At 57.3% G+C, this 55662-nt stretch carries 61 protein-coding genes and 1 riboswitch (1 of these 62 cut by a window edge); of the genes, 54 read left to right on the top strand and 7 right to left on the bottom strand.

Annotation, left to right across the window (positions count from 1 at the left end):
• Nucleotides 1-109: 109 nt before the first annotated feature.
• The 10 genes from SDD30_RS00595 to rpe all read left to right on the top strand — a co-directional run bounded on the left by SDD30_RS00595 (nucleotide 110) and on the right by rpe (nucleotide 9404).
• Nucleotides 110-244 (top strand): cyclic lactone autoinducer peptide, encoded by a 135-nt coding sequence (locus SDD30_RS00595; protein WP_434072982.1) that lies wholly within the window; start codon nucleotides 110-112, stop codon nucleotides 242-244.
• 142 nt (nucleotides 245-386) lie between these two features.
• Entirely contained in the window at nucleotides 387-1451 is a 1065-nt protein-coding gene (gene rlmN, locus SDD30_RS00590) for a dual-specificity RNA methyltransferase RlmN (protein ID WP_434072981.1), read from the top strand.
• Nucleotides 1452-1457: 6 nt separating this feature from the next.
• Complete coding sequence (locus SDD30_RS00585) at nucleotides 1458-2219, top strand: FHA domain-containing protein (RefSeq protein ID WP_434072980.1); 762 nt, start codon at nucleotides 1458-1460, stop codon at nucleotides 2217-2219.
• 19 nt (nucleotides 2220-2238) lie between these two features.
• Nucleotides 2239-2709 (top strand): FHA domain-containing protein, encoded by a 471-nt coding sequence (locus SDD30_RS00580; protein WP_434072979.1) that lies wholly within the window; start codon nucleotides 2239-2241, stop codon nucleotides 2707-2709.
• Entirely contained in the window at nucleotides 2663-3373 is a 711-nt protein-coding gene (locus tag SDD30_RS00575) for a Stp1/IreP family PP2C-type Ser/Thr phosphatase (protein ID WP_434072978.1), read from the top strand. Before SDD30_RS00580 ends, SDD30_RS00575 begins: the two co-directional genes overlap by 47 nt.
• Nucleotides 3366-4619, top strand: a complete 1254-nt coding sequence (locus SDD30_RS00570) for an FtsW/RodA/SpoVE family cell cycle protein (protein ID WP_434072977.1) — start codon at nucleotides 3366-3368, stop codon at nucleotides 4617-4619. The genes SDD30_RS00575 and SDD30_RS00570 overlap by 8 nt, the downstream gene beginning before the upstream one ends.
• Nucleotides 4616-6001: a peptidoglycan D,D-transpeptidase FtsI family protein gene (locus tag SDD30_RS00565; RefSeq protein ID WP_434072976.1), complete on the top strand. Its 1386-nt coding sequence runs from the start codon at nucleotides 4616-4618 to the stop codon at nucleotides 5999-6001. Before SDD30_RS00570 ends, SDD30_RS00565 begins: the two co-directional genes overlap by 4 nt.
• Nucleotides 6002-6005: 4 nt before the next feature.
• Nucleotides 6006-7847 (top strand): Stk1 family PASTA domain-containing Ser/Thr kinase, encoded by a 1842-nt coding sequence (pknB, locus tag SDD30_RS00560; RefSeq protein ID WP_434072975.1) that lies wholly within the window; start codon nucleotides 6006-6008, stop codon nucleotides 7845-7847.
• An 11-nt stretch (nucleotides 7848-7858) separates the two neighbouring features.
• On the top strand, nucleotides 7859-8728 hold the full coding sequence (rsgA, locus tag SDD30_RS00555) for a ribosome small subunit-dependent GTPase A (RefSeq protein ID WP_434072974.1): 870 nt from the start codon (nucleotides 7859-7861) through the stop codon (nucleotides 8726-8728).
• Nucleotide 8729: 1 nt separating this feature from the next.
• Complete coding sequence (rpe, locus tag SDD30_RS00550) at nucleotides 8730-9404, top strand: ribulose-phosphate 3-epimerase (RefSeq protein WP_434072973.1); 675 nt, start codon at nucleotides 8730-8732, stop codon at nucleotides 9402-9404.
• A 244-nt stretch (nucleotides 9405-9648) separates the two neighbouring features.
• Here rpe and SDD30_RS00545 read toward each other — a convergent pair whose 3' ends face one another.
• On the bottom strand, nucleotides 9649-10572 hold the full coding sequence (locus SDD30_RS00545) for a DUF362 domain-containing protein (protein WP_434072972.1): 924 nt from the start codon (nucleotides 10570-10572) through the stop codon (nucleotides 9649-9651).
• Nucleotides 10573-10771: 199 nt separating this feature from the next.
• Between SDD30_RS00545 and SDD30_RS00540 the strand changes: the two genes are divergently transcribed.
• From SDD30_RS00540 to yfcE, 12 genes are all read left to right on the top strand, one after another.
• On the top strand, nucleotides 10772-11632 hold the full coding sequence (locus SDD30_RS00540) for a MurR/RpiR family transcriptional regulator (protein WP_434072971.1): 861 nt from the start codon (nucleotides 10772-10774) through the stop codon (nucleotides 11630-11632).
• 1 nt (nucleotide 11633) lies between these two features.
• Entirely contained in the window at nucleotides 11634-12977 is a 1344-nt protein-coding gene (locus SDD30_RS00535; protein ID WP_434072970.1) for an amidohydrolase family protein, read from the top strand.
• Between the two features lie 207 nt (nucleotides 12978-13184).
• Complete coding sequence (locus tag SDD30_RS00530; RefSeq protein ID WP_434072969.1) at nucleotides 13185-14228, top strand: BMP family protein; 1044 nt, start codon at nucleotides 13185-13187, stop codon at nucleotides 14226-14228.
• 53 nt (nucleotides 14229-14281) lie between these two features.
• Nucleotides 14282-15829, top strand: coding sequence for an ABC transporter ATP-binding protein (locus SDD30_RS00525; protein WP_434072968.1), 1548 nt, complete (start codon nucleotides 14282-14284; stop codon nucleotides 15827-15829).
• A 16-nt stretch (nucleotides 15830-15845) separates the two neighbouring features.
• Nucleotides 15846-16928 (top strand): ABC transporter permease, encoded by a 1083-nt coding sequence (locus SDD30_RS00520; protein WP_434072967.1) that lies wholly within the window; start codon nucleotides 15846-15848, stop codon nucleotides 16926-16928.
• A complete protein-coding gene (locus SDD30_RS00515) occupies nucleotides 16921-17856 on the top strand; it encodes an ABC transporter permease (protein WP_434072966.1) in 936 nt (311 codons plus the stop codon). Before SDD30_RS00520 ends, SDD30_RS00515 begins: the two co-directional genes overlap by 8 nt.
• Before the next feature lie 16 nt (nucleotides 17857-17872).
• On the top strand, nucleotides 17873-18169 hold the full coding sequence (locus SDD30_RS00510) for a TIGR04076 family protein (protein ID WP_434072965.1): 297 nt from the start codon (nucleotides 17873-17875) through the stop codon (nucleotides 18167-18169).
• Nucleotides 18170-18320: 151 nt separating this feature from the next.
• A riboswitch (FMN riboswitch) is annotated at nucleotides 18321-18435 on the top strand.
• A 73-nt stretch (nucleotides 18436-18508) separates the two neighbouring features.
• Nucleotides 18509-19639 carry a bifunctional diaminohydroxyphosphoribosylaminopyrimidine deaminase/5-amino-6-(5-phosphoribosylamino)uracil reductase RibD gene (ribD, locus tag SDD30_RS00505; RefSeq protein ID WP_434072964.1) on the top strand — a complete coding sequence of 377 codons (1131 nt, stop codon included), beginning with the start codon at nucleotides 18509-18511 and terminating at the stop codon, nucleotides 19637-19639.
• Nucleotides 19624-20277: a riboflavin synthase gene (locus SDD30_RS00500; protein ID WP_434072963.1), complete on the top strand. Its 654-nt coding sequence runs from the start codon at nucleotides 19624-19626 to the stop codon at nucleotides 20275-20277. The genes ribD and SDD30_RS00500 overlap by 16 nt, the downstream gene beginning before the upstream one ends.
• A 163-nt stretch (nucleotides 20278-20440) precedes the next feature.
• On the top strand, nucleotides 20441-21652 hold the full coding sequence (locus tag SDD30_RS00495; protein ID WP_434073121.1) for a bifunctional 3,4-dihydroxy-2-butanone-4-phosphate synthase/GTP cyclohydrolase II: 1212 nt from the start codon (nucleotides 20441-20443) through the stop codon (nucleotides 21650-21652).
• Nucleotides 21653-21667: 15 nt separating this feature from the next.
• Complete coding sequence (gene ribH, locus SDD30_RS00490; protein WP_434072962.1) at nucleotides 21668-22135, top strand: 6,7-dimethyl-8-ribityllumazine synthase; 468 nt, start codon at nucleotides 21668-21670, stop codon at nucleotides 22133-22135.
• A 6-nt stretch (nucleotides 22136-22141) separates the two neighbouring features.
• On the top strand, nucleotides 22142-22714 hold the full coding sequence (gene yfcE / locus SDD30_RS00485) for a phosphodiesterase (RefSeq protein ID WP_434072961.1): 573 nt from the start codon (nucleotides 22142-22144) through the stop codon (nucleotides 22712-22714).
• A gap of 127 nt (nucleotides 22715-22841) precedes the next feature.
• On the opposite strand, the gene rpmB is transcribed toward yfcE, so the two are convergent.
• Nucleotides 22842-23030: a 50S ribosomal protein L28 gene (rpmB, locus tag SDD30_RS00480; RefSeq protein WP_434072960.1), complete on the bottom strand. Its 189-nt coding sequence runs from the start codon at nucleotides 23028-23030 to the stop codon at nucleotides 22842-22844.
• Nucleotides 23031-23179: 149 nt separating this feature from the next.
• Between rpmB and SDD30_RS00475 the strand changes: the two genes are divergently transcribed.
• The 4 genes from SDD30_RS00475 to SDD30_RS00460 all read left to right on the top strand — a co-directional run bounded on the left by SDD30_RS00475 (nucleotide 23180) and on the right by SDD30_RS00460 (nucleotide 26590).
• Nucleotides 23180-23422: a DUF1858 domain-containing protein gene (locus SDD30_RS00475; RefSeq protein WP_434072959.1), complete on the top strand. Its 243-nt coding sequence runs from the start codon at nucleotides 23180-23182 to the stop codon at nucleotides 23420-23422.
• Entirely contained in the window at nucleotides 23419-25461 is a 2043-nt protein-coding gene (gene recG, locus SDD30_RS00470) for an ATP-dependent DNA helicase RecG (RefSeq protein ID WP_434072958.1), read from the top strand. The genes SDD30_RS00475 and recG overlap by 4 nt, the downstream gene beginning before the upstream one ends.
• Before the next feature lie 202 nt (nucleotides 25462-25663).
• On the top strand, nucleotides 25664-26059 hold the full coding sequence (locus tag SDD30_RS00465; protein ID WP_434072957.1) for a hypothetical protein: 396 nt from the start codon (nucleotides 25664-25666) through the stop codon (nucleotides 26057-26059).
• 165 nt (nucleotides 26060-26224) lie between these two features.
• Complete coding sequence (locus SDD30_RS00460; RefSeq protein ID WP_434072956.1) at nucleotides 26225-26590, top strand: alpha/beta-type small acid-soluble spore protein; 366 nt, start codon at nucleotides 26225-26227, stop codon at nucleotides 26588-26590.
• Nucleotides 26591-26631: 41 nt separating this feature from the next.
• On the opposite strand, the gene gpr is transcribed toward SDD30_RS00460, so the two are convergent.
• The gene (gene gpr, locus SDD30_RS00455) at nucleotides 26632-27612 is read right to left on the bottom strand and encodes a GPR endopeptidase (protein WP_434072955.1); all 981 of its coding nucleotides are present in this window, start codon (nucleotides 27610-27612) and stop codon (nucleotides 26632-26634) included.
• A 114-nt stretch (nucleotides 27613-27726) separates the two neighbouring features.
• On the opposite strand from gpr, the gene SDD30_RS00450 reads away from it, so the two are divergent.
• From SDD30_RS00450 to SDD30_RS00430, 5 genes are all read left to right on the top strand, one after another.
• The gene (locus SDD30_RS00450; protein ID WP_434072954.1) at nucleotides 27727-27894 is read left to right on the top strand and encodes a DUF2197 domain-containing protein; all 168 of its coding nucleotides are present in this window, start codon (nucleotides 27727-27729) and stop codon (nucleotides 27892-27894) included.
• Nucleotides 27895-27953: 59 nt separating this feature from the next.
• Complete coding sequence (locus tag SDD30_RS00445; RefSeq protein ID WP_434072953.1) at nucleotides 27954-28235, top strand: CC/Se motif family (seleno)protein; 282 nt, start codon at nucleotides 27954-27956, stop codon at nucleotides 28233-28235.
• Nucleotides 28236-28247: 12 nt separating this feature from the next.
• Complete coding sequence (gene trxA, locus SDD30_RS00440) at nucleotides 28248-28574, top strand: thioredoxin (RefSeq protein ID WP_434072952.1); 327 nt, start codon at nucleotides 28248-28250, stop codon at nucleotides 28572-28574.
• Nucleotides 28575-28636: 62 nt separating this feature from the next.
• Nucleotides 28637-28825: a hypothetical protein gene (locus tag SDD30_RS00435; RefSeq protein ID WP_434072951.1), complete on the top strand. Its 189-nt coding sequence runs from the start codon at nucleotides 28637-28639 to the stop codon at nucleotides 28823-28825.
• A gap of 187 nt (nucleotides 28826-29012) precedes the next feature.
• Nucleotides 29013-30047 carry a molybdopterin-binding protein gene (locus SDD30_RS00430; RefSeq protein WP_434072950.1) on the top strand — a complete coding sequence of 345 codons (1035 nt, stop codon included), beginning with the start codon at nucleotides 29013-29015 and terminating at the stop codon, nucleotides 30045-30047.
• A 33-nt stretch (nucleotides 30048-30080) separates the two neighbouring features.
• On the opposite strand, the gene SDD30_RS00425 is transcribed toward SDD30_RS00430, so the two are convergent.
• The 3 genes from SDD30_RS00425 to iorA are packed head-to-tail and all read right to left on the bottom strand — an operon-like array spanning nucleotide 30081 to nucleotide 33742.
• Complete coding sequence (locus SDD30_RS00425; RefSeq protein WP_434072949.1) at nucleotides 30081-31379, bottom strand: phenylacetate--CoA ligase family protein; 1299 nt, start codon at nucleotides 31377-31379, stop codon at nucleotides 30081-30083.
• A gap of 5 nt (nucleotides 31380-31384) precedes the next feature.
• A complete protein-coding gene (locus SDD30_RS00420) occupies nucleotides 31385-31963 on the bottom strand; it encodes an indolepyruvate oxidoreductase subunit beta (RefSeq protein ID WP_434072948.1) in 579 nt (192 codons plus the stop codon).
• Nucleotides 31964-33742: an indolepyruvate ferredoxin oxidoreductase subunit alpha gene (gene iorA / locus SDD30_RS00415; protein ID WP_434072947.1), complete on the bottom strand. Its 1779-nt coding sequence runs from the start codon at nucleotides 33740-33742 to the stop codon at nucleotides 31964-31966.
• Between the two features lie 483 nt (nucleotides 33743-34225).
• On the opposite strand from iorA, the gene rsmD reads away from it, so the two are divergent.
• Together rsmD and SDD30_RS00405 are read left to right on the top strand one after the other, a co-directional pair.
• A complete protein-coding gene (gene rsmD / locus SDD30_RS00410; RefSeq protein WP_434072946.1) occupies nucleotides 34226-34804 on the top strand; it encodes a 16S rRNA (guanine(966)-N(2))-methyltransferase RsmD in 579 nt (192 codons plus the stop codon).
• A complete protein-coding gene (locus SDD30_RS00405) occupies nucleotides 34791-35330 on the top strand; it encodes an ATPase (RefSeq protein WP_434073120.1) in 540 nt (179 codons plus the stop codon). Before rsmD ends, SDD30_RS00405 begins: the two co-directional genes overlap by 14 nt.
• On the opposite strand, the gene ylbJ is transcribed toward SDD30_RS00405, so the two are convergent.
• Nucleotides 35281-36519 carry a sporulation integral membrane protein YlbJ gene (ylbJ, locus tag SDD30_RS00400; RefSeq protein WP_434073119.1) on the bottom strand — a complete coding sequence of 413 codons (1239 nt, stop codon included), beginning with the start codon at nucleotides 36517-36519 and terminating at the stop codon, nucleotides 35281-35283. The two genes, SDD30_RS00405 and ylbJ, sit on opposite strands and share 50 nt — an antisense overlap.
• Before the next feature lie 81 nt (nucleotides 36520-36600).
• Between ylbJ and SDD30_RS00395 the strand changes: the two genes are divergently transcribed.
• From SDD30_RS00395 to SDD30_RS00295, 21 genes are all read left to right on the top strand, one after another.
• Nucleotides 36601-37389 carry a patatin-like phospholipase family protein gene (locus SDD30_RS00395; RefSeq protein ID WP_434072945.1) on the top strand — a complete coding sequence of 263 codons (789 nt, stop codon included), beginning with the start codon at nucleotides 36601-36603 and terminating at the stop codon, nucleotides 37387-37389.
• The gene (locus tag SDD30_RS00390) at nucleotides 37389-38585 is read left to right on the top strand and encodes an acetate/propionate family kinase (protein ID WP_434072944.1); all 1197 of its coding nucleotides are present in this window, start codon (nucleotides 37389-37391) and stop codon (nucleotides 38583-38585) included. Before SDD30_RS00395 ends, SDD30_RS00390 begins: the two co-directional genes overlap by 1 nt.
• Nucleotides 38586-38626: 41 nt before the next feature.
• Nucleotides 38627-39211, top strand: a complete 585-nt coding sequence (locus SDD30_RS00385) for a YceD family protein (protein ID WP_434072943.1) — start codon at nucleotides 38627-38629, stop codon at nucleotides 39209-39211.
• A complete protein-coding gene (gene rpmF / locus SDD30_RS00380; protein ID WP_434072942.1) occupies nucleotides 39168-39350 on the top strand; it encodes a 50S ribosomal protein L32 in 183 nt (60 codons plus the stop codon). The genes SDD30_RS00385 and rpmF overlap by 44 nt, the downstream gene beginning before the upstream one ends.
• A gap of 110 nt (nucleotides 39351-39460) precedes the next feature.
• Nucleotides 39461-40054 (top strand): transcription factor FapR, encoded by a 594-nt coding sequence (fapR, locus tag SDD30_RS00375; RefSeq protein ID WP_434072941.1) that lies wholly within the window; start codon nucleotides 39461-39463, stop codon nucleotides 40052-40054.
• A complete protein-coding gene (gene plsX / locus SDD30_RS00370) occupies nucleotides 40051-41070 on the top strand; it encodes a phosphate acyltransferase PlsX (RefSeq protein WP_434072940.1) in 1020 nt (339 codons plus the stop codon). Before fapR ends, plsX begins: the two co-directional genes overlap by 4 nt.
• Entirely contained in the window at nucleotides 41067-42071 is a 1005-nt protein-coding gene (locus SDD30_RS00365; RefSeq protein WP_434072939.1) for a beta-ketoacyl-ACP synthase III, read from the top strand. The genes plsX and SDD30_RS00365 overlap by 4 nt, the downstream gene beginning before the upstream one ends.
• A 5-nt stretch (nucleotides 42072-42076) precedes the next feature.
• Complete coding sequence (gene fabK / locus SDD30_RS00360) at nucleotides 42077-43024, top strand: enoyl-[acyl-carrier-protein] reductase FabK (RefSeq protein WP_434072938.1); 948 nt, start codon at nucleotides 42077-42079, stop codon at nucleotides 43022-43024.
• 15 nt (nucleotides 43025-43039) lie between these two features.
• Nucleotides 43040-43978: an ACP S-malonyltransferase gene (gene fabD, locus SDD30_RS00355; protein ID WP_434072937.1), complete on the top strand. Its 939-nt coding sequence runs from the start codon at nucleotides 43040-43042 to the stop codon at nucleotides 43976-43978.
• 1 nt (nucleotide 43979) lies between these two features.
• Nucleotides 43980-44729, top strand: coding sequence for a 3-oxoacyl-[acyl-carrier-protein] reductase (gene fabG, locus SDD30_RS00350; protein ID WP_434072936.1), 750 nt, complete (start codon nucleotides 43980-43982; stop codon nucleotides 44727-44729).
• A 78-nt stretch (nucleotides 44730-44807) separates the two neighbouring features.
• Nucleotides 44808-45038 (top strand): acyl carrier protein, encoded by a 231-nt coding sequence (acpP, locus tag SDD30_RS00345; protein WP_434072935.1) that lies wholly within the window; start codon nucleotides 44808-44810, stop codon nucleotides 45036-45038.
• A gap of 57 nt (nucleotides 45039-45095) precedes the next feature.
• Entirely contained in the window at nucleotides 45096-46331 is a 1236-nt protein-coding gene (gene fabF / locus SDD30_RS00340; protein WP_434072934.1) for a beta-ketoacyl-ACP synthase II, read from the top strand.
• A 41-nt stretch (nucleotides 46332-46372) separates the two neighbouring features.
• The gene (gene rnc / locus SDD30_RS00335; RefSeq protein ID WP_434072933.1) at nucleotides 46373-47077 is read left to right on the top strand and encodes a ribonuclease III; all 705 of its coding nucleotides are present in this window, start codon (nucleotides 46373-46375) and stop codon (nucleotides 47075-47077) included.
• A gap of 113 nt (nucleotides 47078-47190) precedes the next feature.
• Nucleotides 47191-47451 carry a stage V sporulation protein S gene (locus tag SDD30_RS00330; RefSeq protein WP_109207054.1) on the top strand — a complete coding sequence of 87 codons (261 nt, stop codon included), beginning with the start codon at nucleotides 47191-47193 and terminating at the stop codon, nucleotides 47449-47451.
• A 66-nt stretch (nucleotides 47452-47517) separates the two neighbouring features.
• Complete coding sequence (gene smc / locus SDD30_RS00325) at nucleotides 47518-51081, top strand: chromosome segregation protein SMC (protein ID WP_434072932.1); 3564 nt, start codon at nucleotides 47518-47520, stop codon at nucleotides 51079-51081.
• A gap of 63 nt (nucleotides 51082-51144) precedes the next feature.
• Nucleotides 51145-51669 (top strand): RNA polymerase sigma factor SigX, encoded by a 525-nt coding sequence (locus SDD30_RS00320; RefSeq protein WP_434073118.1) that lies wholly within the window; start codon nucleotides 51145-51147, stop codon nucleotides 51667-51669.
• The gene (locus SDD30_RS00315; protein ID WP_434072931.1) at nucleotides 51644-52762 is read left to right on the top strand and encodes an anti-sigma factor family protein; all 1119 of its coding nucleotides are present in this window, start codon (nucleotides 51644-51646) and stop codon (nucleotides 52760-52762) included. Before SDD30_RS00320 ends, SDD30_RS00315 begins: the two co-directional genes overlap by 26 nt.
• The gene (locus SDD30_RS00310; protein WP_434072930.1) at nucleotides 52762-53679 is read left to right on the top strand and encodes an ABC transporter ATP-binding protein; all 918 of its coding nucleotides are present in this window, start codon (nucleotides 52762-52764) and stop codon (nucleotides 53677-53679) included. Before SDD30_RS00315 ends, SDD30_RS00310 begins: the two co-directional genes overlap by 1 nt.
• A complete protein-coding gene (locus SDD30_RS00305; RefSeq protein WP_434072929.1) occupies nucleotides 53670-54548 on the top strand; it encodes an ABC transporter permease in 879 nt (292 codons plus the stop codon). The genes SDD30_RS00310 and SDD30_RS00305 overlap by 10 nt, the downstream gene beginning before the upstream one ends.
• Before the next feature lie 98 nt (nucleotides 54549-54646).
• Nucleotides 54647-55582, top strand: coding sequence for a signal recognition particle-docking protein FtsY (ftsY, locus tag SDD30_RS00300; RefSeq protein WP_434072928.1), 936 nt, complete (start codon nucleotides 54647-54649; stop codon nucleotides 55580-55582).
• A gap of 2 nt (nucleotides 55583-55584) precedes the next feature.
• Nucleotides 55585-55662, top strand: the 5' end (the start) of a protein-coding gene (locus SDD30_RS00295; protein WP_434072927.1) for an amidohydrolase. Its footprint extends 1209 nt past the window's final position; only the first 78 of its 1287 coding nucleotides appear in the window; it begins with the start codon at nucleotides 55585-55587; its stop codon lies off the right edge, out of view.

Genomic DNA, 55662 nt, shown 5'->3' with positions numbered 1-55662 from the left:
GAGAAATGAGAGGCAGGGCTTTTATCGGAAACTGGCGCAGCCGGTTTCGACAAGCATCCCACCTCTCGCATCTCACTTCTCACATCTCATTTGGGGGGAGGTGATGCGGATGTTTAAACGGTTGACGGCGATGGTGGCGACCCTGGGCGTCGCCCTGGCAGTCCTGGTGGCTAACGGCAGCGTTCTGCCGGCCAGCGTCTGGCTCTGGCACCAGCCGGAGGTCCCGCAGGGCCTGCGTAGATAAATAATGAGGCGAATGGCTACATAGAGAAGGGGAGAGATAACTCCCCTTTTTTTCATCCCATGGTGCCCGCGGGCCGGGATTGTGGTATATTATGGTATAGCTTCATTAATAATAATAAAGATAATAGAGCCAGGAGATGGGGATGACTACCAGAATCGATTTACGCGGGATGCTGCCTGCCGAGCTGGAGGAACTGGCAGCCGGCCTGGGGGAAAAGCCCTACCGCGGCCGCCAGATCTTTCACTGGCTTCATGCCCGCCGGGCCAGGGAGATCGAGGCCATGTCCGATCTACCCCGGGCTTTCCGGGCACGGCTGGCTGCCAGGGCGGAACTACCGGCGGTCCAAGTCCTGGACCGGCAGGTAGCGGCCGACGGCCAGACGCGCAAATTACTCCTTGCCCTGGCTGACGGTCAGAGCATCGAATGCGTGCTTATGATTTATGCTGGCGAGCGCCGGCGCCGTACTGTTTGCCTGTCCAGCCAGGTGGGCTGCGCCATGGGCTGCAGCTTTTGCGCCACCGGCCAGGGCGGGCTCCAGCGCAACCTGACCACCGGGGAGATTATCCTCCAGGCCCTGGCCCTGGCTACCGAACTGGAAGAGCAGGAATCCGGGGGGTGCATCACTAATATCGTCTTTATGGGCATGGGGGAACCCCTCCACAACTATGCGGCCGTTTTGAAAGCAGTCCGGATCTTTGAAGACCCGACCGGGTGGGGGGTAAGTCACCGGCGGATAACTATTTCCACCTGTGGTATTGTGCCCGGCATCGAGCGCCTGGCGGGGGAAAAGCCGCCCCTGGAGCTGGCTGTTTCCCTCCATGCCGTAACCAATGAACTCCGGACCCGGTTAATGCCTGTTAACCGGCGTTACCCCCTGGAGAGGCTGATCCCGGCCTGCCGCCGTTATGCCGAAGGCACCGGGCGGCGGGTTACCTTTGAGTATGCCTTGATGGCCGGCATTAACGACCGCCGGGAGGATGCCCGTGGTTTGGCCGGTCTGCTGGGGGGGATGCTGGCCTTTGTCAACGTCATCCCTTTAAACCCGGTGGCCGGGAGCAGGTTGCGGGGAGTCACCCCTCCTGCAGCCCGGCGATTTGTGGCCTGGCTGCAGGAGGCCGGCCTGGAAGCAGCCATCCGGGAGAGCCGGGGAGCGGACATCGCCGCCGCCTGCGGCCAGCTACGCTACGCGCCCAGGGAGGTGTTATAATCTATCATGGATTTGCTGGAAAAAAATGAGCACTTCTGGCAGCGTCTTTTTGACGGCCTTTTCCGTCGGGGTGGGGCCGTTTCCCTGCAGCCGGTGGAGATCGCCAAGAAGCTGGCCAAAATCATGGTCAGCCAGCGGACGGTCAGCGTCAATCATGTTTATGTACCTAACGTTTACCTGGTTAATTTGAGTCCCGGGGATTTCGAGCGCCTGTCGGTCTTTGAGCATTCCCTGGCCAGGGAACTGGAGGATTACGTTGCCAAAAAGGCGGCGGAACAAAACTATACCCTGGTAGGCGCGCCCCGGGTAGAGATGGAGGTCGAAGACGAGCTGGCCCCGGGAGAGATGCGGGTAGTGGCGCGGATGGAGGAGGAAAAACCGGCGGTGGTCGACGCTAAGGCGGCCGCATCGGCAGCTGGGGATGGTGATACCCTGATTTATCGGGCGATTAATGAAGTCCCTGCTCCTCTGGAGGAACCAGCGTTTAAATTAACGGTACTGGAAGGACCGGATGCCGGACGTACTTTTCTTCTTAAAAACGGCCGGCAGGTCCTAGGCCGCCAGCCGGCCTGCGATTTTGTCCTCACCGATGAGCAGGTCTCCCGGCGCCACTGCCAGGTTGAGGAGAGCCACGACCGTGTTCTAGTAACGGACCTGGGCAGCCGTAATGGTACCATGGTTAACGGGGTCAGGGTAGAACGAACCTTCTTGAAACCAGGTGACCGGCTCCAGGTAGGCCGGAGCGTGCTGGAGTTGCAGGTAAGTTAAACAGGAACGGGTGATTGCTGTGGGCGAGCTCCTGCTGGTAGGGTTAAGGTTCGTTTTTGTGTTTTTTATCTATATCTTTGTCTGGCATGTCCTCAGGTTGATGTACCTGGAATTGGGATTTTCCCCGGCGGTACGGGCCAGGCGACGCCCGGTTCTGGTAGTCCTGGATGCAAAAAATGGGGGCCTAAAAAGAGGAGAAAGCTACCCCCTCGGCGAAAATATTAGCATTGGTCGCGATAACCATAACGATATTATTATTAACGATAGCCACGTTTCCGCCCGCCATGCTGAAATCAACCACCAGGGGGGAGAATGGCAACTCCTGGATCTGGACAGTACCAATGGAACTTATCTCAATGATCAGCGGCTAACCGGTCCGCATAGTTTACGGCCCGGCGATAAAATATCGATCGGCGGCGTGACTTTCAAAGTGGGGTGGGAAGATGCAAGCCGAAGCCCTGTCCCATACCGGACTGGTGCGGCCCGGTAATGAAGACTACTATATCCTGGATAGCGAGCGGGGACTGCTAGCTGTAGCCGATGGTATGGGCGGCCACCAGGCAGGGGAAGTGGCCAGCCGCCTGGCCCTGCGGGCTCTGGTAGACAAACTCTTTAACGGACCGCCGGGGGAGCCTCTTTCCCGGCTTCTGGCGGCCGCCGCCTTTGCCAACGAAGTAGTTTACCGGTCTTCCCTGGGCAGCCAGGAGCGGGAAGGAATGGGCACAACTATGACGGCCGTCTGGATTACCGGCTCCCGGGCATACCTGACCCATATAGGCGATAGCCGTGCCTATCTCTTCCGGGACGGACAGTTACAGGCTTTGACTGACGATCATTCTTATGTGGGCGAGTTGGTTCGCAGCGGTGGCCTGACGGCGGAGGAGGCCCGCCTGCATCCCCGGCGGAATATCCTTACCCGGGCCCTGGGAACAGAAACTCGGGTAGAGATCGATAGCCGGGAACTGGACCTGCAAAAGGGGGACCGCATCCTCCTTTGTACCGACGGCCTTTATGAAGTTATCCCGGACCCGGAGCTGGCTGCTGTCCTGGGGAAAAACCTGTCCCTGGCGCAGGCGGCCAGGGAGCTGCTGGATCTGGCCCTGGCACGGGGGGGCCCAGATAATATAACGGTGGTGTTGGGCCTCTATGATTAGTGCCGGTAGTGTCAACCGCAGGCGGGAAATGGCCCTCCTGATCTGGCCGTCCTTGATTCTGATAGCTGGGTACGGCTATATGGCTAGTTCCGGCCTGCAACACCCCGGCTGGCAACCGGCTTATGCCCTCATCCTCCTCCTGGCTGGTTTCTGGGGATCGCATCTGGTTTTACGGGTTACCCGCCATGGGGGTGATGAATTCCTGTTTCCCCTGGCAGCTGTCTTGAACGCCCTGGGCTTGACTTTTTTATTTCGCCTCGACCCCGCCCTGGCCTACCGCCAGATTATCTGGACGATGATCGGTCTGCTGGTCCTGGTAGTCGTAACCACCGGTTTCCGGGATTACCAGCGCCTGGAACAGTATCCCTATCTCTTTTTATCCCTGGGCCTGTTTTTCCTGTTAATCACCGTCCTGGTCGGGACGCGTATCGGTGGCGCCAAGAGCTGGCTGACCCTGGGAGAATTCCAGATGCAGCCGGTGGAAGCAGTGAAAGTCCTCATGGTTATGTATTTAGCCGGGTACCTGAGCGATAAGCGGGAATTGCTGGTCCAGGGGACCGGGCGGGCTACCTGGGGTCCACTGTTGGTAGCCACGGCCCTGGCTGTTTTGCTCCTGGTTATACAAAGGGATCTGGGCTCGGCTTTAATCCTGCTGGCTACCTTCCTGGCTATGCTCTACCTGGCTACCGGTAAGGGGCGCTATGTGGCCCTGGGCGGGGGGCTCTTTAGCCTGGGCGCCCTGCTGGCCTACCAGCTTTTTCCCTACCTGCGGGTGCGGATTGCCATCTGGATTAACCCGTGGGCGGACGCGGCGGGGGCCGGCTACCAGATTGTTCAGGCGCTAATTGCCCTGGGGAGTGGTGGCGTTTTTGGTACCGGTCTGGGTCTGGGTCAGTCCCAGGTAATCCCCGTGGTAGCCAGGGATTTTATCTTTGTTACCATGGGGGAAGAAATGGGGTTGTTGGGCAGTATCGGCATCGCCCTCCTTTATCTTTTACTGGCTTTACGGGGTTTCCGGGCCGCTGTGGCGGCCAGGGAAGAGCAGGGAATTCTCCTGGCTGGGGGGTTGACGGTCCTGGTTACCTTTCAGGCCTTTATAATTATGGCCGGCGTCAGCAAGCTCCTACCCCTGACGGGGGTAACCCTGCCCTTTGTCAGTTACGGTGGTAGTTCTCTGGTCATCAGTTATTTGATCCTAGGGCTACTCCTTAATGTCAGCGCTTCCCTCAGGGGGATAAGACTATGAGGAACGAAGTACGCCGCCTGGCCATGGTTACCGGGGCTGTCTTCCTGGTCCTGGTGCTATACCTGACTTACGTCCAAGCAGTGACCGGGGAAATGCTTTACCTCAATCCCTTAAACCCCCGCCTGGCGGCTGTCGAACAGCAAACCGAGCGGGGTACCATCTATGACCGCTCAGGGCGCATCCTGGCTCGTACGGTTACTAACGGCGGCCAGTTGCGGCGGGAATACCCCTACGGTGGGGCCGCGGCTCCGGTGGTGGGCTATGTCTCTCCACGTTACGGCAGTACCGGCCTGGAAGCCAGCCGGGATGGTGACCTCCTGGGTCTGGGGGGGTGGCAGCGCTTCCTTAATGAGGGCTTGCGCCTGGCCGGCAAACAGGCCCGGGGTAATGATCTACACCTGACCCTGGATGCTGATTTGCAGCGCCTGGCAACCAATTTGCTGGCCGGCCGGAAAGGGGCTGTTGTAGCCCTGGACCCGCAGAGCGGCGCCGTCCTGGTCCTGGCCAGCAGCCCGACCTTTGACCCCAACCGTTTGGAGGAAGAGTGGTCCTGGATTAACGACCCTGCTGCCGGCAGTCCCCTTTTAAACCGGGCCCTGCAGGGCCTTTACCCGCCGGGTTCAGTGATGAAACTGGTAACAGCCACTGCGGCCCTGGAACGAGATCCGGCCGTTCTTCAGCGCCAGTTTTACTGCCCCGGTTACCTGGAGGTCCAGGGGTGGAAGTTGACCTGTCCTCGGGCCCATGGCCACCTTGATTTTCAGGAAGCGATGATGTATTCCTGCAATGTCACCTTTGCCACCCTGGCCTTGGAAGCCGGGGCTGACAAATTCAAGAGCACGGCAGCCCTCTACGGATTTAATAAACCGGTGAACTTTGATTTACCCGTCAAGGAGTCCCAGGTGCCGGCGCACCTGGATGCCAACGGCCTGGCTGAAAGCTCCATCGGCCAGGGCGCCGTCCTGGCGACCCCCCTGCAGATGGCCCTGGTGACGGCAGCCGTAGCCAACCGGGGCATCATGATGCAGCCCTATCTGGTAGCCCGGGTGACCTCCCCTGGCGGGCAAACCCTCTGGCAGTTCCAGCCCCGGCCCCTGCAGGTGGTGACCGGCGCCGCGGTAGCTGAGGAAATCAAAAACGCCATGGTAGCAACCGTCAAGGGAGGTACGGCTACGGCGGCAGCCTTGCCCGGTGTCCAGGTGGCTGCCAAAACAGGTTCAGCCCAGAACCCCAGGGGCCTGGCCCATGCCTGGCTGGTGGCCATGGCACCGGCTGAGAATCCTACCATTGTCGTTGCCGTCGTAGTCGAAAACGCCGGCGCCGGCGGGGTGGTGGCAGCACCCATAGCCAGGGAAATAATGGCGGCAGCCTTAAGGCGGTGAGAAGATGATTGGGAAAATCCTTGAAGGTCGTTATGAGATAATTAGTGAGCTCGGGGGCGGCGGTATGGCCCGGGTCTACCGTGGTCAGGACCGTCTGCTGAACCGGAGCATAACGATTAAGATTCTGCGGGAGCAGTATGCCAGCGATAAAGAATTTTTAACCCGTTTCCAGCGGGAAGCCCAGGCTGTAGCCAGCCTATCCCATCCCAATGTCGTCAGCATTTACGACGTTGGTCAGGACGACGGCCTGCATTATTTAATTATGGAGTATGTCGAGGGTAGGTCCCTCAAGGATCTCATCTCCGAACGGGCTCCCCTGCCACCCCTGGAAGCCATCGATATTGCCCAGCAGATCTGTGACGCCCTGGAGCATGCCCATGAAAACGGGGTTGTCCATCGCGATATTAAGCCCCATAATATCCTTATTACCCGTAACGGCCGGGTTAAGGTAACTGATTTCGGGATTGCCCAGGCCGTCAGCGAAGTTACCATGTCCCAGAGCGGGAATATGATTGGTTCTGTTCATTACCTGGCGCCGGAACAAGCCCGGGGTGGAGTTGTCGGGGCTACGGCCGATATTTATTCCCTGGGTATTGTCCTCTATGAAATGCTGACTGGCATTCTCCCCTTTCAGGGGGAAACACCGGTGGCTGTGGCCATTAAGCACCTGCAGGAAAGCCCCCGGCCTTTACGGGACTTGAACCCCAATGTCCCCCCGGCCCTGGAACGCATTGTCATGCGCTCCCTAGAAAAAGATCCGTACCGGCGCTACCCATCGGCGGCGGCTTTACGTTCCGACCTGCGGGCGGTTAAGAACGCCCTGGCGGACGCCTCCTTCGCCACCCAGGTTTTGCCGGCAATAGAGGCCCTTGACCCGCTTCCCGCTACCCCTCATAAACCTCGTCGGCGGCCTCGGGTCTGGGCCTGGGTGCTGGTGGCCCTGCTATTCCTGGGCCTGGCGGCGGCCGGGTTGTGGGCCGGTTTTCGTTACTACCTGGCCGTTGGCGAGACCCAGGTGCCTGCCGTCGTTGGCCTGCCCGAGGGCCAGGCCCTGGACCAGCTGGCGGCCGCCGGTTTGCGTGGCCAGGTTGGTGCCCGGCAGTATGATGCCAGCATACCCGCCGGCCAGGTGATGGCCCAGGATCCTGCCGCCAACGCGCGGGTGCGCCGGGGTCGGGTTGTTACCCTGACCGTTAGCCAGGGAAAGAAATTGGTCCGGGTCCCCAGTGTCGTAGGTCAAACAGAACGTAACGCTCGTTTAATGCTGGAAAACGCCAATTTCAAGGTGGCGGCCGATACCTTGAAGGTATATCACCCTACTATTCCAGCCGGTTCGGTAGTCGATCAGAATCCCCCGGCTGACAGCCAGCAACCGGAGGGGGCCGAGGTCAGGCTGATCCTTAGCCAAGGCCCGGAACCCCAGTTTACCACCGTTCCCAAGCTGATAGGCTCTACCCTGGCCGAGGCCCAGCAAAAACTCCAGGAGGCTAAATTGACCCAGGGTACCCTGACCTACCAGCGCAGTGACGATCAGTTCCAGGATATCATCCTCGCCCAGGATCCCCGGGAGGGAACCAGTGTCTTACAGGGAAGCGCTATCAATCTGGTGGTCAGCCAGGGCCCGGGTCCGGTGCAGAAACAGGTGGCCGTGACCATTGACCCGGCACCGGATGATAAGGATCACGAGGTACGGGTAGTAGTTACCGATGCCAAGGGAACCAATGAGGTGCTGAAAAAGAAGCAGAAAAAGGGTCAGCAGATCCAAGCCGTGGTGAACTATTTTGGCAAGGGAAAGCTGCAGGTATTCCGGGACGGTAATGTTATTTTTCAACAGGATTTGCAGTAGGGGAGGCAGGGATGGAAGGCACCCTTGTGCGACGATATGGCGGCTTTTATTATGTGGAGAGTAACGGCCAGGTCTGGACCTGTCGCCTACGCGGCCGCTTCCGGCTACAGGATGCTGCTTTTCTGCCTGGTGACCGGGTGATTATAAAACCTGTGGGACCGGGGGAGGGGGTGATCGAAGACCTGCTTCTCCGGCGCACCTGCCTGGAAAGGCCGGCCGTGGCCAATGTGGAACAGGCCATCATTGTTTTTGCCCTGGGTGAACCTCCTCCCGACCTGGAATTACTGGACCGCCTGCTTTTTTTGAGCGGGGTCAAAGACTTCGAGACCGCTATCATCTGGAATAAAGCCGATATAATTAAAAAGGAATTCCAGGACCTACCCGGGATTTACCGGCAGATTGGTTACCGGAGTTTAGTAACCAGCGCGCGTACCGGGCAAGGTATTGACGAACTTAAAGCCTTTCTGACCGGTAAGCTCAGTACCTTTGCCGGTCCCTCCGGGGTGGGGAAGTCTTCCCTATTAAACGCCATCCAGCCCGGCCTTAACCTGCGCACCGGGGAAGTTAGCTCCAAGGGCGGTCGTGGCCGCCACACCACCCGCCAGGTGGAACTAATCCGGCTGCCTAAGGGCGGTTGGGTGGCCGACACCCCCGGTTTCAGTCGCCTGGACCTGCCGTCGCTAACTCGAGAGAAAGTAGCCGGCTATTTCCCGGAAATGCTCCCCCTGCAGGGTCAATGCCGCTTTACCTCCTGTTTGCACCGGGGGGAACCAGGTTGCGCCGTTAAAGCCGCCCTGGATGCCGGACGGATCCTACCACATCGTTATGAACACTACCTCGCTTTCCTGGACGAGATCATTACCGGGGAAAGGAGTTTTTAAATTGCCGCTTATTGCTCCTTCATTACTGGCCGCAGACTTCGGTAACCTGCGGGCGGAAGTCGAGGCCATCGCCGAAGCCGGGGCCGACTGGCTGCACCTGGATATTATGGACGGCCATTTTGTTCCCAACCTGACCTTTGGCCCGGACATAGTAGCCGCCCTGCGGCCCCATAGCCATCTGGTCTTTGATGTGCACTTAATGTTGTCGCGGCCGGAGAGTTTTATTATACCCTTCGCCCGGGCAGGGGCCGATTACATCAGCGTTCATGCAGAGGCCTGCACCCACTTGCACCGGACCCTGCAGCAGATCCGGGAGGCCGGTTGCCGGCCGGCCGTAGCCCTGAACCCGGCGACGCCCCTGGCCGTCCTCGATCACATCCTGGGGGAAGTGGAGATGATCCTTTTAATGACCGTCAACCCGGGGTTCGGCGGCCAGGAGTTTATCCCGGCTATGCTGCCCAAGATCGCCTCCCTGGCGGCCCGGCTGCGAGAAAGCAAGTTGGATATCCTCCTGGCCGTTGATGGCGGCATTACCCCGGAGACGGCCCCGGCCGTCTGCCAGGCCGGGGCCAGGGTCCTGGTGGCCGGGTCGGCAGTCTTCGGCAGCAGCGACCGGGAAAAAGCCATCAGGGATCTGCGCCAGGCCGGTAAAATAAACTACATTCATCAAAGCTAGTAATATCTAGCGTTGAAGAATAAAAAACAGGTTATCCTCCAGTACCTTGAAACTTGGCTGGTTACATGGTCCTTCTTGATTTTATTGCAAGGTGACTAGCCTAAAGCGGGCAACGCATTTATAAAGATTAGCAGCATTATTAACCCAAGGCGGACTAGATAAACCTACTTGCCTTGGGTTTCTGTCAAATTGTGGCTTCTGATACCAAAAGGGACTTGCTTAAATATAGTAGATTATAGAGAAACTAAACTTTGCTGATATCAAACAGAAGTGGGGCCTGAGCGAGGAGATCATGAACAACAGGACCGAAGGTTTGTTGGCCGAGCTTAATTAGGGTCCGTGATAAAAGATCTTGTCCTAGCAAACGGCCACAAAAAACATCGGCAGTTACCAGGTTGTCCGAAGTGATTACCAAACCTAGATCTTTTAAAACATCGAAATGGCTCCAGGGGGTCTGATACGGGCCTGTTTTGTTAAAAACAACAGCTTCGTTGATACCTTCTATGACAGCTATAACATTGAAAAGGGAACAATAAACCTTGTTAATATCGATAATAGCTTGAGGTAGGTTCGTGTGATATTTAAGCCGGGAGGGGTAAGGGATTAAACCAAATAAATTTTTTAGGCTCAAACTAAAATCCTTACTGGTGGGGCTACATATTTTAATTTTTGCCAGATCTATTAAAGTATGATTGCGTAAGGCAAAAAGTTTTTCCGGTATAAAGGTGTAGAATTCCGGATAAACCAACGGCCCAAAATTCTTTTTTACTTGAAGTTTGATACGCTCACCAGGCATCACCTTGCCGGCCCAAAATTCTTCGGTAATGTTTATATACTCGATTTTGTGCCTGGCCAGGACTTCGGCAATACCCGTCCGGTCCAGGTATTTTTTTTCTTGGGCACGAATCCACTCTCGTTGGTTATCCATATTTTCCGGAGTGATTTTTAGTGAAAGATCATTTCGCGAATGGGAATGGCCCTCGATAATAATCTTTTTTCCTGGTAAAGCGCTGGATATCAGGTCTAGCGTCGCCGCACTGGTAAAACTTCCGGGCCGAGGATCAAACCAGTTTGGCTTGATAAGATAAATATTATCTACGGGCAGGTTAGCATTCAGGAAAGTCCGTAACTGGTCGCAATTGGTGGTTTGGGTCCAATTTAAGGTCATAAAAATCCTCCCAATAAGACAAGATTTCTTATTCCTATCATAGCCTAACTGGATCACAAAAAGCAAAATCCGTTTGTTGTCATAGGCAACCAAAATAGACGCCATAGTGTTTGGCAACAATTCTTGCTTACTTTTTTAAAATATAGCAGGAAATCCTGCAAACGTGGCGAATATAAATAATAGAGATGGGGGTTGACTAATGATGATTGACATTAAAGCTCATATTCAAGAGATGTTACCGCAATTAAGCCGGGGCAAACGGAAAGTTGCCGAATATATTCTTAATAACCTTGAAGAAGCTGCTTTTGCACCAGCAGCCACCATCGCCCGCCAAGCCGAGATTAGTGAATCGGTAGTAGTGCGAATGGCAGTAGATCTAGGTTTTTCCGGGTATAAGGATATGCAGGAGAATATCCAGCTTTTTATTAGAAAACGTCTGTGGGTGGCCGATCAGTTCCGGCAGTGGATGGCCAATGAGGCTGAAAATGCCGATGGGTACCTGCGGGTAGTTGAACAAGATATGCAAAACATCCAGGCAACCTTTAAAAAAATACCCCCTGATATCTTGTTTCAAGCCGTAGAAATGATTGTCAAAGCCAGACGGATAGGCCTCGCAGGCCTGCGGGGTGCCCTGGGCCCGAATATTATTTTCTACGTTTTTTTAAATGAGTTACTGGGTAATGTTAATTTACTGACACCAGGGATTGGGATTTCTTATGATATCCTAAGGACCTGGAACGAACAGGATCTTGTTATTGGCAGTAGTTTTTTAATGGGTAAAAACTTTACTTTAGATATCCTACGGTTCGCCAAAGAAAAAGGCTGCCAGACGATTGCTATTACGGATAAACCGGATTCCCCTTTGGTTCAAAAAGCAGACTTAACCTTATCGGTTTGCGTGGATGGTCCTTTTATTTCCTACACGGCCGCTACAACTTTGTTTAATGTGATTTTGTACTTAATCGGTAAAAGGCTAAAAAACAAAGCGATTGCTTCCCTCGAGGAGATAGCTAAATTACTGGACGAGGAATTTAAGAAGCAATATAACGAGGAAGATTAAAATGCTGGACGTCGATTTTTTAATTGAGAACGGGAAAATCTACACCATGGATACCAATGACACCTGGTATGAAACGGGAAGTATTGCCATCAATAATGGTCACATCGTAGCTATTGGTCCCAGCCACGTCATCAAGAAACAATATATTGCTAAAGAAAAAATCAATGCTGACGGCAAATACATTTTTCCTGGCTTGATTAATACTCATACCCACCTTTTTCAAACGGTACTTAAAGGATTTGCCTATGATTTGCACCTGCATGATTGGCTAAATACAGTAATCAGGCCCTACATACCGCATCTGGATGCGGAAGTTTGTTATTTAGCAGCCCTGGCAGGTTGTATCGAAGCATTGCATTCGGGAGCAACGGCAATTCTGGATTATATGTATGCCCATCCCCAACCTAATCTCAGCGATGTTATTTTGCAGGCCTTTGACGAGCTTGGTATTCGTGGCTTTCTAGCCCGGGGGTTTTCGGAGAAATTATATGGTACTAATAAACAAATGGGCATGGTAGAAGAAAGGGAGGACTTTTTGGCGGATACTTTGCGCCTACACTTTAAATATAGCAACCGGATTTGGTTAGCCCCGACGGCAATTTGGAATATGACCGATACAGGTCTACGGACTGTGTGTGATTTTGCCAGGGAACATCAGATACCGATAACCATGCATTTAAACGAAACGAAACTAGATGATACTTTTTGCCGGGAGCAGTATAATAAGACGGCTCTAGCTTACTTAGAGGAAATAGGTCTTCTTAATCAATATTTCCTGGCTGTTCATTGCGTGCATATTGATGCCCGCGGGGCAACAACTCTTAAAAGAAATAATGTCAAAATCTCTTATAACCCGGTGAGCAATATGATTTTAGGTTCCGGGGCGATGCCGGTAGCTATTTTCCAAAAACAACAACTTAATTTAAGCCTTGGGACAGACGGCGCTGCCAGTAATGATTCCCTTAACATGCTGGAAACCATGAAAATAGCTGCCCTATTACCTAAGGTTATTAGCCATGACCCTACGGTTATAAGTGCCAGGGATATAATGCGGATGGCCACTATTGATGGCGCCAGGGCTTTAGGGTTAGAAAAGGAAATTGGCTCCCTGGAAGCGGGGAAAAAGGCGGACTTGATTATTTACAATCCGCTCAAACCGCAATCCTTTCCTATGCACGATCCTCTGGCTACGCTGGTTTATACCTCCAACCCTACTAATATCGACACCGTGATTATTGATGGCAAGGTGGTAATGACGGGAAACCGTATCGTTACAATTGATGAGGAAAGGGTCCTGGAAAAGGCCCGAATTGTTGCCCGGAGATTCGTTAAAAAAATATATTAGAGTTTAGCTGGAAAAGATAAAGTTATTAAATCTAGCTAATGAAGCAACATTATTTGTTATATTTTTTTATCATGAAAGGGTGTGATGGCTAAAGATTAAATATGGCAACTGAATAGCAAGGGCAATAAAGGAGATGATAGCAAGGTTTTAACTTGAGTGTTAAGGATTAAGAGGAGACTAAATTAAAAATTAAAGGGGGTTAAACAAATGCGGTGTTTAAAAAAAGCAGGATTTGCGCTCGTCTTGATAACGTTTATGGTCATGCTGGTCTTAAGTGGATGTGGTAGCAATACTTCCAAGGCGACTGGTGACCAGGTCAAAACACCAGCTGGGACGGAAAAATCAGTCTTTAAAGTGGGGTTGCTGGTACCCAATACAATTAATGATGGCGGTTGGAGCACGGAGGGATACGAAGGTCTGAAAAAGTTGGAAAAGGATATGGGTGTAGAAGGAAGTTACATGGAGGTCAAGTCACCATCAGATGTTGTCGAAGGCTTTACAGATTATGGCAACAAAGGTTACAATATTGTATTTGGCCATAGTTATGATTATCAGGATGCCGCTAAAAGGGTAGCGCCCCAGTTTCCCAAGACGATTTTCATTACCAGTGGCGGTACCACGATAATGGACAACGTCTCCCCAATTTACTTTCAAATGGAACAGGCTGTTTATCTTATGGGCGTGGTAGCTGCCAATTGGACTAAAACAGGTAAAGTTGGGGCTATTGGAAGTACGAACATGCCAGCCATCACGAAAACTTTAAAAGCTTTTACTCAGGGAGTTAAAGATACTAATCCTAAAGTAGAGGTAGTCACTACCTACCTGGGAACCCAAACCGACGTGGGTAAAGGGCGCGAAGCAGCCCTGGCGATGATTAATTCCGGTGTCGATTTTTTCTGGGTGAGCGCCAATGCGGCCGGCCAGGGCGTTTATGAAGCTGTAGAACAAAATAAGTCTAAGGGCATTAAAACTTTTGGCGCTTACAGCCGTGCTTCCGCGAAATATCCCGACACAGTAGTGGCTGATGCCATGCTTGATATGGGTAATGCCTTTGAAATGGTAGCTAAACAGGTTAAGGACGGCACATGGAAACCGGGAACCATTAATGTAGGGGTTAAGGAAGATGTAGTTAAGTTTTTATGGAATGAAAAAATGTATCCCAGTATCCCGCAAAATGTAAAAGATGCTTTTGAGAAGGCAAAGAGTGATCTTACAGCCGGCAAGATTAAGATTGACATTGGCGCTTATTAAGTAAAAAAGGGCGGAGCGTTTAAGGCGCTCCGCCCTTCAGGAAGGTGAAAGTTGTGGAAGCGCTGGCGACAAGGGACATAACGAAAACTTTTGGCCGCGTGGTTGCTAATAAAGGAATTTCTTTTACAGTAAATGAAGGGGAAGTTGTTGCCCTGCTAGGAGAAAACGGTGCTGGTAAAACGACTTTAATGAAGATCATCTATGGCCTGGAGAAGCCCGATAAAGGCGAAATTAAAATACAGGGTCATTTAGTAAACCTCAAATCGCCGCGACAGGCCATCGATCTGGGCATTGGTATGGTTCACCAACATTTTATGCTGGTTGCTAATTTTACGGTGGCGGAAAACCTGATTTTGGGTATGCGCCAAAAAACAGGTATTTACCTATCCAAGGTTAAAAGTAATATGGCGGTTAAGGATTTTTTCCGAAAATATAATTTCGATCTCGATCCCCAGGCCCGGGTTGGCAGTTTGCCGGTTGGCTTACAGCAACGAGTAGAGATTCTAAAGGCCCTTTTCCGTGGCGCCAAGATTTTGATCCTCGATGAACCAACGGCGGTTTTAACCCCACAGGAAACCCGGGAGCTTTTTACAGTTATCAAGCAGTTGCAAAAGGAGAATAAAGCTATTATTTTTATTAGCCATAAACTCGATGAAGTTATGACTGTCAGCCAAAGGGTGATAGTGTTACGTCAAGGTGAAGTGGTGGGCGCCGTTAATACCAAAGATACTAACGAAGCTCAGCTGGCTCAAATGATGATTGGCCGTGAACTGACCCGGCCTCAGAAAAAAAGGCAGGCCGTCAGTTTGAAGCAACCTATGCTGGCAATCAAAGATTTGCACGTTAAGACCAAGGGGCGCGACGTTTGCCGGAAAATTTGCCTGGATGTTTGGGGTGGTGAAATACTAGGGGTTGCCGGAGTAGACGGTAATGGCCAGAAAGAGTTGATTGAAGCTATTACCGGTTTGATAAAACCAGATGGAGGCCAGATCTTCCTCGCAGGACAAGAAATAACGGGCAAATCCCCCCGGCAAATACGGGTAGCAGGCTTGGCCCATATCCCTGAGGACCGTCAAGCCCGGGGCCTGATTTTAAGTTTTAATCTAGCTGAAAACATGATCCTGGTCGACCATTACAAATCGCCTTTCTCGCGTAATTTTCTTTTACAATCAGCAATAATTAATTCCCACGCTGACAAGCTTATAAAGCAATATCGAATTAAAGCCGACGGCCACAAGGCCTTAGCTTCTTCGTTGTCAGGCGGAAATCAGCAAAAAGTTGTCGTCGCCAGGGAGATTAGTGGTGATCCCAGGATTTTAATCGCTGTAAAGCCGACTCGCGGCCTGGATGTCGGCGCGGTAGAGTATATTCATAACTGCCTTCTGGAGGAAAGAGCCAAAGGTAAAGCAATCTTACTGGTATCTTCTGAACTAGAGGAGATTATGTCCCTAAGTGATCGGATTGCCGTAATGCATGATGGTCGGTTAACAGGTTTGGTATGGCCGGACATCAGCGAAGAGGAGTTAGGCCAGATGATGGCGGGGGTTAAAGAAATGTTTGTAGCCCTAAAGCCGAAAGAAGGTGCTAACCTTGAGAGCTAATAGGGCAGGATTAATAATGGACATAATGGAGCAGATAGTTGCTGCGACTAAAGGAAATCTATTTTTACCCTTTCTGGCCGTAATGTCGGCCTTAATCATCGGGGCCATCATTATGGCCGTTGCAGGTTACAATCCTGCGGTAGCCTATCAGGCCATGCTTCTAGGTGCCTTTGGCAGCAAAGAGAGCCTTGCGGAAACGTTGCTAAAGACCGTTCCTTTACTACTGACCGGTGTCGGTGTGGCCATCGCTTTTAAAGGGCGATCTTTTAATATCGGGGCCGAGGGTCAGTTTTATATCGGAGCCCTGGCAGTAAGCTGGCTGGGGGTTGCTGGCAAAGGCATACCTGCTTTCTTTTTCATTCCTCTCTTGCTGCTGGTGGCTTTTATTGCCGGTGCCCTCTACGGTGCATTACCGGGTTATTTTAAGGCCCGGGTAGGGGCTTCGGAAGTTGTAACGACGGTAATGTTAAACTCCATTGCCATTCAACTTGTTTCTTATATAGTTCAAGGACCCCTTCAGGAACCAAGGCACTTTTACCCGGAGACGGCCGAGATCCTGGATACGGCCAAATTAGGGGTTATTCTACCCGGTACAAGGTTACACGCCGGTTTATTACTGGCTATACTGGTTGCTATCTTGTGCTATTTGCTGCTCTATAAAACCGTCTGGGGTTACCAGATCCGGGCTGTGGGCGCCAATACCGAGGCGGCAGAATACGCTGGTATTAATGTTAAGGGAAATATTGTTATGACCATGGCTCTAAGCGGTGGTCTGGCCGGACTGGCCGGGGCCGTGGAGGTAATGGGCGTAACCTGGAAACTCTACCAGAACATCTCGCCAGGATACGGTTATACAGCCATTGCCGTAGCTTTACTAGCCCGGGAAAATCCCTTGGCGGTAATCCTATCAGCCTTGCTTTTTGGCGCCCTTACCACTGGTTCCAATATGATGGCTCGGAGTGTCAATGTACCTTCAGTTTTAGCCTCGTTGGTTCAGGCTCTGGTAATCTTCTTTGTCGTCGGCTATGCTGTTTATGATTATAAACTAAAACCCAACCACAAGAAAATTAGTGCCGGGGAGGATAACGTTCATGCTTAAAACTTATCTTAATTTAGCCTTCCTGGTAACTGTCCTCCAGGCAACAATTCGAATGGCCACACCCCTGATCTGGGCTACTATGGGCGGCATTTTTTCGGAAAAGGCCGGTGTCTTGAGTATCGGCATGGAAGGCATCCTATTGGTGGGCGCTTTTGGGGGCTTTATGGGTGCGTTCTATACCGGGAGTTTATTTATGGGAGTTATAGTGGCCATGCTGGCCGGGGGGCTAACGGCATCCATTTATGGTTATATGACAGTTAAACTTGGGGGTAGCCAGGCCGTAATCGGAACGGCACTGGTCCTCTTTGCTGCCGGGATTACCGGTTTCTTTTACCGCGCGATTTTTGGCGTCAGTAGTAATTTAACCAATGTAGCTATGTTTCCCAACCTCAAGTTACCGGTTTTAAGTCATATTCCTTATCTCGGGCCGATTTTATTTGAACAAAACATTCTGGTATATCTAGGATTCCTGGTTGTTTTCGCCACTTGGATCATTTTATATCGAACTGCTTGGGGACTGGAGATTCGTTCCATTGGCGAGCATCCGGAGGCTGCGGATACAGTTGGGCTAAATGTTAATTTATACCGAACTATATGTGTTTTGCTTAGCGGCTTGCTAGGGGGTATTGGCGGTGCCTATCTGTCTTTAGCCAATGCTAATACATTTGTCGAAATGATGTCCGCTGATAAAGGGTTTATGGCCTTTGCAATTATAATCTTGGGGAAATATAACCCCTTGGGAGCATTGCTTGGCAGTTTATTATTCGGTTTTGCTGACGCTTTGCAATTACGCTTACAAGCGACGGGTGTAAATATTCCCTACCAATTTTTGTTAATGCTGCCTTATGTATTGACCCTGATAGTGATGGCAGGCGCCGGTAGAACAGTAGAGCCGGCAGCCTTGGCCAAACCTTACAAAAAGAGTTAGGATGGAGGCTAATAATATGATTAACCAGCAAGGTCCTAAACCTAAACCTATTAAAATCGTCGTTGAACGAGTTGCCTGTCACCCTGAACGGGGTACCTGCCATTGTCATCAGGAAGGACAGGAATTTACCTTCGATTTTGAGCGTTGTCCGGCTGATTTTTGCGCCGCCGCTTTTCATTCCCTGTGGCCCCACCTGCGAGTATTAGAGCTTGGCGGTCGCCATCCTTGGGATGCCGAAGAAGGGGTTACATTCGTAGCCTGTCCTGACCCCAATAAACCGGTTGTTTTCAAGATTATTGCTAGCGAAAAATAGTTCTTTTAAAGAGCTAAAGTATTAATATCAAATAACAGCAGCATTCCGGATAGCGTGGCCGAAAAGGAAATTTTAGAAATGGTAGTCTTGGTGCCGAGAATCTAAGTCACGAAACCTTGACGCCGATCAACCAGAGCGCTATAATGTCAGTAACATCCTTCGGGGTTAGGTGCAATTCCTTACCGGCGGTAAAGCCCGCGAGCCGCAAGGCAGATCCGGTGTAATTCCGGGGCCGACAGTAAAAGTCTGGAGGGGAGAAGGAGAGTAGTATTTTCTGCCTGTCTAACCCCGGAGCGTTCCGGGTTTTTTTGTTGCCCCAATCTTTACGGAGGCGTGCTCATGCAACCACAGGATACCATCTTTATGCGCCGGGCCCTGGATCTGGCCCGGCGGGGCCTGGGCCGGACCAGCCCCAACCCGGCTGTGGGGGCCGTCATCGTCAAAGACGGCCGGGTAGTAGGGGAGGGTTACCACCAAAAGGCCGGCACCCCCCATGCTGAAATCCACGCCTTACAGGCCGCCGGGCCAGCGGCCCGGGGTTCCATCCTTTATGTCACCCTGGAGCCCTGTTGCCACTACGGTCGTACTCCCCCGTGTACGGCGGCCATCATCGCCGCCGGCATTCGCCGGGTGGTAGCCGCCATGGCCGATCCCAATCCCAAGGTGGCCGGGGGCGGTTTTCAGGCCCTGCGGCAGGCAGGTATTGAGGTCGAGACGGGCCTGCTAGGGGAGGAAGCGCGACAATTAAATGAGGCCTTTATCAAGTATATTACCACCGGGAATCCCTGGGTGACCCTGAAGATGGCCCTGACCCTGGACGGCAAGATTGCCACTCGTACCGGCGCCGCCCGTTGGATTACCGGACCGGAAGCCAGGGAACGGGCCCATGAGTTGCGGGATACCCATGACGCCATCTTAGTAGGTATTGGCACTGTTCTGGCCGATGACCCGGAATTAACTACCCGCCTGCCCGCAGGCCGGGGCCGGGATGCCGTCAGGGTAATCCTGGACAGCCACCTCAGGTTACCACTAACCACCAGGGTAGTTAACCTCCAGTCCGCCGCCCCTACTCTGGTAGCCACGACGGCTGCAGCCCCGGCAGCGGCCCGGGAAGAGCTGACCGCCAGGGGCGTCCAAGTCCTCGTCCTGCCAGAGGAAGAAGGCCGGGTAGCCTGGCAACCCCTCCTGGCAGAACTCGCCCGGCGCCAGATTACCAGTATCCTGGTAGAAGGCGGGAGGGGGGTCAACGCCACCGCCCTGGCGGCCGGGGTGGTAGATAAAGTAATAGCCTTTATTGCCCCGAAGATCTTCGGGGGGGTGGAGGCGCCGGGGCCGGTCGGCGGTTTGGGTGTCGCCGATCCAGAGGACGCGTGGCGGCTGGACGGTTTGGTAGTGGAACCTTGCGGGGAGGATATAATGCTAAGTGGGTATTTGGGTAAAAGAGAGGAAGGACCATGTTTACCGGATTAGTAGAGGAGATAGGTACTGTTCGGGATATTGCCACCGTCTCCCAGGGTGCCCGGCTGACCATAACCGCCGGGAAGGTGCTGGCGGGTACCCGGCGGGGTGACAGTATCGCCGTCAACGGCGCCTGCCTGACGGTGGTGGACCTGACGCCGGCCTCCCTGGTGGCCGAAGTCATGGCCGAAACCCTGCGGGTGACCACCCTGGGTTCCTTAAGGGTGGGGGACAGGGTCAATCTGGAACGGGCCCTCCAGTTAGGGGAGCGCCTGGGGGGCCACCTGGTCAGCGGCCATATCGACGGCGTCGGGGAGATAAAGGCCAGGCAGCAGCTAGGCATCGCCTGGGAATTGACCCTGGCCGTGCCGGTAGGCCTGACCCGCTATATTGCCCCCAAAGGCTCCCTGGCCGTAGATGGCACCAGCCTGACGGTTATAGGCATCGCGGGGAACCAGGTCACCATCGGCCTTATTCCCCACACGGCCGGGAATACTATCCTGGGGAGTAAAGGGCCTGGGGATAAAGTCAATATCGAGGTCGATCTCCTGGCCCGTTATCTGGAAAGGCTTTTAAACCGCCCCCAGGAGGAATCAGACCAGAAAGGCCTGACCCTGGAATTCCTGGCCACCCAGGGATTCCTTAAGTAATGAAGAGAGCCTGAGAGCCTCTCGTAGGCACAGCATTCCCGCGGCGAAACTTGAAAGGTCCTCTGTACAGATGATGGGGGCCACTTACAGGTGCAGGGGCTATAACTAAAGATCCCGGCCATTAACTATTAAAAAAAGGGGATCAGGAAAGCAGGTGTAAATGATGGGTGAAAGAGTAATTTTTAATACCATTGAAGAGGCTATTGACGCTATCAAAGCCGGGCGGATGGTCGTTGTCGTCGATGATGAAGACCGGGAGAATGAGGGCGACCTGGTCATGGCCGCCGCCCGGGTGACACCGGAGGCCATTAATTTCATGGCCACCCACGGCCGCGGTCTCATTTGCGTACCCATGGAAGGACGGCGCCTGGATGAACTGGAACTGAACCCCATGGTTACCCAGAATACCGAGTCCATGGGTACGGCCTTTACCGTCTCGGTAGACGCCGCCGAGGTTACTACCGGTATCTCCGCCTTTGAACGAGCCGCCACCATTAAAAGGCTCCTTGATCCCGCGACCAGGCCCGAGGACCTGCGCCGGCCCGGTCACATCTTTCCCCTGCGGGCGAAGCCGGATGGGGTCTTGCGCCGCGCCGGCCATACCGAAGCAGCCGTCGACCTGGCGCGTCTGGCCGGCCTGTACCCGGCTGGGGTTATCTGCGAGATTATGAACCCCGACGGGACCATGGCCCGGGTGCCTCAACTGTATAAATTCTGCCGGGAACACAGCCTAATGTTAATTACGGTGGCCGACTTGATTGAATATCGCCGCCGGACAGAGAAACTGGTACGCCGGGTGGCCGAGGCTGACCTACCCACCAGGTATGGTCACTTCAAGGCCCTGGCCTATGAAGAGGTTATGAGCGGTAAGGGACACCTAGCTCTGGTAAAGGGCGATATTGCCACCGGTGGTCCGGTCCTGGTGCGGGTCCATTCGGAGTGCCTGACGGGTGATGTCTTTGGTTCTGCACGCTGTGACTGCGGCGACCAACTGCAGCAGGCCATGAAGATGATCGAAGTTGAGGGGGCCGGGGTAGTCCTTTACATGCGCCAGGAAGGCCGGGGCATCGGCCTCCTCAACAAGATTAAGGCTTATAAGCTGCAGGAAGAGGGTAAGGATACAGTGGAAGCCAACGAGGCCCTGGGTTTCCCGCCGGACCTCCGGGACTACGGCATCGGCGCTCAGATCCTGGCCGACCTGGGGGTGCGCCAGATCCGCCTCTTGACCAATAACCCGAAAAAGATCGCCGGCCTGGAAGGATACGGCCTCCAGGTTGTCGAAAGGGTACCCATTGAGGTCTGCCCTAATAGGATTAACCGGCGCTACCTGAAGACCAAAAAGGAAAAGATGGGCCACCTGTTGCATATCAGCTGAAAGGGAGGAATAATTATGCCCAACATCCTTGAAGGACAACTCCAAGCCCGGGGACTTAAATTTGGCATCGTCATTAGCCGTTTCAACGAGTTTATTACCTCCCGGCTCCTGGAGGGAGCCCTTGATGCCCTGAATCGTCACGGCGCCGACCCAGCCGCCATTGATATCGCCTGGGTGCCGGGAGCCTTTGAGATTCCCCTGGCAGCCCAAAAAATGACGGTCAGGGGCTATGACGCCGTGATCTGCCTGGGGGCGGTTATTCGCGGTGCCACCCCCCATTTTGAGTATGTAGCCGCCGAGGTCACCAAGGGTATTGCCCAGGTAAGCCTGGGCACCGGCATACCGGTAATCTACGGCTTAATTACGGCCGACAATATTGAACAGGCCATTGAAAGGGCTGGGACTAAGGCCGGCAATAAAGGCTTCGATGCTGCCGTGGTGGCCATGGAGATGGCCAACCTGTTCAAAGGGATGGCGGGGTAAATAGGGATGCGCATCGGTATTATCAGCGATACCCACGGTGACGGCACTGCCTGGGAGCAGGCCCTGACGAACTGCTTTCAAGGTTGTGAGATGATTATCCACGCCGGCGACGTTCTCTACCACGGACCCCGGAATCCCATTATCGCCGCCTATGCCCCTAACGATCTGGCCGAACTCCTGCGGCAGTCGCCGGTGCCGCTGCTTATCGCCCGCGGTAACTGCGACGCCGAGGTCGATGCTATGGTGTTAAACCTCCCCCTGCCCGAACAGGTAGTCTTCCAGATGGGTAAACATCGCCTGATAGCCCAGCATGGTCACCGCCTGGCTGAGGGCGACGCCCCCGTCCTGGCAGCTTATTACCGGGCCGACCTTTGGATCACCGGTCATACCCATGTGCCGGTTCTGAGAGCCAGGGAAGGCCGTCTCTTCTTAAATCCCGGCAGTCCCAGCCTACCCCATAGCGGCCCCCTGGGCCAGCTAAAAACAGTAGCCGTAGCCGATGACCGGGGCGTGCAACTTCTGGCTCTGGCCACGGGGGAAGTACTGCAGGAACTGCCCTGGCCGGCCGGGGAGGGTTAAAAGTCAAAACCCGGGGTTTCATTTAACCCCGGGTTATTAAATACTCATTTACCTGTTATTAGCCTTTCTATCCTAATCTGGCAGAGGTGTACTTTACCGTTATTAGAGCAGCCTCTTTTTAGGGGTTTTATACGGCCCGTTGAACCTTACCGGAACGGAGGCAGCGGGTACAGACGTAGACCCGGCGGGGGGTACCATTGACCAGGATTTTCACCCGTTGCAGGTTGGGGGTCCAGGTACGTTTGGTTTTAATATTGGAGTGGCTGACCAGATGGCCGGTCACCGCTTTTTTGCCACAAACGCTGCAGATAGCCATAATTTTCACCTCGCTTTAAACCCTACGAGGGCTATTTTACCAGAGAAGGGGGCAAAACGCAAGGAAATTATGGGCGGGAATAAATTTCTGCCGCCAGGCAGGGAGTTGCCGGCGAATGTGGAAAATATACAGGAAAGGGGGCGAGGTGGATGGCAGGTAGTCCTCAGAAAGGGGTTATCCCGTTACAGATTACCAAAGACCTGTCCATAATGGAGGTCCTCCAGGCCTATCCCCAGGTACGCCCAGTCTTTATTCGCCACGGCATGGGCTGCCTGGAGTGTATGGGAGCCATAGCCGAGACCATAGCCAGCGGTGCCCGGATCCACGGCCTTAACCTGGAGGAACTCCTGCAGGATTTAAATGCGGCTATCAAAAAACAGGAGCAGGAATGATAATTGACCGTCCAGTAGCAACTTTAAAATACGTCGGCAGCCAGAAGGCTGCCAGGCTGCATCGGCTGGGCATTGCGACGGTGGGGGATTTGTTGTGGCACTTCCCCCGGCGTTATGAAGACCGGCGCCAGCTAAAGGACCTGGCGGCGGTTAAGCCTGGGGAAACAGTAACGGTTCAAGTGACCGTCAAGGCCTGGGAAGAGAGGGAACTGCGCCCGCGCCTGCGGCTGTCCCGGGCCCTCATCCAGGGCCGGCAGGGAACAGGTTTTGCCGTATGGTTTAACCAGCCATATATACAGCGCCAGTTACCTGCAAGGACGACTGTAATCCTTACCGGGAGGGTCAATTACCGGGGTTACCAGCCGGAGATCCAGGTCAGTGATTATGAAGTCATTGGCGAGGGGGATCTCCAGCTCCACACGGGCCGGATTGTCCCCTTTTATCCCTTGACGGCCGGTCTCAGCCACCGCTGGCTGCGCCTGGTAATTCACCTGGCCCTGGAGACAGCCGGAAAGGAACTGCCGGAGGTGTTACCGCCGGACCTCAGCCGCCGGTACCGCCTTTTACCGCGTCTCCAGGCCCTGCGCTATATCCATTTTCCCCCTGATGCTGCGGGCCTGCACCAGGCCCAGCGGCGCCTGAAATACGAAGAACTTTTAATCTGGGAACTGGGGCTCAACCTGTACCGGGTGCAGCAGGCCGGGAACCAGCGGGGAATAACCCATACCAGGAATAATGAACTCGTGACCAGGTTTATTACCACTTTGCCCTTTAAATTAACGGCAGCCCAAGAACGGGTCCTGGCTGAGATCCTGGCCGATATGGAGGCCCCCCGGCCCATGGCCCGTTTACTCCAGGGAGATGTCGGTTCCGGTAAGACGGTGGTCGCCACAGCTGCTATGCTCAAGGCGGCAGCCGGCGGCTGGCAGGCGGCCTTAATGGCACCCACAGAAGTCCTGGCCGATCAGCATGGCCGTACCCTGGGTGAACTCCTGGCCCCCCTGGAGGTGCCGGTGGTCACCCTGACGGGCAATACTCCCCGGGCCGAGCGGGAAACAATCCTCAGGGGCTTGGCCGGGGGCCAGCTGGCCCTAGTGGTAGGTACCCATGCCCTCATCCAGGAGGAGGTAAAATTTAATGCCCTGGGCCTGGCGGTAATCGACGAGCAACACCGTTTTGGCGTTGACCAGCGGGCTGCCCTCCAGGCCAAGGGCGAAAACCCAGACTTGCTGGTTATGACGGCGACGCCTATTCCCAGGACTCTGGCCCTGGCCGTCTATGGGGACTTGGATATCTCGACCCTGGATGAATTACCCCCAGGCCGGCAGCCGGTTACGACATATGTGATCACGGAAAAGCAGCGGCCCCGGGCCTACCGCTTAATCGACCGGGAGATTCGGGCCGGCCACCAGGCCTACGTTATCTGTCCCCTCATCGACGAGAGCGACGCCGTAACTGCCGAAGCCGCCAGGGAAATGGCCCGTAAGCTGCAGGAGGAGATTTTCCCGGCGTACAGCGTGGGGCTGGTCCACGGCCGTTTGCGGCCGGCAGAAAAGGAAAGGGTTATGGCGGATTTCCGGGAAGGACGCCTGGCCATCCTGGTGGCGACGACGGTAGTCGAGGTGGGGGTGGATGTACCCAATGCCACGGTGATGTTAATCGAAGGCGCAGAAAGGCTGGGCCTCGCCCAACTGCACCAGTTGCGCGGCCGGGTAGGCCGGGGTACGGCACCGGCCTATTGTTTTCTGATAGCCGGTGACAGCCCGGCCTCCCGGGAACGCCTGGCGGTGCTGGCCAGCAGCCAGGATGGTTTTGCCATTGCCGAGGCCGACCTGCGCCTGCGGGGCCCGGGGGAGTTTTTTGGCACCCGCCAGCACGGTTTGCCCGAATTTCGCCTGGCCCAGCTGCCGGAAGATCGGCGTATTTTAGAGCAGGCCCGCCTGGATGCTCGGCAAATCTGCCACCAGGGGGCCTTCTTGCCCGAGTACCAGGATCTCATCCGGGCTGCTAGGGAAAAAATGGAAAGTTTACATTTTTAATTTGCTTTTCCAGTAAAAAAAAGCATGAGCCCCAACTATTTAAGCCACAATAACACTAAGATGGTAACTACTCAAGTCGTTTGTCCTAGCGTTGCCTGCCGCAAGTTTCGCTAATTCCAGCTAGCTGCCCGTGCCATCACTATCAAGCTGACCACCAGGCAGGCTGAGTAGTTACAAAGGATGTGGTAAAGGGGGTTTTCTCATGCGTTTAGAAAAGGATGAACGTTCCTTACTGGCTTACTTTCCCAGCAGCACCCGGGCCCAGGAGGCCATCAATGCTCTGAAAGAAGCCGGCATCAGCGAAGTCCAGTTTGACCGGGTGGGGCGTTTCGGTACCCGCTATAACGACCAGTATAACAACCCCCTGGCTAACCAGGCCAATACCATTACCGGCCTGAGCCTTTATTCGGCGGACATTAATCCCCTGATTAAAACTGACACCCGGGCTTTACTGGCGGCCGACCCCTCAGTCAGTGGGGTGGGTTTAAAAAATTACGGCGTGGCCGGCAACGAGGGCTTCCTGGTGACCATTGTTACCAGCCCAGATCAGGTTGCTACCGCCCGGGAGATTGTCGAGGCCCACGGCGGCCAGCTCTAAAAAGGCAAAGGCCTACTACAGGCCTTTATTTTTTAGCATTCCCGGTAGGGTTTTTCCTTTTTTGTAGTATAGCTGTAAAATTACGCTAGCCAAATAATGTTAAGCATAAAAAGAGGCTACCGGAACATACTAGGACTAGACAAGGACAAAGGAGGTGAAACTAAAATGCCGCAAGGTGGAAGGACCAATCGTCTCCTGATCCCCCAGGCTCGCGGCCAGATGGAAAGGTTCAAGCAGGAGGTTGCGACCGAGCTGGGAATCTCCAATTACGACGGTTACCTGGGTGACCTGCCCTCCAAGGTTAACGGCTCTGTCGGGGGGCTGATGGTCAAAAAGATGATCGCTGCTTACGAATCGACCCTGAGTGGTCAGGCGGCTGGCGGCCTTGGTGGTGCTGATGTGGAACTGGGTGCCGCCCAGAACGTTACCGGGCGTATTAGCGGTCCCAACCCCGCTTTTACTGCCGGTGGCCAGAAGTTAAACCTCAACGCGCAGCAGTTTAATGCCCAGTCGAGTGGTTTGACCCAGTAACAGTAAACCCCGGATGGCGGGTGTGACACCCGCCATCCTTTTTAATGTAAAGGTATGGCTGCGTGAGTACGCAGCAAGTTGGCATGCAGGGACCGGTTCAGGGCGTTGCTAATGACCCAGGCCAGGTTGTGGACCAGGTCGTCAACTTCTTTCGGGGTAACGGTGAGGTTGCCGCCGAAGGGTGACAGGACATTCCGGGAGAGATTCTGGGCCAGGACCTGGTTAAACGGTAAATTGACATTGGGAAAGGCCTCTTGCAACCGGTTGATGGCCTCAAAGATAATAACTCCCGCGTGAACAACAGTGGGAATGCCAATAGCGATTACCGGCACCTCCATAGTCTGCAAGTTGATGCCCAGTCGCTGGTTCCCGACCCCCGAACCGGGATTGATGCCGGTGTCGCTGATCTGGATGCTACTACCGACGCGGTTTAAATCACCAGCGGCCAGGGCATCAATGGCAATAATGACCCGGGGTTTGATTTTCTCAACCACCCCGCGGATAATTTCTGCTGTTTCAATACCAGTGGTACCCAGGACACCCGGAGCCAGGGCGCTTACAGGCCGGGTTCCCGGCGGCAAACTCTGGGGAGCGTATTTAAATAGATGCCGGGTAACGGTAAATTGATTGATTACCTTGGGCCCCAGGGAGTCTGGAGTAGCCTCCCAGTTTCCCAGGCCCACCACTAGAACCGGATCTGTTGGTCCGATTTGCAAATTCTGCAGCAGGAGGTTGAGTTTCTGGGATAATAATCCGGCTATCTCTTCATGGACAGGGGGATCTTCAACCAGGAGACCAGGCGCATCAATGGTTATGTAAATACCGCGGGGTTTCCCCATGGCCTGCTCGCCTGCTTGATTCATAATTGTAATGGTCGTGACGTTGGCATGAGGAAGTTTTTCTTTATCCTCCCGTACGCCGGGTACTTCCTGGCGGGTAGCCCCGCGCAGGAGATCATGGGCTTCTACTGCCAGGTCCAGGACGACACCGGCCAACTGGTAGAATTTTGCTCGCTGTAACAAGTTGACTTCTCCTTCACCGGTAACCTGCCTTCATGTTTTCCCGGATGAAAAAAAATATACGCCAGGAGGAAAAAAATTTTTCATGTGGAATACTAGGGTCAGGGAGGGAGAACAATGGAAGTAAAATGTTCCCTCTGTGGTCGTAAAGAGGAGATTACCAAAGTACATAAAGATTACCGGAAACTGGCGCGGGATAAAAACGCTGTCTATACCTGCGAAATTTGCCGGGCTAGGCTCCGCTATCAGGCTACCCAGCAGCAAAAACCGGAGCGTCCAATTTAAAAACCTATTGACAGCGAAAAAATAGTAAAGTATAATCTTATACGAGAGGGGGGTTGAAATTGGAAATTCGCATTTCACCTAAAGCCATGGAATACATCAAGGAAAAAGCGGAAGCCATCACCATTAAGCTGGAGATATGTGGTGGTTGAGCTGGTTTATCAGTTCGCCCTGCCGTGTATGCAGGCGCACCGTCCGATTTAAAGAACTTTATCCAGAACCAGATTAATGGTTTAAAGGTTTACCTGCAAAAAGGCATTAAGGCTTCCCGCGGTGTTGACGTTGATCTCGTTGGTTTTGGACCCTTCAAGCAACTGGTAGTTGATGGCGTACAAAATTACTAGGAGGAGAAAATAATGGCCAAACCCATTAATGTTGATCATAGCGACTTTGAGGCCGAGGTTCTGTCGGCTCCTCTGCCGGTGGTAGTTGATTTCTGGGCCGTCTGGTGCGGCCCCTGCCGGATGATGGCCCCCGTCCTGGAGCAACTGGCCGCCGATTATGACGGCAATGTGAAATTTGCCAAGGTGAATGTCGATGAGAACCAGGAACTGGCTGCCCGCTATGGCATCATGAGTATTCCCACCCTGGTGATCTTTAAGGATGGCCAGGAAGCGGGACGCATTGTCGGCTATATGCCCAGGGAGAAGTTAAAGGAGCAGGTTGACGCCGCCATCCAGTAAGATAAACAGCAGGGAACCGGAGATAACCGGTTCCCTGCTGGCATATAGGGGGAGTGTTTATTATGAAACGGCAGGCCTATATTGATCCAGCCCTCTGCGACGGCCTGGCCACCTGCCCGGCCAGCCTGGCCTGTACCACCCGGTCCTTTACCAGGGAAGAAGACGACGAACCCTGGTATATTGGTTCCACCTGCCTAGGCTGCGGCCGCTGCCTCCTGGCCTGCGACCGCCGGGCTATCAAGTTAATCTAACCCCGAGGAAAATTATTTAATTAAGATTAAAACCAGGAGGCATTTTGCCAGTTGTGGCGAATTATCTGGTAGAGGGTTTCTAACAAGGGGGCTAACACCCGCTCCATCGAAATATAAAAAATTGTCTGAGAGCAAGGAACAGGATGATACAGGCTAAACTATCCAATAGGAGGAGGAGCATATATATATGCTAAGAAAGGTCAGGGTGGAGGAGAGTGTCGGCCAGATCCTGGCCCATGATCACACCAAGATCGTCCCCGGGGAGTTCAAGGGAAGGCGATTTAAAAAGGGCCATATTATCCAACCCGAGGACGTAGCCGAATTACTCCAGATGGGTAAAGAACATATCTACGTCCTGAATCTCGGCCCCGATGAGGTCCACGAGGATGAAGCGGCCCTGCGTCTGGCCCGGGCGGCAGCAGGTGACGGGGACCATGGCCTGAGTTTTAGCGAACCCAAAGAGGGTAAGGTCAACCTAGAAGCAACCCGTAACGGCCTATTAAAAATCAAGCTGGAGGCTTTAAAGCAGGTTAACGAGGTCGCCGATATCATGCTGGCCACCCTGCATAACAACTACCCGGTAGCTGCCGGCCAGGTGGTGGCCGGGACCAGGTTGATTCCCCTTGTAGCACCCCGGGGAATAATCGAGAAAGTAGAGGCCATCTGCCGGGAAGCGGGAGGGATAATCCGCGTCGCCCCCTACCGGCGGTTACAGGTGGGTCTGATTACTACCGGGAGCGAGGTTTATAAGGGCCGGATTAAGGACGCTTTCGGGCCGGTTGTCCGGGCCAAGATAGCCGCCTACGGTTCTGAGGTCGCCCTGGAAAAGATTGTTCCCGACGACGCCGGGGCCATCCAGAAGGCCATAGAAGAAATGCTGGTGGCAGGGATGGAAATGGTGGTTCTTACCGGGGGGATGTCGGTGGACCCGGATGATGTGACGCCGGAAGGTATCCGGCGCTCCGGGGCGGAAGTAGTCACCTACGGGGCCCCGGTACTGCCCGGAGCCATGTTCATGCTGGCCTATAAAGGTGAGGTGCCCATCATGGGCCTGCCGGGGTGTGTGATGTACTACCGGGCTACGGTTTTCGACCTGGTACTGCCCCGCATCTTGGTAGGGGAGAGGCCGACCAGGGGCGACATAGCCGGGTTGGCGGCCGGGGGCCTCTGCCAGAACTGCCCTGAATGCCGCTACCCGGCCTGTTCCTTTGGGAAGGGATAGAAGTTCGTTAAGCAAGGGGCTGGCGCCCTGCTTTCAATTCTCCCGGTAGTCGTAGACGCGCCGGGTTTTCTTTTCGCTCCGGGGCAGGGTGCCCAGGGGGACGGCTTCCACATCGGCCAAAATGCCAATCCGGGCTTTGATCTCGTGGCGGCAAGCGGCGGCCACCTCCGGGCCTGCGTGACCGGGGAGATACTCTATCTTGACCAGCAGCCGGTCTTTGCCCTGGTCGCGGGTCAGGATCAACTGGTACTCGCTACCGGCACCGGGGGTAAGGTGCAGGACGTTATCCACCTGGCCCGGGAAGATATTGACGCCCTTGACTTTGACCATATCGTCGGTGCGGCCAAGGACGCGCTCGATCATAGGATAAGGTGAGCCGCAGGAGCAGGCTGCCGCTTTCAGGCAGGTCAGATCATGGGTGCGGTAACGCAGGAGGGGCATGCCTTCCTTGGTCAGGGTGGTGATTACCAGTTCCCCCGTGGCACCCGGCGGCAGCTGTTTGCCCGTTGCCGGGTCAATGATTTCCAGCAGCAGGTGGTCCGTCCACATATGGATGCCTTCGTGGGCCGGGCAATCCAGGCCGATGCCGGGTCCGTAGATCTCCGTCAGGCCATAAATATCAAAGGTATCGATTCCCAGGAGCTCCGCAATGCGCCGGCGCATTTTTTCACCCCAGCGCTCCGAGCCGATGAGGCCGACCCGCAGGGCGATTTTTTCCCGTAAACCCCGGCGCTCGATTTCCTCCCCTAGAAAGAGGGCGTAGGAAGCGGTAGCCGTGAGGACGGTGGCCTGGAGATCGACCATCATCTCCAGCTGTTTCTCCGTATTACCGGCTCCAGTGGGAATGGCCATGGCCCCCAGGTATTCCACTCCGGCCTGAAAGCCGATGCCGGCCGTCCAGAGGCCGTAGCCAGGAGTTATCTGCACCCGGTCGCGGCTGGTAACGCCGGCCAGGGCGAAACAGCGGGCCATCATCTGCGCCCAGGCAGCCACATCACCGGCCGTATAAGGAATAATAATCGGTTTACCGGTAGTCCCCGAAGAGGAGTGGATGCGGACGACTTTTTCTTCCGGCACGGCCATGAGGCCCAGGGGCTTACCGTTACGCAGCTCCCCTTTATCGGTGAGGGGGATGTGTTCCAGGTCGGCTGCTGTCCGGATGTCTCCTGGGGTAATGCCGGCGGCACTTAGTTTCTCCCGGTAGTAGGGGGAGTGGTCAAAGAGGCGCCGCACCAGGGCCTGGAGGGCCGGTTCCTGCTGCCGGTACAGGCCCTCATAGTCGAAGTCGCGTTCCATTTCAGGGCGATCGATTTTAGTTGCAGGCAGGCTCATCTTATTTACACCTCCAGGGCTTGTTTTCCCAGTTCAAAGGCCCGCCGGTTCAGCTCGTGGAGCCGGGCCGGCAGGAGCTGCAGGGCCGCGGCCAGCAGGGTATCTGCCGGAAAGGGTAGTTCCATTTTCGTCAGGGTGCCCAGCATCACCATATTGAGGGCTCGGTGGCTCCCGGCCTGGACGGCCAGGGCCGGAGCATCAAGGAGATGGCAATGGGCGACATTGTTTTGCAGGTAAGCCAGGATCTCCTCCAGGGGATAGGGACTGGTACTCAGGGCGGCTGTGACGGGCACTACCGGCGTTGTAGAAACCAGGGCGCTGCCGTCCGGCTTTAAATACCCTAGGTAGCGGCAGGCCTCGGCCGGTTCCAGGGCCAGGAGGATATCGGCCCCGCCGGTGGGGATGAGGGGCCCGACCCCGTCCTGCCCCAGGCGGACGTGGCTGACGACACTGCCTTCCCGCTGGGCCATGCCGATGGTCTCGGCCGTACGTACCGGCAGGCCGGAGGCCAGGGCCGCCGCCCCGATGGCCCGGGAGGCCAGGATTATACCCTGCCCGCCTACCCCGGCAATGAGAATATCCACCTAGACCACCTCCTCAATGGCTGCTACCGGGCAGACCTGGCGGCAGAGGCCGCAGCCGGTACAGGTGGCCGTTATTTGCACGGCGTCGCCGGCCGGCATTAGGGCCGGGCAACCCAGTTCATTAATACAGGTCTGGCAGCCGGTACAGGCAGTTGTGTCCACCTGATACCGCCCGGCGGGTTTAACTATTTGCGGGCAGGGGTGGCGGAGGATTACCAGGGCCGGTCCCGGGGCCGCCAGGGCCCGTTGGGCTACGGCCAGGGTTTCTTCTAAGTTCAGGGGGTCAGCAATAAGGACGGTTTCCACCCCGCAGGCCCGGGCCACCTGGCCGATATCCACCTTCCTGTGGCCGGCGTCTTCGTCCAGACCCGGGTGGGGCTGGTGGCCGGTCATGGCTGTCGTTTCATTGTCCAGGACGACTACGACCATGGGCGCCTGCTGGTGGACGGCATTGACCAGGGGTGGCAAACCGGCGTGGAAAAAGGTGGAGTCGCCGACAAAGGCCACCAGCCGGGTATCGGGCTGGACTCGCACCAGTCCCTGGGCCAGGCCCAGGCCGGCTCCCATGCACAGGCAGGTGTCCATGGCGGCCAGGGGCGGGGCCGCTCCTAGGGTATAGCAGCCGATATCGCCGCTAAAGATTACCTTTTGTCCCCGGGCGGCCTGCTTAAAGGCATAGAAGGAGCCCCGGTGGGGGCAACCGGCGCAGAAGAGGGGCGGTCGCGCCGGCAGGGGTGGCGCCCCGGGCCGGGAAGGTCTACCCTCCGGTTCGATGTCCAGGAACCTGGCTAGGGCGGCGGTCACGATAGGAACGTTAAACTCCCCCTCCCGGTGCAGGTAGCCGTTGTGCTTGCCGGCTACCTGCACCGGGAGGTGGTGGCGCCAGGCCAGGTAAATGACTTGGTCCTCAACGACGGGCTCCTGCTCCTCAACCACGAGGATTCGTTCGACCCGGCTTAGAAAGTCCAGGACGATTTCTTCCGGCAGGGGGTAGGGGGTGCCGATCTTTAACAGGGAGGGCTTTACCCCCAGGTTGGCCAGGGCTTCGGTGACGTAGTAATAGGAAAGGCCGCTGGTGATAACGCCGGTAGGCCCCTGCAAGTGGGCTTCGTTAAAGGGGCTGTTGGCCAGCTCCGCCGCGGCGCGGCGTTGTTGTTCATTTAACCAGACGTGCTGTTTGGCCGCCAGGGAAGGCATAATGACCCAGCGGGGGTCTTTGACAAACCCCGGTACCGGCGGCCGGGGGGCAATGGTTCCAACGGTAACATCCTGGCAGGCGTGACAGGTCCGGGTGGTGGGGCGCAGGATGACCGGCAGGTTCAGCCTTTCCGAGAGTTCAAAGGCGTATTTAGTCATTTCATAAGCTTCCCGGGGACAGGAGGGATCAAGGACGGGAAGTTTGGCAAAGCGGGCAAAGAGACGGGTATCCTGTTCTGTCTGGGAACTGTGGGGGCCGGGGTCGTCGGCCACCACCAGCACCAGGCCCCCCCGGACGCCGATGTAAGCCAGGCTCATGACAGCATCGGCGGCCACATTGAGACCCATCTGCTTCATACTGGCCATGGCCCGGGCGCCGGCGTAGGCGGCGCCGGCAGCGATTTCCACGGCTACCTTTTCATTCACGGACCATTCGGTATAAACCCCGGCCTGGGGCCCCAGGCGCATCAGGGTAGTCATGATCTCCGAAGCTGGCGTTCCAGGATAAGCGGTGGCTACCCGGATACCGGCCTCCACGGCGCCCCGGGCGATGGCTTCGTTGCCCATGAATAATTCCGGCACGGTTTCACCCCTCTGGATAATAAAAAACCGGGCTGCAGCCCGGTAATAGCCCCTCCTGCTATCCTCGGCTCTGCTCGCAGCCAACTCAGCTTAAACTTGACTCGGCTCAAGGCTTAAGATATTTCCTTATTCTTAAACGAAAGTATACCATAATACCCGGCGGTGATCCAGAAAAATTTTCTGGGCTTACGGGCAAAAAAAGGGCCGCTCCCTAAGGAACGGCTAAGTTTAGCCGCCGGCGGGGACCGGCGGCTTGGGAGAGGAGAAACCGGAGGAAGAGCTCATGGGGGAGGGTTAATGAAATAACCCTAAGCTCTTCTTGGTAAATCTGGTATGCAGATTTACCGGTATTATTATGGACGCCGGAGGAGAAGCTTATACCTGCCCCGAGAAAAATTTTTTAGATACCTATCCCGGCAAAATTTCGTGGTTTTTGTTCTTTTTTCTGGGGGTTTCATGCTATAATACCGGGAGGGAAGCTTTATGTTACGGATTATAGCCGGCGCGGCCCGGGGCCGCCGTCTGGTGACCCCTAGGGGCCGGCTGACCAGACCTACCAGCGACCGGGTGCGGGAAGCCCTCTTTAATATTATTGGTACCCTGGTGCCGGGTAGTCTTTTCTTGGACCTTTTTGCCGGTTCGGGAGCGGTGGGCCTGGAGGCCCTGAGCCGGGGCGCCAGGAGGGCTATTTTTGTCGAGAATAATCGCCAGGCCCTGGCCTGCCTGGCGGCCAATCTGCGGGCTACCGGCTTTGCGGCCAGGGGGCGCATTATCGCCCTGGAGGCCAGGCGAGCCCTGGCTACCCTGGCCGGGGAAGGGGAGAGCTTTGACCTCGTTTTTTGCGATCCTCCCTACCGCCAGGGCTGGGGCGAGGTGATTCTACCGGCAGTTATCCCGGTTCTGGCGCCTGGCGGCTTGGTTATTCTGGAGACAGCCAGCACAGAAGCAGGGCCGGCTATACCGGGATTAGCAATAACTACAATCAGGTTTTACGGCGATACGGCACTAAATTTCTATGAAATGGCAGGTGGGCTGGCCGGTGGAGTTTATGACCTTGATTGAAGAAATGGAAAAGATGATCGAAAAAGCACCCCACATTCCCCTCTCAGGTAAAGTTTTTATCGATGGCGATCTGCTTCTCGATTACCTGGATCGTTTAAGAACGGCCCTCCCCGAGGAAGTACGCCAGGCCCAGTGGGTCCGCCAGGAAAAGGACCGCCTGCTGGAGGAAGCTCGCCTGAAAGCCCGGAGTATCCTGGAGGACGCTGAAAAACGCTCGGAAATAATGGCCCAGGAAAACGAACTGGTCCGTAAAGCCCGGGCCCAGGCCAATGAGATCCTCAATAAAGCCCGGGACCTAGCCGGAGAAATGAAGGCCGGGGCGTTAGACTATGCCGACGACCTGCTGGCCCGGCTGGAAACCAGTTTAAAGCAGGCCCTGGCCCAGGTAGACCGGGGGCGCCAGGAATTGCGGGCCTACCCGGCAGCTGCCGCCGGTAAGGAAGCAGCGGCGGCGGCCGAGGAGGAAAAGGCCAACCCTAAAACCGGCGGTAAAGAAGCAGGCGGGCGAAGAGCCCTAACCCGGTGAGAACCAGTAAACAGCTTACCAGAGTAATGGTGAAACCGGTATAATACATACCCAGGGTAAGCCAGGAGACCGGCGGCGGGAAGAAGCCATTACCTGCCAGCCGGGACAGGACCGGCCAGGCCGGTCCCTGGAAAACTTGCACCAGGATAGCAGCCAGGAAGCCGTGGAGCAGGCGGGCCACGATAAAGGGGCCCAGGCGCAGGTCGGTTTTACTGATCATGGCTGCTACCTGGCCCAGGATGGAGAGCCCGGCCCAGCCCATGATGAGGCTGATGCCGGTTAACTTTTCGCCCAGGGGGGCAGCGACCTCGCTGGCGAATTTAGCCCCCATGGTCATTTCAAAGAGGCCGCCGGCCAGGGCCCGAGCCGTAGCCGGGCTTATACTAAAGGGGTGACCGGCATAAAGGAGCGGCCTGGCCAGGAGCTCCAGAAGGCCGAGCATGTCGGCTACCTGGATAATGACACTGAAAAGGATAATAAAACCGCCGATGGTTATTAGAGTTTGAAAGGAATGGCTGGCGGCATCCCCCAGGAGCTGGCCCAAGGGGCGGCCGTCTTTTTGCTGCGCCTGGAGCATGGCCCGCCAGGCCCGTCGGGGCAGGGTAAGAAGAGGGTAATTTACCGGTGGCGAGGCCGGACCCCGGCGGCCATAAAAACGAAAAAGAAGCCCCAGGCAGAGGTTGGCCCCGTAGTGGGCCCCGGCCAGGATGGGTCCCAGGGCGGGATTATGCAGCATACCCACGGCCACGGCCCCCAGCATGAAGAGGGGACTGGCGTTATTGGTAAAGGCGATTAAGCGTTCACCTTCATGCCTGGTGACCAGCCGCTGCTGGCGCAGCTGGGCGGTGAGCATGGCGCTGATGGGCGAGCCGGAGGTATAGCCCATGGCCATTACAAAGGCGCCACTCCCCGGGACATTGAAGAGGGGCCGCATCACCGGTTCCAGGAGCACCCCCAGGAAGTGGACGATACCCAGACCCATAAAGAGCTGAGAAATGATAAAGAAGGGCAGCAGGGCCGGGACGACAATCTCCCACCAGGCCCGGAGGCCGCGCAGGGCGGCCTGAAAAACAGGCTGGGGGAAAAGGATAATGGCCAGGGCCAGGGTAACGACGGCCATGATGGTTATCATGGTCAGGAAAGGGGCCAGGCCCCGGCCCCGGCCGATTATGACTACCGGGTGGCGCATGGTGGTCACCTCATTAGGGACATCCTATTCTGGAATATACGCATTCCCGGTAGTGTTTAGACATAAGAATGGTGGTTATCTATGGCGGGAAAGGGGAAGATCGGCCTGGCCCTGGGTGCCGGCGCTACCAGGGGCCTGGCCCACCTGGGCGTTCTCCAGGTACTAAATGAATATGGCTTTCATTTTGATTGTGTGGCCGGCACCAGCGCCGGAGCCCTTTTCGGCGCCCTGTACGCCGCCGGCAGCGACTTGAACCTCCTGGAGAGGTTGGCCCGGGAACTGAAGGAAGGGCAACTCCTGGACCTGGCCGTCCCCCGTTGGGGCCTGATCCGGGGTGACCGAATTGAGGCGCTTGTGCGAACCTTAACAAGGGGATTGACTTTTGCCGAACTAAAAGTACCATTATATGTAGTGGCCGTCGACGTTGAAAATGGCGAACTGGTAGTGCTGGAAAGGGGCCGGGTTGCCGACGCCGTCCGGGCGAGCATCGCCATGCCGGGCCTTTTTGTGCCCAAAAGGCTGGGGGGCCGCCTGCTGGTTGACGGCGCCGTCCTGGCCCCGCTGCCGGTAGAAGTCCTGCGCCAGCGGGGTGCCGCTAAAGTCGTGGCGGTGGATGTCCATTACAGTGTGACGGAACAAGAAAAGGTACAGGTTAATAACCTGTTTGAACTCTTTTTCCGCTCCCAGGCCCTGACCGGGAGAGCCGTCTGTTGCCAGGCCCTGGCGCAGGCCGACCTGGTGATCCGGCCCGCTGTCGGCCATCTCAGCCCGGCCCGCCTACTCAATGCCGGCGAATACATCGAGGCGGGCCGTAAAGCCGCCCTGACAGCCTTACCCCAACTGGAAAATATTTCCGGAGGAGGATCCTAGTGAAAATCCTAGTCTTAAATTGCGGTAGTTCCTCAGTCAAGTACCAGCTTTTCGACATGGAGGACGAGAGCGTCCTGGCCAAGGGACTGGTCGAAAGAATCGGCATCGACGGGTCGGTCCTGACCCACCGGCCGGTAGGTAAAGACAAGCTAGTCCGGGAAACCGAGATTCCCGACCACAAAGTGGCCATCCGCCTCTGCCTGGAGGCCTTAACTGATCCCCATTACGGTGTCATAAAAGACTTCGGCGAGATCGGCGCTGTCGGCCACCGCATCGTCCACGGCGGTACCTTTCCCCACTCGGTGCTGCTCGATGCTTCGACCAAAGAGGCCATTGGCGAACTGGAGGCCCTGGCACCCTTGCACAACGGCGCTGCCCTCCGGGGCATCGAGGCCTGCGAAGCCATCCTTCCCACTACCCCCCAGGTAACTGTCTTTGATACCGCCTTTCACCAGGGCATGCCCGATTATGCCTATACTTACAGTCTGCCCTATGAACTTTGCCAGAAGCACCACATCCGCCGTTGCGGCTTTCATGGCACCTCCCACCAGTACGTGGCCCTGCGGGCGGCGGCCCTGGTAGGCAAGCCCCTGGAAGAACTGAAGGTCATTACCTGCCACCTGGGTAACGGCTCCAGCATAACCGCCATAAAGAACGCCAAATCCTTCGATACCAGCATGGGCTTTACCCCCCTGGCCGGTTTAACTATGGGGTCCCGCTGCGGCGATATCGACCCGGCTATTGTTCCCTTCCTGATGGATAAAGAAGGCTATACCCCGGCGGAGATGGATCAGGTCATGAACCGCCAGTCCGGGGTCCTGGGGGTCTCCGGCGTCAGCAGCGACTTCCGGGATATTGAAGCCGCCATGGCCGAGGGTAATGACCGGGCGCGCCTGGCCTGGGAGGTTTTTGTCCACAGCGCCAAGAAATATATCGGTGCCTACGTGGCCCTGCTGAATGGCCTGGATGTTCTGGTCTTCACCGCCGGCCTGGGCGAAAACTCCATTGCCGCCCGGGAGGCCATCTGCCGGGATATGGATTGCCTGGGAATAAAAATCGATGCAGACAAGAACCAGGTCCGGGGCCAGGAGAGGGAAATCACCGCCCCCGGGGCCAGGGTGCGCACCTTTGTCATCCCCACCAACGAAGAGTTAATGATCGCCCGGGACACCCTGGCCGTCGTTCAGGCCGGTTGACACCGGTTTACCCTTTCGCTATAATCAACGGGGTGAATGTGGTGAAAATTGGTGTCGGCGATTTAAAAACCAGGCCGGGCGAGGAACTGGAATTCAGTTTTAAAGCCGATTGGTCTCACCTGACAACGGCTACGGCCAGGATTCCTATCCTGGCACCCGTCCTGGTCCGGGGCCGGGTTATTAATACCGGGCCGGTACTGATGGTCAAAGGACAGGTGGCCACGACCCTGGAACTAACCTGCGATCGCTGCCTGGCCAGGTTCAGTTACCCGGTTATAGCTCCCCTGGAAGAGGAATACGCCAGCACAGCAGGCCAGGACCCGGATGAGGGTGAGACGGAAGAAAAAGACCGGGAAATCCGCCCCCTGATGGGTGATGTCCTGGATCTGCAACCGGCAGTAACAGAAGCCCTGATTCTGGCCTTACCCATGAAATGGCTCTGCCAGGAGAACTGCCGCGGCCTGTGCCCCCAATGTGGCCAGAATCTCAATGAGGGCCAGTGCCACTGCCAGGCGGAAACAGTGGACCCCCGCCTGGCGACGCTAAAACAGTTACTGGGTAAATTGGAAGGAGAGGATACCCTTGGGCGTACCCAAAAGAAGGACTTCAAAATCTCGGAAGAATAAGCGCCGTTCCATCTGGGGCCGGAAGGCTGCTCCCCCCCTGGTGGAGTGCCCCCAGTGCCATCAGCTGAAACTAAACCACCGGGTTTGCCCCAAATGTGGCTACTATAAAGGACGGGCAGCCGTTCAGGTAGCCGAGTAAACCCGTCGGCCGGCAGTATCTGCCGGTTATTTTTTTACTTGCATAAATATGACAAGGCCATTATACTATTACTATGGCCTGGTAATATTATTTGGTACCAGGGATTCGGGGTGACATTAGTGGTACGCCAGAGGGGTCATAAGGAAGAACGCCAGGAAGCCCTGCGCCGTTACCTGCGCAACAACCCCTTCGCCACCGATGAAGAGCTGGCGGCGAAGTTCAAAGTCAGCGTACCCACCATTCGCCTGGATCGCCTGGCCCTGGGGATCCCCGAAGTCCGGGAGCGTATCATGACCATGGCCCGGGAAGCCCGGAGTCGTATGCGCGGGGTAACGGCGGAGGAGCTGGTAGGGGAACTAGTAGAGTTACAGCCGGGAGTTTTAGGAATTTCGATTCTGGAGATTACCCCCCAGATGCTGGTCCAGCCTGCCGGCGTGGCCCGCGGTTACCACCTTTTTGCCCAGGCCCATTCCCTGGCCCTGGCTACTGTAGGCGCCGAAGTGGTTCTTACCAGCAGTGCTCGGGTGCGTTACCGCCGGCCGGTTTATGCCGGTGAACGCGTCGTGGCCAGGGCTATGGTCAAAGTCGTCAAGGATTCCACCTGCCTGGTATCGGTCCATTCCCGGGTTAACGGGGAGATTGTCTTTAAGGGCCAGTACATTATCATCACACCCGAGACTGCAGCTGGAGGCGGAACTGCTTGAGAATTGCCATTGATGCCATGGGAGGCGACCTGGCACCCCGGGAGATTGTCCTGGGGGCCGTGGCTGCCGCCGGGGAGGGAAACGCCGAGATTATCCTGGTGGGCGATAAGGGACGCCTGGAGCAAGAACTCGCCCCCTTGCACCCCAAAGGCAGCCTGGAAATATATCACACCGACCAGGTAATTGGTATGGACGAACAGCCGGCCTTAGGCCTGCGCCGGAAACGGGAGGCCTCCATTGTCGTGGCTACCAGGCTGGTAAAGGAAGGGCGCGCAGCGGCCGTGGTTTCCGCTGGCAGTACCGGAGCGCAAATGGCCGCAGCCCTCTTGATACTGGGTCGGAGCGGCAAGATCCAACGGCCAGCCATTGCCACCCTGATACCTACCTTAAAAGGAGCCAAACTTCTATTGGATGCCGGGGCCAACGTCGATTGTCGTCCCGAGCACCTCTATGAATTTGCCCTGATGGGCAACCTGTACGCCAACCGGGTAATGGGGATTACCAACCCCAGGGTGGGGCTACTGAATATCGGCACCGAGGCCTGCAAGGGCAATGAACAGACCTTGGGGGCCTATAACCTTTTGAAAGAGGCACCTTTGAATTTTATAGGTAATATTGAAGCCAGGGAAATTTTATTCGGCGAAGCCGATGTCATCGTCTGCGATGGCTTTGTCGGCAATGCTATCTTGAAGTTCGGTGAAGGCCTGGGCCAGGCCCTCTTTACCATGATCAGCCGGGAGGTTAAAAGGAGCCTCCGGACCCGTATCGGGGCGGCCCTCCTTTTACCGGCCCTGCGGGGGTTAAAGAAACAGGTCGACTATACCGAATACGGTGGGGCCCCCCTGCTGGGGGTTCAAGGAATCAGCATTATCTGCCACGGCAGTTCCAATGCCCGGGCGATTAAGAATGCCATTAAAGTAGCCATGCGTTGTGCCAATGAGGGGCTGGTAACCGCCTTGGGGGACCTGCCCGGAATCAGTCGCGAAGGGAAGATGCGGGAGTGCCAGTCCCATTGAGTTCAGCCGCTATTATAGGTACCGGCTCCTACCTGCCGGAACACATCCTGACCAATCACGATCTGGAAAAAATGGTCGATACCAATGATGAATGGATCCGCACCCGGACCGGCATCCGGGAACGGCGCCTGGCCGACCCGGGGACGGCGGCTTCCGACCTGGCGGTGCCGGCGGCCACCAGGGCCCTGGCTGTTGCCGGCATTCCGGCGACAGAACTTGATGTAATTATCGTCGCCACCGTCACGCCGGACACCCTTTTTCCGGCTACTGCCTGCCTGGTCCAGGAACGCCTGGGAGCCCGAAGGGCGGCGGCCTTTGACCTCTCGGCCGGTTGCAGCGGTTTTATCTATGCCCTGGGGGTTGCCGGCCAGTTTTTGGCTACCGGGGTTTACCGGACGGCCCTGATCATAGGTGTGGAGGTCCTCAGTAAGATCATTAACTGGCGGGATCGTAACACCTGCGTTCTTTTTGGCGATGGCGCCGGGGCGGCGGTCCTCCAGGCCGCCCCGGCCGGCCGGGGGCTCCTGGGCCTGCACCTGGGGGCCGACGGCAGCGGCGGTTCCCTCTTGACTATGCCGGCTGGTGGCTCCCGCCTGCCGGCCAGTCCCACCACCGTTCAGGAACAGCTGCATACCATCCATATGAGCGGGGCCGAGGTTTTTAAATTCGCCGTCCGGGTCATGGGTGAGGCCTCCCTAAAGGCTTTAGAAAAGGCCGGCTTAAAGAAAGAAGATGTGGACTTTTTAATCCCCCATCAGGCCAACATCCGGATTATTGAAGCGGCTACTAAACGCCTAGGTCTAGTACCGGAAAAGGTTTACGTCAACCTGGATCGTTACGGCAATATGTCCAGCGCCTCTATTCCGGTGGCCCTGGATGAAGCCTACCGGGCCGGCCTGCTGCACCGGGACCAAAAAGTGGTCATGGTGGCCTTCGGCGCCGGGTTGACCTGGGGGGCGGCCGTAGTCAACTGGGAACTGGACCCGCCGAAAGGAGCTTGATGGCTATGTTGTGGACACCCCTTTGTGATCTCCTGGGGGTCACCTACCCCATCATCCAGGGTGGTATGGCCTGGGTGGCCACCGGTGAATTGGCGGCGGCTGTTTCGGCCGCCGGGGGTTTAGGTATCATCGGCGCCGGCAGCGCGCCCCCGGATGTCGTCCGCCAGGAGATCCATAAGGTCCGGGAGCGGACGGACCGGCCCTTTGGCGTTAATATTTACTACATGTCCCCCTATGTGGAAGAATTGGTGGACCTGGTCTGTACCGAAAGGGTGCCGGTGGTTACCACCGGGGCCGGTAACCCGGGCAAGCACCTGCTGCGCTTTAAAGAAGCGGGGGTCAAGGTAATCCCGGTGGTAGCCTCGGTGGCCCTGGCCAAGAGACTGGAGCGCCTGGGTGTGGATGCCCTGGTGGCTGAAGGTATGGAATGTGGCGGCCACATCGGTGAGATTGCCACCATGCCCCTGGTACCCCAGATTGTGGATGCCGTACATATACCCGTGATTGCGGCCGGGGGGTTCGCCGACGGCCGCGGCCTGGCGGCCGCCCTGGCCCTGGGCGCCGCCGGTATCCAGATGGGAACCAGGTTTATCTGCGCCAGCGAGTGTACCGTCCACGAACGTTATAAAGAAGCTGTCCTGAAGGCCGGCGACCGGGATGCCGTCGTCACCGGCATGGCCGGCCACTACGTCCGGGTACTAAAGAATAAGCTAACCCGGCAGTTTGAAGAACTGGCGGCTCAGGGGGCCAGATGGGAAGAGATGGACCGCCTCGGGATTGGCAAGTTGCGGGCGGCCGTGGTCGAGGGTGACGTGGAGTACGGCTCGGTAATGGCCGGCCAGAGCGCCGCCATGGTGCGGGAGGTCAAGCCGGCGGCAGCTATTATCGCCGAGGTAATGGCTGAAGCTGAGGCGGTCATTACCCGCCTTAGCCGGCTGATAGGTAACGCATAGGAGGTGGCAGCCTTAATGCCAGGTATCGTCTTCCTTTTTCCCGGCCAGGGTTCCCAGCACGTCGGCATGGGCCGGGAATTGGCCGAGCATTACCCCGAAGCAGCCGCCGTTTTTACCGCGGCCGGGGAGGAGCTGGGCTGGCCGGTGGACCAACTCTGTTTTAACGGCCCGGAGGAGGAACTCGTCCGTACCGAAAACACCCAGCCGGCCCTGCTCACCGTCAGCATAGCCTGTTACCGGGTCCTGGAGGCCCGGGGCCTCCGCCCGGCAGCCGTGGCCGGACATAGCCTGGGGGAATACAGCGCTCTGGTGGCTGCCGGCAGCCTGGCCTTCCGGGACGCCCTGCGGGTGGTAGCCCGCCGGGGTCGCCTGATGGCCGAAGCTTTTCCTGCTGGTGAGGGGGGCATGGTGGCCGTCCTCGGCCTGCCGGCCAGCCGGGTCGTCGCTCTCTGCCGGGAGGTAAAAGATGGCGTGGCCGAGGCGGCGAACTTCAACTCCCCGGGGCAGGTGGTCGTAGCTGGCGACCGGGCCGGCCTGGAAGCCCTTACATCCCTGGCCCGAGCTGCAGGGGCTAAAAAGGTGGTGCCCCTGCAGGTGAGCGGGCCCTTCCACTCCAGCCTCATGGAGCCGGTGGCCCGGGAACTGGCAAACCTTTTAAACCAGGTCCCCCTGGCAGATCCAGCCGTGCCGGTAGTGGCCAATGCAACGGCCGATTATGCCCGCACCGCCGCTGCCGTCAGAGAGAATTTGCGCCGCCAGGTTGCCAGCCCGGTGCGCTGGGAGGAAAGCATGGCCCGTCTCCTGGCCGATGGTTACCACACCTTCGTGGAAGTCGGTCCTGGTAGTGTCCTGAGCGGACTGTTAAAACGCTTGGATCGCCGGGTAACTATTGGCCAGGTAGAAGATATCCAGACCATGGAAAAAACCCTTGCTTTATTGCAGGAGGCCCAGTAAAATGATCCTCAAAGGACAGGTAGCCGTCGTCACCGGGGCATCCCGGGGGATTGGCCGGGCTACGGCCCTGGCCCTGGCCCGGGCCGGGGCCCGGGTGGTCGTCAATTATGCCCAACAGGAAGAGGCCGCGGGCCAGGTGGTGGCCGCTATCAAAGAAGAGGGCGGCCAGGCCTTAGCAGTGAGGGCGGATGTCGGCGACCATGAAGCAGCCCGGGAGTTAATCCAGACCGCTGTCCAGGAGTTCGGCCGCCTGGATATCCTGGTCAACAACGCCGGCATCGCCAGGGATAACCTGGCAGCTAGGTTGAAGCCCGGGGATTGGGAAGCCGTCCTCAGGACCAATCTCACCGGGATTTTCAACTGCTGCCAGGCGGCCCTAAAGCCCATGATGCGCCAGCGCGCGGGCCGGATCATCAACTTGGCCTCGGTAGTCGGCCTGCGGGGCAATGCCGGCCAGGTTAACTATGCCGCCGCTAAAGCCGGGGTCACGGGCTTGACCATGGCCCTGGCTAAAGAAGTGGCTTCCCGGGGTATCCTGGTTAATGCTGTGGCCCCCGGCTTTATTGCCACCGAAATGACGGCCGCCCTAGCGGGGGAGGCGCAGGAGGAATTCTACCGCCATATTCCCCTGGGCCGGCCGGGCGAACCGGAGGATGTCGCCGCAGTTATCCTTTTCCTGGCTTCGCCGGGAGCCAGGTATATCACCGGCCAGGTAATCGTCGTTGACGGCGGCTTGACCCTGGCCTTGTAAGCCGGCGGACCATGAAAATGCGGCCTTGCTAGGGATGGAGGTTATAAGCGAAAATTATTTTTAAAGGAGGTGAGGTCAGTGGACGTTTTCGAAAAGATCAAGGGGATCGTCGCCGAACAACTGGGTGTCGAGGAAGACGAAATCACCATGGAGACTTCCTTTGAGGACCTGAATGCCGATTCCCTGGATATCGTAGAACTTATCATGGCCCTGGAAGAGGAATTCGACCTGGAAATTCCTGATGAGGATGCTGAAAAGCTGACCACGGTAGGGGCCGCAGTAGCTTATATCAAAGAACATACCAAGTAAACTGGTAGGGAAGTCCCGTAGCTTGCGGGACTTCCCCTTCAGAATGAGGGGGTTGCCTTGCAAAAGCGTGTTGTTATTACCGGCCTGGCGGCCATTTCCCCGGTCGGGACCGGTAAAGAGAAGTTCTGGCAGGCGCTGCTGGCGGGCCAGTCGGGTATTGGTCCCATTACGCGCTTTGATGCTGCGGCTATGCCCGTCCGCTTCGCCGGTGAGGTGCGGGACTTTGACCCAGGCCACTTCTTTGACCGCAAAGAAGCCCGGCGCCTGGACCGTTTTACCCAGTACGCCGTGGCCGGAGCGCGAATGGCCCTGGAAGATGCCGGCCTGGACCTAGAAAAGGAGGATCGCGACCGGATTGGGGTAATCTTTGCCACCGGCATTGGTGGCATGGAGACCTTTGAGGACCAGACCCGGGTCCTCCTGGAGAAAGGACCCAACCGGGTCAGCCCCTTCTTCGTACCTATGATGATTGCCAATATGGCTGCCGGGCAGATCTCGATTAATCTGGGCGCCCGGGGGATAAACTTTACCGTAGTCAATGCCTGTGCCTCAGGTACGAACGCCGTTGGCGAGGCCTGCCGGGTCCTGCAGCGGGGGGACGCGGAGGTAGTGATTACCGGCGGCAGCGAGGCCAGCGTGACGCCCCTGACGGTGGCCGGTTTTGCCGCCATGAAGGCCTTATCCCTGCGTAATGACGACCCGGCCCGGGCCAGCCGTCCCTTTGATCGCGGGCGGGATGGTTTTGTCCTGGGCGAGGGCGCCGGGGTCCTGGTCCTGGAAACCCTGGAACACGCTTGCGCCCGGGGAGCCCGCATCTACGCCGAGGTGGTGGGATACGGCTGTACGGCCGATGCCTACCATATAACAGCGCCGGCCCCCGATGCTAGCGCCGCAGCCAGGGCCATGGCCCTGGCCCTCGATGATGCCGGTTTAAAACCCGGGGATATTGATTACATTAACGCCCATGGGACCTCCACCGAGCTGAACGACCGCCAGGAGACCCTGGCCATCAAAAACGTCTTTGGGGCCGACGCTGCCAGGGTGGCCATCAGCTCTACCAAATCCATGACCGGCCATCTCCTGGGAGCTGCCGGGGCCATTGAGTTAATAGTTACAGCCCTGGTAGTCGCCACGGGGGTAATCCCGCCGACTATTAACTATGAGGAACCGGACCCCGACTGCGACCTGGATTATGTCCCCAATAAAGCCCGGGAACAGCAGGTCACGGCCGCCATGTCTAACTCCTTTGGCTTTGGCGGTCATAATGCCACCGTTGTTTTACGTAAACTTTAATGCGCGTGAACTTTAACTAGTGAGAAGGTAAACAGTCAACAGTGGATAGCAGCCAGCGTCAGGAACAGCTCCAGCACTTCTGGCAGCAATTTCATCTCCAGGCCATCGACCTGGAGGGTTTAAATCAAGCCCTCATTCATCCCACTTATGCCTTTGAACACCAGCTACCCGGCGATAACCAGCGCCTGGAGTTTCTCGGGGACGCCGTCCTGGGCCTGGTTATTGCCGCTTACCTTTACCAGGAATTCCCCCACCTGCCAGAGGGGGACCTGACCCGGATGCGGGCGGCCGTCGTCTGCGAGGCCAGCCTGGTCAAGGTTGCCCGGGGATTGCGGCTGGGAGAATTGTTACTCCTGGGCCAGGGCGAAGAGTATAACGGTGGCCGGGAACGGCCCTCCAACCTGGCTGACGCTATGGAAGCAATTATCGGCAGTATTTACCTGGCCGGGGGTTATGAGCTGGCCCGGGATTTTGTCCTGCAGACTTTTACCCCGGCCCTGGCCATATTAAAGGAGACCAGCCCCATTGACAGCAAATCAGCCTTGCAGGAGTTTGTTCAGCAACAGGGAGCGGAAAATGTTGCCTATAAGATTCTGGAGGAATGGGGTCCGGATCACGCCAAACAATATAAAGCCGGTGTCTTTTTAAAAAACCGCCTGCTGGCTACCGGCGAGGGACATAGCAAGAAGGAAGCCGAAAGGGAGGCCGCCCGGGCGGCCCTGGCCCTCCTCAGGGTACAGAACTAAAAAATACCTTTCTCCTCAATTTAATCTTTTCAGTCATTTCCGGAAGGAATACTGCTGCCGGCGTCGAATTAGTTATGGTTACAAAGATTGGCAGAGACGGGGAGGAGGAAGTAATGGAAGTTCTAAAAGTTTCGGCGCAATCGAACCCTAAAGCCGTAGCTGGAGCCCTGGCCGCCGTTTTTCGCCAGTATGGTAAGGCAGAAGTCCAGGCAGTCGGGGCCGGGGCAGTTAACCAGGCTGTCAAAGCCATAGCCATCGCTCGCGGTTTTATCGCCCCTAATGGCATTGATCTGGTCATGATTCCTGCTTTTGCCGAGATTAGCATCGACGGCGAAGAGAGAACGGCCATCAAGTTTATTGTTGAACCCCGCTGAAAACTAATAGCCAGACTGCTCTCCGAGCAGTTTTCTTTATGTCGAGGAATATTTGCGGAGGAAAAAATGTTTCTAAAGGGTATCGAGATCCAGGGTTTTAAAACCTTTGTCGACCGGGCCAGGCTGGAACTGGGACCCGGGGTGACCGGCATTGTCGGTCCCAACGGCAGCGGTAAGAGTAACATTGCCGACGCCATCCTCTGGGTCCTGGGCGAGCAGAGTGCCAAGACCTTACGCGGGTTCAAGATGGATGACGTTATTTTTGCCGGCAGTGCCCGGCGCCGGCCGGTGGGTATGGCTGAGGTAACCTTGTACCTGGACAATAGTGACGGCAGCCTACCCCTGGACTTCCAGGAGGTAGCCCTGACCAGGCGCTTCTTCCGTTCCGGGGAAGGGGAGTATTATATCAACAAGGTCCCCTGCCGTTTACGGGATATTCAGGAACTCCTCCTGGATACGGGTTCCGGCCGGGGAGGCCTGGCCATAGTCGGCCAGGGCCGCCTGGAGGAGATTCTTGCCGCCCGGCCGGAGGAACGGCGGGCGGTCCTGGAGGAAACGGCCGGCATTGCCCGCTACCGCTTGCGGAAAAGGGAGGCCCGGCAGCGGCTAGACGGGGTCGAGCAGGATTTGACCCGCCTACAGGATTTAATTGGCGAGCTCAAGGGACAGCTGGGCCCGGCCTCCCGTGAGGCCGGCCGGGCGCGCCGCCACCAGCGACTCAGCCGGCTCCTTAGCCAAATCGAGTTAATCCTGAAGGCCAGGGAACTGGAGGATATTACAGAACGCCTCCGGCGCCACCAAGAGCGCCGGCAAGTTATAGTTGACCAGGAAACGGAGTTAATGGCCGCCATCGACGAACTAGTCCGGGAGACCAGGGAAATACAGGAAAAACAGTCCCGGCACCAGGATGCCAGGCAACGTGGCCAGGGAGAATTACAAAACCTCCGGGAACAGCTGATCCAGACCCGGAGCCAGTTGCAGATAGTTGAGGAGAAACTGGCCGACCTGACCGGGCAAAAGGAAGAGGACCGCCACCGGGAAAGCCAGCTGGTCGAGGAGGAGAATAATCTCGAGGCCCTGGCTGTCGATTTAACCCGGCAGGAGCAGAGCTATGCAGAAGAGGCCGCCGGCCTGGAAAGGGAACGCGACCAAAGCCAGGCTACCCGGGAGAAGTTGCAGGCCGAGGGTAAAGAGTTAGCCCAAAGGTTGGAGAAGATCAAGGAAGACCTTTTTCAGGTGGTCCACGAGCGGGCCGGTTGCCATAATGAACTGGTACGCCTGGAGGAAAAACAGGCCGGGATGGAGCGGGTGCTGGAGCAGAAAAGGAGCCAACTCCGGGAATTGCAGGCCGAGGCGGGGAACCTGGAGGCCCAGATCCAGGCCGGGCAGAAGGAACTGGCCTGTTTGGAGGCCGCTTTAAAAGCCCTGGAGGGGAAAAAAGCCGGCCTGGAAACCGGCTTGCCCTTAAAGGAAGCCGACCTGGCCGCCCGGGAGAAAGAACTGGCCGGCTTAAAAGAACGGCAGCGGCTGCTGGTGGCCAGGCTGAAGGTTTTACGCCAGGCCCAGGCTGATTATGAGGGTTTTGGTGAGGGCGTCAAGGCTATTCTCCAGGCCCGGAGCCAGGGTGAGGCCGCCTGCGCCGGGGTCCTGGGGGTGGTAGTCGAAAAAATCGCGGTGCCCGACGAGCTTACCCGGGCCATCGAGGTGGCCCTGGGCGGGGCGGCCCAGCAGATCCTGGTCCGGACGGCGCCGGAGGCGGAAAGGGTCATCGCGTTCCTCAAAGCCCGGCAGCGTGGCCGGGCTACCATCCTGCCCCTGGCGTGGTTGGAGCCCCGGCACTGGCCGGCCTGGGCCAACTGGGTTTTCCAGGAACCCGGGGTCCTAGGGGTGGCGGCCGGTCTGGTACAGAGCGGGGTCGAAGTGCGCCCGGCAGTCGACTATCTCCTGGGGCAGATCCTGGTGGTGGCCGACATCAGGCGCGCCCTGGCCCTGGGCGAACGCCTGCGGCCGCCGGTGCGTCTGGTCACCCTGGAAGGCGAGGTTATCCAGCCCCGGGGACCGGTCACCGGGGGAAACGCCCGGCAGAGTGCCGGTTTCCTCCAGCGCCGCCTGGAGATCCAGCAGGGTGAGACGGAGCTGGCCAACCTGGTGGCGCAAATAAATGATGGCCAGGAACGGGTTGGACAGCTCGCACGAGGACTGGAAAACGACCGCCGGGAGTTGCGCCGGTTAATGGAGGAATTGATCGCCCGCCGGGGGCAGGTCCATAACCTACTGCAACGCCTGGGTGAATATAAAGAACAGAAATCCCGCCTGGATGAGAAAAAAATGATCCTGGAAGAGGAACTGGCCCGCCAATCGAACGATACCCGGGAACTGGACGCGGGCCGGCGGGAACGGCGGGAACTCTTGACCCGCCTGGAGGTCAGGGAGAGGGAACTCCAGGGAGAATTGTCCACCTGGCAGGAAAAGTTGGCCGGCATCCGCCAAACCCTGACCTCCATCCAGCAGGAGTTGGCTGTTAACGAAGCCCAGCGACAATCCCTGATGGCCGCCAGGGAACTACTGGCTGAGCGTGAAAGGGAGCTGGCGCGGCGGCGGGAAAACTGGCGGCACCAACAAGCCGAGCTGGCCGCCAGGATGGCAGCGGCTGCGGCCAGGGAACAAGAACTTCTGGCTACCCGCGAAAAGCTGGCCGGTGAAGAGGAATGGCTCCAGGGGGCCGTCGCCCAGGCCCGGGCCGGCCTGGAGCGCCTGGGCGTTGAAGACTCGGCCCTGGCCGGGCGCCGGGAGGAACTAGAAAACCAGCTGGCCGCACTGCAGTTGAAAAAGGAGAAACTAGCCTCTCGCCGGCAGCAGGAGGAAATCAGTATTGCCCGCCTGGAAACGACCCGGGCCACCAGCCAGGAGGAGCTGGCAGAACGTTTTGGTCCCGCCTGGGAGGAGAAATTACTCCAGATACCCTCCCACCTCCCCGGGAAAGCAGCCCGGTTGCGAGAGCCCCTCCGGGAAAGGCTGGCCGGTTTGGGTGAGGTTAATCCGGGGGCCATCGCCGCCTATGAGCGATTAAAGGAGCGCTATGACGAACTCGAAAAGCAAAGGCAGGACCTGGAGGCAGGCCAGGCGGCCCTGGAACAGGTAATTGCCGAGATGGATAAATTGATGGCGCGCCAGTTAAAAGCCACCCTGGTGGCTGTGCAGGAACAGTTTACCGCCATTTTCAGGGAACTCTTTGAGGGCGGCGAGGCCAGCCTGGAATTAACCGGTAGCGAGGATATTTTAGAAGCCGGCCTGGAGATTATCGCCCGTCCTCCGGGCAGAAAACCCCAGCACCTAGCCCTCCTCTCCGGTGGGGAGAAGGCCCTGACGGCGGTAGCCTTTATCTTTGCCCTCCTAAAGATCAAGCCCAGCGCCTTCTGCATCTTTGACGAGGTGGATACGGCCCTGGATGAGGCCAATGTGGAACGCTTCGCCCGCCTATTACGCCAGTTTGCCAGCCGTACCCAGTTTATCGTTATCTCTCACCGCCAGGGTACCATGGCCGCCGCCGATGTCCTTTACGGGGTGACCATGATGGAGCAGGGCGTCTCCCGCCTGGTTTCCGTCCGCCTGGAGCAACTGCCGGCCTGATGTCACAAAACCTCCCCCGGCGGTGTTATAGTTATAGCAGGGGTGGCAAGGGAGGGATGACCCATCAAATCTGCTGAATTCGAAGCCCTGTTTCAGAGCTACTACCCCCTGGTGTACCGGCGGCTCTATTACCTCCTGGGGGAACGGGCGGCGGCCGAGGATCTGACCCAGGAAGCCTTTTTAAGGCTCTACCGCCAGCCGCCCCGGGATAAAGGCAACCTGGGCGGCTGGCTGCTCCGGGTGGCGGCCAACCTGGCCTACAATTACCTGCGCGGCGAAGAGCGGCGCCGCCGCCGCGAGGAGGGCCAGTTCCGGGTGGAAGCCGGCGTTATCCCCCTGGAGGAAACGGTCATCCGCAGCCAGGAAGCCCGGCAGGTCCATCAATGCCTGGCAAAACTCCCGCCCCGGGACCGCATCTGCCTGCTCTTAAAGAATGCGGGCCACAGCTACGCTGAGATTGCCGCGGTCATCCAGGTGGATAAGAATTCAGTGGGTACCATCCTGGCCCGGGCGCGGCGGCACTTCGCCGCCCTGTACAGCGAACTGGAAGGGAGGGACGACCATGTGTCCGGAAGAAGGCCTTCTTGAAGCTTTCCTTGATGGTGAATTGGATACCGAGATGACGGCCCGGGTGGCCGGCCACCTGGCAGGGTGCCCCGCCTGCCGGCGCCGCCTCCAGGACCTGGAGGAGTTAGCCGGCAGGGTAAGGGCGACCCTGCAGGCTTACCAGTGGGATACCGAGGCCGCCGGTCGTTGTTTGCGGGCGCCTGGTCCCGGCTCCCTGGCCCATCGCTACCAGCCCCTGACTAAAACAAGGGGGATCGCTAACATGATCCGGCAACATAAGTGGTTTTCCGGCGTGGCCGCGGCCGTCCTGGCCCTGGCCGTCTTCTTAAGCTGGGCCCCGGGCCGCAGCCTGGCTGCCCAGTTCCTGAACGTCTTCCGTATGGAAAAGATCCAGGTGGTCAAGATCACCCCCGAGGATATGGCCCAGTTGAATCAACTCTTTAACGGCCAGGGGGGCGAAGCCGCGATTAAGAACTTTGGCCGGGTGGAGGTTAAGCAGCCGCCTGTAGGGAGGGTTGCAGCCGACCCGGGCCAGGTGGAGGCCCTCAGTGGGCTGAAGCTGGATCTACCCGCCACCCTGGCCGGGCGGAACAGGGTGGCCATCAGCGTAGAGCAGTCGCCGACCGTTACCTTTACCCCCGATGTCGAGAAGCTCAACAGCTACCTGCAGAAACACGGCGGCGTCCTGCTGCCGGCCGACCTGGGGGGTAAGTCCTTTACCCTGAGCATCCCGCCCCTGGTCCGGGCCGACTATGGTCAGCCATCTAAGGGTGGGGGTTTTAGCCTCTACGCCGCCCGGGATCTGACTATTGACGCCCCCCAGGGAGTTGATTTGATTGCCCTGCGTCAGGCCCTGTTGAACTTACCCTTCCTGCCCGCCAACCTGCGCCAGCAACTGGCGGCCATTAACGATTGGCAGCATACCCTGCCCATCCCGGGGACCCGGGAGATGGCGGCGCGGGAGATCACGGTCAACGGCAACCAGGGTGTCTACTTTAGCGACGGCGCCACTAACGGCAAGATTATCCTGGCCTGGCGCCAGGGTAATAGCTGGCGGGCTATCAGCGGCCTGTCCCTGGACGAAGCCCTGCGGGTAGCGGCGGAGGTTAAGTAATGGCTATTATTGAAGCCCAGAGCCTGACGAAGGTCTACGGCCGCCAGGTGGCCTGCCGGGAGATCTGCCTCTCTGTTGAAGAGGGGCAGGTCTTCGGCCTTTTAGGCCCCAACGGTGCCGGCAAGAGCACCCTGGTGAAGATGCTGGTGGGCCTGGTCTACCCCACGGCCGGAGAGGCCCGGGTGGCCGGCTACCCGCCCCAGGACCTCCGGGGCCGGCGCCAGGTGGGCTTTTTACCGGAGAACTTCCGCCTCCACGGCTGGCTGAAGGGGGAGGAACTGTTAACCTTCCACGCCCGCCTGGCCGGCCTGGATAGCCGGGTCGCCCGGCAGCGGGCCGCCGAGGTCCTGGAACTGGGGGGCCTGGCCGGGGAAGGCCAGAAGCTGGTGGCCCACTACAGTAAGGGGATGCAGCAGCGCCTGGGCCTGGCGGCCGCCCTGGTGGGCGACCCGCGGGTGGTCTTCCTGGACGAGCCTACTTCGGCCCTGGACCCCCTGGGCCGGCGCCAGGTAAGGGAGATCCTCCTGGCCCTGAAGGAGGCCGGCAAGACCGTCTTCTTAAACAGCCACCTCTTGAGCGAGGTCGAGCAGGTCTGCGACCGGGTGGCCATCATCAACAGGGGGACGGTAGTCGCCAGTGGCCGGCTGGCGGAACTCCAGGCCGGCCCGACGATGGTCACTATCGAGCTGGCTGGCCTGACCAGGGAGCTGGCGGCGGAACTCTGCCGGTGTTATCCAGACCTGCAACTGGCAGGCGACCGGCTGACCATGGCCCTGGGTGACCGGGAGGAGGTCGCCGCCTTGGTGGGCCGGCTGGTGGCCGGGGGCTGCCGCATCTATGAAGTGGTGCCCGGCCATAACTCCCTGGAGGACATCTTCGTCCACCTGGTACGGGAGGGGGAGCAGGCATGTGGCTGATGGCCCTCTTTACCTTCCGGGAAGCCTGGCGGAAAAAGATAGCCCTCATCGCCGGCGTCCTTACCCTGGCCTTCCTCATTCTCTACGGCACCGGCCTGCACTTTATAGCCCGGGATATGGTGAATACGCCCAATCCCGCCGCCAGCGCCACCAGTTACTATGCTATGATGCAGGCGATTACTATCTTTGTCCTAGGGATCTACCTGGCCAGTTTCCTGTTGGCGGGCCTGGCCATCCTGGCCGCTGTCGGCAGCGTCGCCGGGGAAATCGAGAACGGCACCCTTTACACCCTGGTGGTCCGGCCCCTCACCCGCCGCGACCTGCTACTTGGTAAATTTTTGGGCCTGGCCGCCATGCTGGTGATTTATGCCGCCCTCTTTTTCCTGGCCCTGGCCGGCCTGATCTACTGGCAAACGGGCCTGATCATCCCCGGGCTGGTGCCGGCCTTGGGCCTCTTTATCCTGGAGCCCCTGGTCCTCCTGGCCGTCACCATGTTGGGGACCACCAGGCTTAGCACCCTGGGTAACGGCGTCCTGGCCTTCGCCCTCTACGCTATCGCCATCGTCGGGGGCATGATGGAGCAGATCGGCGCTATGATGGAAAGTACTACCGCCACTATTTATACCGGCGTAATCACCAGCCTCCTCCTGCCGGCGGACGCCGTCTACCGGCGGCTGGTGGCGACGGTAGTGGACCTGATGCCCGCCGGTAACGGCCAGGACCTTCCCCGCTTTGTCAATCCCCAGATGACCCTGGGCCCCTTTGGCAGCCAGTCTACCCCCAGCAACCTGATGCTCCTCTACACCGTTGCCTATATTGTTATCCTGCTGGCGCTGGCAATTTATAGCTTTAAACGGCGGGATATATAACCCCGCGCATCACCCTTGGACAAAAGGCCTCACCTCTGGTAAAGTAGAGGGGAGGCCTTTTTACGTTACGTTGATCATATCCTACAGGGGGAATTGTGGTGAACTTTTTCAACAAGCTTAAAGAGGGTTTAACTAAAACGCGCCAGAATCTCACCCAGCGGGTGGGGGCGCTGCTGTCCGGTAGCAGCCGGCTGGATGACGATTTCTTTGATGAGCTGGAGGAGATCCTGGTCACGGCCGATGTCGGCGCCCGGACCAGCATGGAATTGGTAGACAGGATACGCCGGCAGGTCAAGGAACGCAAGCTAAGCGAGCCCGCAGCCGTCGGCGATTTGCTCCAGGAGGAAGTCGCCGGGATCCTGGGGGAGGAGATTCCCCGCCTGGGCTGGTCCCCCACGCCGCCGACGGTCATCCTGGTGGTAGGGGTCAACGGCGCCGGCAAAACGACCACCATCGGCAAGCTGGCCTACCGCTTTCAACAGGAGGGTAAAAAGGTCGTCCTGGCGGCAGCCGACACCTTCCGCGCCGCCGCCGGCGAGCAACTGGCCATCTGGGCCGAGCGGGCCGGGGCCGGGCTAATCCGTCATCAGGCCGGCGCCGACCCGGCGGCGGTAGTCTACGACGCCATTCAATCGGCCCGTAATCGCCGCGCCGACGTGATCCTGGTGGATACCGCCGGCCGCCTGCAGACGAAAACGAATCTGATGGAGGAGTTGAAGAAGATCCACCGGGTAATCGAACGGGAGCTGCCAGGAGCGCCCCACGAGGTCCTCCTGGTATTGGACGCCACCACCGGCCAGAATGCCCTCTCCCAGGCCAAACTTTTCAGCGAAGCAACCGGTGTTACCGGAATTGCCCTGACCAAACTCGACGGCACGGCCAAAGGCGGGGTGATCCTGGCCATCGCCGCGGAGATGGGTATCCCTGTCAAACTGGTAGGCCTGGGGGAAGGCCTGGACGACTTGAAAGACTTTCAACCCCGGGATTTCGCCGCCGCCCTGTTCAGCGGCCTGGCCGGGGAGAAGGGGGAATAATCATGGGTAAAATCTTAATCAAAGGCTGCACCATTGTTCCCATTGCTGGCGCGGTGGTAGAGGATGGTGCCATCGCCATC

This window comes from Moorella naiadis (nom. illeg.), from assembly GCF_051020825.1.
GTDB classification, from domain to species: domain Bacteria; phylum Bacillota; class DSM-521; order Neomoorellales; family Neomoorellaceae; genus Neomoorella; species Neomoorella naiadis.
The sequence above is the reverse complement of the archived record's forward strand: the minus strand, read 5'-3'. Positions and strand labels throughout refer to the sequence as shown.

Excerpts from the sequence above, each read along its gene's own strand:
- SDD30_RS00595 (WP_434072982.1), top strand. The coding sequence starts at position 110 with ATGTTTAAACGGTTGACGGCGATGGTGGCGACCCTGGGCGTCGCCCTG.
- rlmN (WP_434072981.1), top strand. The coding sequence starts at position 387 with ATGACTACCAGAATCGATTTACGCGGGATGCTGCCTGCCGAGCTGGAG.
- SDD30_RS00585 (WP_434072980.1), top strand. The coding sequence starts at position 1,458 with ATGGATTTGCTGGAAAAAAATGAGCACTTCTGGCAGCGTCTTTTTGAC.
- SDD30_RS00575 (WP_434072978.1), top strand. The coding sequence starts at position 2,663 with ATGCAAGCCGAAGCCCTGTCCCATACCGGACTGGTGCGGCCCGGTAAT.
- SDD30_RS00570 (WP_434072977.1), top strand. The coding sequence starts at position 3,366 with ATGATTAGTGCCGGTAGTGTCAACCGCAGGCGGGAAATGGCCCTCCTG.
- SDD30_RS00565 (WP_434072976.1), top strand. The coding sequence starts at position 4,616 with ATGAGGAACGAAGTACGCCGCCTGGCCATGGTTACCGGGGCTGTCTTC.
- pknB (WP_434072975.1), top strand. The coding sequence starts at position 6,006 with ATGATTGGGAAAATCCTTGAAGGTCGTTATGAGATAATTAGTGAGCTC.
- rsgA (WP_434072974.1), top strand. The coding sequence starts at position 7,859 with ATGGAAGGCACCCTTGTGCGACGATATGGCGGCTTTTATTATGTGGAG.
- SDD30_RS00545 (WP_434072972.1), bottom strand. The coding sequence starts at position 10,572 with ATGACCTTAAATTGGACCCAAACCACCAATTGCGACCAGTTACGGACT.
- SDD30_RS00540 (WP_434072971.1), top strand. The coding sequence starts at position 10,772 with ATGATGATTGACATTAAAGCTCATATTCAAGAGATGTTACCGCAATTA.
- SDD30_RS00535 (WP_434072970.1), top strand. The coding sequence starts at position 11,634 with ATGCTGGACGTCGATTTTTTAATTGAGAACGGGAAAATCTACACCATG.
- SDD30_RS00530 (WP_434072969.1), top strand. The coding sequence starts at position 13,185 with ATGCGGTGTTTAAAAAAAGCAGGATTTGCGCTCGTCTTGATAACGTTT.
- SDD30_RS00520 (WP_434072967.1), top strand. The coding sequence starts at position 15,846 with ATGGACATAATGGAGCAGATAGTTGCTGCGACTAAAGGAAATCTATTT.
- SDD30_RS00515 (WP_434072966.1), top strand. The coding sequence starts at position 16,921 with ATGCTTAAAACTTATCTTAATTTAGCCTTCCTGGTAACTGTCCTCCAG.
- SDD30_RS00510 (WP_434072965.1), top strand. The coding sequence starts at position 17,873 with ATGATTAACCAGCAAGGTCCTAAACCTAAACCTATTAAAATCGTCGTT.
- ribD (WP_434072964.1), top strand. The coding sequence starts at position 18,509 with ATGCAACCACAGGATACCATCTTTATGCGCCGGGCCCTGGATCTGGCC.
- SDD30_RS00500 (WP_434072963.1), top strand. The coding sequence starts at position 19,624 with ATGTTTACCGGATTAGTAGAGGAGATAGGTACTGTTCGGGATATTGCC.
- SDD30_RS00495 (WP_434073121.1), top strand. The coding sequence starts at position 20,441 with ATGGGTGAAAGAGTAATTTTTAATACCATTGAAGAGGCTATTGACGCT.
- ribH (WP_434072962.1), top strand. The coding sequence starts at position 21,668 with ATGCCCAACATCCTTGAAGGACAACTCCAAGCCCGGGGACTTAAATTT.
- yfcE (WP_434072961.1), top strand. The coding sequence starts at position 22,142 with ATGCGCATCGGTATTATCAGCGATACCCACGGTGACGGCACTGCCTGG.
- rpmB (WP_434072960.1), bottom strand. The coding sequence starts at position 23,030 with ATGGCTATCTGCAGCGTTTGTGGCAAAAAAGCGGTGACCGGCCATCTG.
- SDD30_RS00475 (WP_434072959.1), top strand. The coding sequence starts at position 23,180 with ATGGCAGGTAGTCCTCAGAAAGGGGTTATCCCGTTACAGATTACCAAA.
- recG (WP_434072958.1), top strand. The coding sequence starts at position 23,419 with ATGATAATTGACCGTCCAGTAGCAACTTTAAAATACGTCGGCAGCCAG.
- SDD30_RS00465 (WP_434072957.1), top strand. The coding sequence starts at position 25,664 with ATGCGTTTAGAAAAGGATGAACGTTCCTTACTGGCTTACTTTCCCAGC.
- SDD30_RS00460 (WP_434072956.1), top strand. The coding sequence starts at position 26,225 with ATGCCGCAAGGTGGAAGGACCAATCGTCTCCTGATCCCCCAGGCTCGC.
- SDD30_RS00450 (WP_434072954.1), top strand. The coding sequence starts at position 27,727 with ATGGAAGTAAAATGTTCCCTCTGTGGTCGTAAAGAGGAGATTACCAAA.
- trxA (WP_434072952.1), top strand. The coding sequence starts at position 28,248 with ATGGCCAAACCCATTAATGTTGATCATAGCGACTTTGAGGCCGAGGTT.
- SDD30_RS00435 (WP_434072951.1), top strand. The coding sequence starts at position 28,637 with ATGAAACGGCAGGCCTATATTGATCCAGCCCTCTGCGACGGCCTGGCC.
- SDD30_RS00430 (WP_434072950.1), top strand. The coding sequence starts at position 29,013 with ATGCTAAGAAAGGTCAGGGTGGAGGAGAGTGTCGGCCAGATCCTGGCC.
- SDD30_RS00425 (WP_434072949.1), bottom strand. The coding sequence starts at position 31,379 with ATGAGCCTGCCTGCAACTAAAATCGATCGCCCTGAAATGGAACGCGAC.
- rsmD (WP_434072946.1), top strand. The coding sequence starts at position 34,226 with ATGTTACGGATTATAGCCGGCGCGGCCCGGGGCCGCCGTCTGGTGACC.
- SDD30_RS00405 (WP_434073120.1), top strand. The coding sequence starts at position 34,791 with ATGACCTTGATTGAAGAAATGGAAAAGATGATCGAAAAAGCACCCCAC.
- ylbJ (WP_434073119.1), bottom strand. The coding sequence starts at position 36,519 with ATGCGCCACCCGGTAGTCATAATCGGCCGGGGCCGGGGCCTGGCCCCT.
- SDD30_RS00395 (WP_434072945.1), top strand. The coding sequence starts at position 36,601 with ATGGCGGGAAAGGGGAAGATCGGCCTGGCCCTGGGTGCCGGCGCTACC.
- fabK (WP_434072938.1), top strand. The coding sequence starts at position 42,077 with ATGTTGTGGACACCCCTTTGTGATCTCCTGGGGGTCACCTACCCCATC.
- fabD (WP_434072937.1), top strand. The coding sequence starts at position 43,040 with ATGCCAGGTATCGTCTTCCTTTTTCCCGGCCAGGGTTCCCAGCACGTC.
- fabG (WP_434072936.1), top strand. The coding sequence starts at position 43,980 with ATGATCCTCAAAGGACAGGTAGCCGTCGTCACCGGGGCATCCCGGGGG.
- SDD30_RS00330 (WP_109207054.1), top strand. The coding sequence starts at position 47,191 with ATGGAAGTTCTAAAAGTTTCGGCGCAATCGAACCCTAAAGCCGTAGCT.
- smc (WP_434072932.1), top strand. The coding sequence starts at position 47,518 with ATGTTTCTAAAGGGTATCGAGATCCAGGGTTTTAAAACCTTTGTCGAC.
- SDD30_RS00315 (WP_434072931.1), top strand. The coding sequence starts at position 51,644 with ATGTGTCCGGAAGAAGGCCTTCTTGAAGCTTTCCTTGATGGTGAATTG.
- SDD30_RS00310 (WP_434072930.1), top strand. The coding sequence starts at position 52,762 with ATGGCTATTATTGAAGCCCAGAGCCTGACGAAGGTCTACGGCCGCCAG.
- SDD30_RS00305 (WP_434072929.1), top strand. The coding sequence starts at position 53,670 with ATGTGGCTGATGGCCCTCTTTACCTTCCGGGAAGCCTGGCGGAAAAAG.